The organism is Sphingobacterium sp. BIGb0165 (assembly GCF_024810095.1).
Taxonomy (GTDB): Bacteria; Bacteroidota; Bacteroidia; order Sphingobacteriales; family Sphingobacteriaceae; genus Sphingobacterium; species Sphingobacterium detergens.
In genome coordinates this window covers 519,043-576,713 of the sequence record NZ_JANUEB010000004.1, presented here as the reverse complement: position 1 = coordinate 576,713, position 57,671 = coordinate 519,043, and the positions used below count along the sequence as shown (strand labels likewise).

Annotated in this window: 46 protein-coding genes (2 of these 46 only partly in view); 30 read left to right on the top strand and 16 right to left on the bottom strand. The window is 44.1% G+C overall.

The genetic code is table 11. The features are described 5' to 3' along the window. Nucleotides 1-2,105, top strand: partial view of a glycoside hydrolase family 2 protein gene (locus M2408_RS11920; RefSeq protein WP_259182042.1) — the 3' portion only. It extends 346 nt beyond the left edge of the window; only the last 2,105 of its 2,451 coding nucleotides appear in the window; its start codon lies beyond the left edge, outside the window; the stop codon is at nt 2,103-2,105. Nucleotides 2,106-2,110: 5 nt separating this feature from the next. Here the strand turns inward: M2408_RS11920 and M2408_RS11915 are convergent, their stop codons facing one another. Further along, nucleotides 2,111-4,474, bottom strand: a complete 2,364-nt coding sequence (locus tag M2408_RS11915) for a glycoside hydrolase family 127 protein (protein ID WP_259182040.1) — start codon at nt 4,472-4,474, stop codon at nt 2,111-2,113. A gap of 462 nt (nt 4,475-4,936) precedes the next feature. Here M2408_RS11915 and M2408_RS11910 point away from each other — a divergent pair, with 462 nt between their 5' ends. Beyond that, a complete protein-coding gene (locus M2408_RS11910; RefSeq protein WP_259182039.1) occupies nt 4,937-5,584 on the top strand; it encodes a hypothetical protein in 648 nt (215 codons plus the stop codon). Nucleotides 5,585-5,722: 138 nt separating this feature from the next. On the opposite strand, the gene M2408_RS11905 is transcribed toward M2408_RS11910, so the two are convergent. Next, entirely contained in the window at nt 5,723-6,127 is a 405-nt protein-coding gene (locus M2408_RS11905) for a nuclear transport factor 2 family protein (protein ID WP_259182037.1), read from the bottom strand. A 126-nt stretch (nt 6,128-6,253) separates the two neighbouring features. Here M2408_RS11905 and M2408_RS11900 point away from each other — a divergent pair, with 126 nt between their 5' ends. The 16 genes from M2408_RS11900 (at nt 6,254) to M2408_RS11825 (ending at nt 29,370) form a co-directional block, all read left to right on the top strand. After that, the gene (locus tag M2408_RS11900; protein ID WP_120257594.1) at nt 6,254-6,571 is read left to right on the top strand and encodes a helix-turn-helix domain-containing protein; all 318 of its coding nucleotides are present in this window, start codon (nt 6,254-6,256) and stop codon (nt 6,569-6,571) included. Between the two features lie 148 nt (nt 6,572-6,719). Beyond that, nucleotides 6,720-7,322, top strand: a complete 603-nt coding sequence (locus tag M2408_RS11895) for an RNA polymerase sigma factor (protein ID WP_259182032.1) — start codon at nt 6,720-6,722, stop codon at nt 7,320-7,322. A gap of 61 nt (nt 7,323-7,383) precedes the next feature. Continuing rightward, nucleotides 7,384-8,496: a FecR family protein gene (locus M2408_RS11890; protein WP_259182029.1), complete on the top strand. Its 1,113-nt coding sequence runs from the start codon at nt 7,384-7,386 to the stop codon at nt 8,494-8,496. Between the two features lie 92 nt (nt 8,497-8,588). After that, the gene (locus M2408_RS11885) at nt 8,589-11,948 is read left to right on the top strand and encodes a SusC/RagA family TonB-linked outer membrane protein (protein WP_259182026.1); all 3,360 of its coding nucleotides are present in this window, start codon (nt 8,589-8,591) and stop codon (nt 11,946-11,948) included. Nucleotides 11,949-11,958: 10 nt separating this feature from the next. Next, complete coding sequence (locus M2408_RS11880; protein WP_259182025.1) at nt 11,959-13,599, top strand: RagB/SusD family nutrient uptake outer membrane protein; 1,641 nt, start codon at nt 11,959-11,961, stop codon at nt 13,597-13,599. Between the two features lie 34 nt (nt 13,600-13,633). After that, on the top strand, nt 13,634-14,761 hold the full coding sequence (locus M2408_RS11875; protein WP_259182023.1) for a DUF1735 and LamG domain-containing protein: 1,128 nt from the start codon (nt 13,634-13,636) through the stop codon (nt 14,759-14,761). Between the two features lie 47 nt (nt 14,762-14,808). Then, a complete protein-coding gene (locus M2408_RS11870; protein WP_259182021.1) occupies nt 14,809-15,807 on the top strand; it encodes a glycoside hydrolase family 18 in 999 nt (332 codons plus the stop codon). Nucleotides 15,808-15,844: 37 nt separating this feature from the next. Next, entirely contained in the window at nt 15,845-17,302 is a 1,458-nt protein-coding gene (locus M2408_RS11865; RefSeq protein ID WP_259182016.1) for a BT_3987 domain-containing protein, read from the top strand. A 250-nt stretch (nt 17,303-17,552) separates the two neighbouring features. Further along, complete coding sequence (locus tag M2408_RS11860; RefSeq protein ID WP_259182015.1) at nt 17,553-18,128, top strand: RNA polymerase sigma factor; 576 nt, start codon at nt 17,553-17,555, stop codon at nt 18,126-18,128. Nucleotides 18,129-18,596: 468 nt separating this feature from the next. Further along, nucleotides 18,597-19,346 (top strand): FecR family protein, encoded by a 750-nt coding sequence (locus tag M2408_RS11855; protein WP_259182012.1) that lies wholly within the window; start codon nt 18,597-18,599, stop codon nt 19,344-19,346. Nucleotides 19,347-19,605: 259 nt separating this feature from the next. Further along, nucleotides 19,606-22,899: a SusC/RagA family TonB-linked outer membrane protein gene (locus M2408_RS11850; protein WP_259182010.1), complete on the top strand. Its 3,294-nt coding sequence runs from the start codon at nt 19,606-19,608 to the stop codon at nt 22,897-22,899. A 17-nt stretch (nt 22,900-22,916) separates the two neighbouring features. After that, a complete protein-coding gene (locus M2408_RS11845) occupies nt 22,917-24,530 on the top strand; it encodes a SusD/RagB family nutrient-binding outer membrane lipoprotein (protein WP_259182008.1) in 1,614 nt (537 codons plus the stop codon). Nucleotides 24,531-24,561: 31 nt separating this feature from the next. Continuing rightward, a complete protein-coding gene (locus tag M2408_RS11840) occupies nt 24,562-25,686 on the top strand; it encodes a DUF1735 and LamG domain-containing protein (RefSeq protein ID WP_259182005.1) in 1,125 nt (374 codons plus the stop codon). Between the two features lie 26 nt (nt 25,687-25,712). After that, complete coding sequence (locus tag M2408_RS11835) at nt 25,713-26,750, top strand: glycoside hydrolase family 18 (RefSeq protein ID WP_259182003.1); 1,038 nt, start codon at nt 25,713-25,715, stop codon at nt 26,748-26,750. 17 nt (nt 26,751-26,767) lie between these two features. Further along, the gene (locus tag M2408_RS11830; protein WP_259182001.1) at nt 26,768-27,886 is read left to right on the top strand and encodes a DUF1735 and LamG domain-containing protein; all 1,119 of its coding nucleotides are present in this window, start codon (nt 26,768-26,770) and stop codon (nt 27,884-27,886) included. Nucleotides 27,887-27,930: 44 nt separating this feature from the next. Beyond that, the gene (locus M2408_RS11825; protein ID WP_259182000.1) at nt 27,931-29,370 is read left to right on the top strand and encodes a BT_3987 domain-containing protein; all 1,440 of its coding nucleotides are present in this window, start codon (nt 27,931-27,933) and stop codon (nt 29,368-29,370) included. Nucleotides 29,371-29,474: 104 nt separating this feature from the next. Here M2408_RS11825 and M2408_RS11820 read toward each other — a convergent pair whose 3' ends face one another. The 3 genes from M2408_RS11820 to M2408_RS11810 form a co-directional block, all read right to left on the bottom strand. Then, nucleotides 29,475-30,677, bottom strand: coding sequence for a dicarboxylate/amino acid:cation symporter (locus M2408_RS11820; RefSeq protein ID WP_259181999.1), 1,203 nt, complete (start codon nt 30,675-30,677; stop codon nt 29,475-29,477). A 69-nt stretch (nt 30,678-30,746) separates the two neighbouring features. After that, nucleotides 30,747-32,033 carry a CitMHS family transporter gene (locus tag M2408_RS11815; protein WP_259181998.1) on the bottom strand — a complete coding sequence of 429 codons (1,287 nt, stop codon included), beginning with the start codon at nt 32,031-32,033 and terminating at the stop codon, nt 30,747-30,749. A gap of 20 nt (nt 32,034-32,053) precedes the next feature. Next, nucleotides 32,054-32,719, bottom strand: a complete 666-nt coding sequence (locus M2408_RS11810) for a DUF2490 domain-containing protein (RefSeq protein ID WP_259181996.1) — start codon at nt 32,717-32,719, stop codon at nt 32,054-32,056. A 174-nt stretch (nt 32,720-32,893) separates the two neighbouring features. Here M2408_RS11810 and M2408_RS11805 point away from each other — a divergent pair, with 174 nt between their 5' ends. Both M2408_RS11805 and M2408_RS11800 read left to right on the top strand, forming a co-directional pair. Continuing rightward, the gene (locus M2408_RS11805) at nt 32,894-34,012 is read left to right on the top strand and encodes a sensor histidine kinase (protein WP_259181995.1); all 1,119 of its coding nucleotides are present in this window, start codon (nt 32,894-32,896) and stop codon (nt 34,010-34,012) included. Then, nucleotides 34,000-34,695, top strand: coding sequence for a LytTR family DNA-binding domain-containing protein (locus tag M2408_RS11800; RefSeq protein WP_259181994.1), 696 nt, complete (start codon nt 34,000-34,002; stop codon nt 34,693-34,695). The genes M2408_RS11805 and M2408_RS11800 overlap by 13 nt, the downstream gene beginning before the upstream one ends. Before the next feature lie 4 nt (nt 34,696-34,699). On the opposite strand, the gene M2408_RS11795 is transcribed toward M2408_RS11800, so the two are convergent. Beyond that, entirely contained in the window at nt 34,700-35,311 is a 612-nt protein-coding gene (locus M2408_RS11795) for a hypothetical protein (protein ID WP_259181992.1), read from the bottom strand. A 468-nt stretch (nt 35,312-35,779) separates the two neighbouring features. On the opposite strand from M2408_RS11795, the gene M2408_RS11790 reads away from it, so the two are divergent. From M2408_RS11790 to M2408_RS11775, 4 genes are all read left to right on the top strand, one after another. After that, nucleotides 35,780-36,136 (top strand): hypothetical protein, encoded by a 357-nt coding sequence (locus M2408_RS11790; protein WP_259181991.1) that lies wholly within the window; start codon nt 35,780-35,782, stop codon nt 36,134-36,136. An 82-nt stretch (nt 36,137-36,218) separates the two neighbouring features. Next, complete coding sequence (locus M2408_RS11785) at nt 36,219-37,007, top strand: GLPGLI family protein (RefSeq protein WP_259181990.1); 789 nt, start codon at nt 36,219-36,221, stop codon at nt 37,005-37,007. Then, nucleotides 37,000-39,669 (top strand): carboxypeptidase-like regulatory domain-containing protein, encoded by a 2,670-nt coding sequence (locus M2408_RS11780; RefSeq protein WP_259181989.1) that lies wholly within the window; start codon nt 37,000-37,002, stop codon nt 39,667-39,669. Before M2408_RS11785 ends, M2408_RS11780 begins: the two co-directional genes overlap by 8 nt. Nucleotides 39,670-40,021: 352 nt before the next feature. Next, nucleotides 40,022-40,330: a hypothetical protein gene (locus M2408_RS11775; RefSeq protein WP_259181988.1), complete on the top strand. Its 309-nt coding sequence runs from the start codon at nt 40,022-40,024 to the stop codon at nt 40,328-40,330. A 62-nt stretch (nt 40,331-40,392) separates the two neighbouring features. On the opposite strand, the gene M2408_RS11770 is transcribed toward M2408_RS11775, so the two are convergent. The 3 genes from M2408_RS11770 to M2408_RS11760 form a co-directional block, all read right to left on the bottom strand. Further along, complete coding sequence (locus M2408_RS11770) at nt 40,393-42,723, bottom strand: GAF domain-containing protein (protein WP_259181986.1); 2,331 nt, start codon at nt 42,721-42,723, stop codon at nt 40,393-40,395. A 97-nt stretch (nt 42,724-42,820) separates the two neighbouring features. Further along, nucleotides 42,821-43,387 (bottom strand): hypothetical protein, encoded by a 567-nt coding sequence (locus M2408_RS11765; RefSeq protein WP_259181985.1) that lies wholly within the window; start codon nt 43,385-43,387, stop codon nt 42,821-42,823. A gap of 92 nt (nt 43,388-43,479) precedes the next feature. Beyond that, nucleotides 43,480-44,541 carry an acyl-CoA desaturase gene (locus M2408_RS11760; RefSeq protein WP_259181983.1) on the bottom strand — a complete coding sequence of 354 codons (1,062 nt, stop codon included), beginning with the start codon at nt 44,539-44,541 and terminating at the stop codon, nt 43,480-43,482. Between the two features lie 237 nt (nt 44,542-44,778). Here M2408_RS11760 and M2408_RS11755 point away from each other — a divergent pair, with 237 nt between their 5' ends. Next, nucleotides 44,779-47,007, top strand: a complete 2,229-nt coding sequence (locus M2408_RS11755) for a glycosyltransferase (protein ID WP_259181982.1) — start codon at nt 44,779-44,781, stop codon at nt 47,005-47,007. Between the two features lie 76 nt (nt 47,008-47,083). Here M2408_RS11755 and M2408_RS11750 read toward each other — a convergent pair whose 3' ends face one another. Beyond that, the gene (locus M2408_RS11750) at nt 47,084-47,626 is read right to left on the bottom strand and encodes an SS18 family protein (RefSeq protein ID WP_259181981.1); all 543 of its coding nucleotides are present in this window, start codon (nt 47,624-47,626) and stop codon (nt 47,084-47,086) included. A 2-nt stretch (nt 47,627-47,628) separates the two neighbouring features. Next, nucleotides 47,629-48,108, bottom strand: coding sequence for a sigma-70 family RNA polymerase sigma factor (locus M2408_RS11745; protein WP_310446815.1), 480 nt, complete (start codon nt 48,106-48,108; stop codon nt 47,629-47,631). 157 nt (nt 48,109-48,265) lie between these two features. Here M2408_RS11745 and M2408_RS11740 point away from each other — a divergent pair, with 157 nt between their 5' ends. Further along, a complete protein-coding gene (locus M2408_RS11740; RefSeq protein WP_259181979.1) occupies nt 48,266-48,469 on the top strand; it encodes a hypothetical protein in 204 nt (67 codons plus the stop codon). Nucleotides 48,470-48,577: 108 nt separating this feature from the next. Here M2408_RS11740 and M2408_RS11735 read toward each other — a convergent pair whose 3' ends face one another. Both M2408_RS11735 and M2408_RS11730 read right to left on the bottom strand, forming a co-directional pair. Continuing rightward, entirely contained in the window at nt 48,578-49,948 is a 1,371-nt protein-coding gene (locus M2408_RS11735; RefSeq protein ID WP_259181977.1) for a hypothetical protein, read from the bottom strand. Between the two features lie 95 nt (nt 49,949-50,043). Then, nucleotides 50,044-52,509 carry a TonB-dependent receptor domain-containing protein gene (locus tag M2408_RS11730; RefSeq protein ID WP_259181975.1) on the bottom strand — a complete coding sequence of 822 codons (2,466 nt, stop codon included), beginning with the start codon at nt 52,507-52,509 and terminating at the stop codon, nt 50,044-50,046. 106 nt (nt 52,510-52,615) lie between these two features. Between M2408_RS11730 and M2408_RS11725 the strand changes: the two genes are divergently transcribed. The 3 genes from M2408_RS11725 (at nt 52,616) to M2408_RS11715 (ending at nt 55,264) form a co-directional block, all read left to right on the top strand. Next, nucleotides 52,616-53,542, top strand: a complete 927-nt coding sequence (locus tag M2408_RS11725) for an AraC family transcriptional regulator (protein ID WP_259181973.1) — start codon at nt 52,616-52,618, stop codon at nt 53,540-53,542. Between the two features lie 73 nt (nt 53,543-53,615). Further along, nucleotides 53,616-54,470, top strand: a complete 855-nt coding sequence (locus M2408_RS11720; RefSeq protein ID WP_259181971.1) for a helix-turn-helix domain-containing protein — start codon at nt 53,616-53,618, stop codon at nt 54,468-54,470. Nucleotides 54,471-54,547: 77 nt separating this feature from the next. Further along, complete coding sequence (locus M2408_RS11715) at nt 54,548-55,264, top strand: FAD-binding oxidoreductase (RefSeq protein WP_259181969.1); 717 nt, start codon at nt 54,548-54,550, stop codon at nt 55,262-55,264. A gap of 167 nt (nt 55,265-55,431) precedes the next feature. On the opposite strand, the gene M2408_RS11710 is transcribed toward M2408_RS11715, so the two are convergent. Beyond that, nucleotides 55,432-55,902 carry a hypothetical protein gene (locus tag M2408_RS11710; RefSeq protein WP_259181967.1) on the bottom strand — a complete coding sequence of 157 codons (471 nt, stop codon included), beginning with the start codon at nt 55,900-55,902 and terminating at the stop codon, nt 55,432-55,434. 316 nt (nt 55,903-56,218) lie between these two features. Between M2408_RS11710 and M2408_RS11705 the strand changes: the two genes are divergently transcribed. Beyond that, nucleotides 56,219-56,899 (top strand): DUF421 domain-containing protein, encoded by a 681-nt coding sequence (locus M2408_RS11705; protein ID WP_259181966.1) that lies wholly within the window; start codon nt 56,219-56,221, stop codon nt 56,897-56,899. Nucleotides 56,900-57,013: 114 nt separating this feature from the next. Here the strand turns inward: M2408_RS11705 and M2408_RS11700 are convergent, their stop codons facing one another. Both M2408_RS11700 and M2408_RS11695 read right to left on the bottom strand, forming a co-directional pair. After that, nucleotides 57,014-57,370: a DUF4406 domain-containing protein gene (locus M2408_RS11700; RefSeq protein ID WP_259181965.1), complete on the bottom strand. Its 357-nt coding sequence runs from the start codon at nt 57,368-57,370 to the stop codon at nt 57,014-57,016. Nucleotides 57,371-57,429: 59 nt separating this feature from the next. Next, nucleotides 57,430-57,671 carry the final stretch of a Crp/Fnr family transcriptional regulator gene (locus M2408_RS11695; protein ID WP_259181962.1) on the bottom strand. 346 nt of this gene lie beyond the right edge of the window, so 242 of the gene's 588 nt are visible here — the last part of the coding sequence; its start codon lies beyond the right edge, outside the window; it ends in the stop codon at nt 57,430-57,432.

The window sequence follows — 57,671 nt, the reverse complement described above, 5'->3', positions numbered from 1 at the left end:
ACCGCAGTGAAGTTTTTGTCAACGGCAAATCTGTCGGTAAGCGCCCCAATGGCTATGTGTCATTTTCCTATGATATCAGCCCGTATATTGAATTTGGAAAGGAAAATACCATTGCGGTCAAGGTCGACCATAGCAAAAGCGCGGATTCGCGCTGGTACACTGGCTCTGGCATCTACCGGGATGTTTGGGTCGTCAAGGCCAATCAAGTACATCTGGATCAATGGGGGGTATATGCCTATCCGGAACTCAGGGCTGGGAAAGGAATACTCCATACTGAAATTACGGTGGTCAACAGTTCACCTTTGCGCAGTCCAGTTACCGTGCAGCAGGAGCTCATTGATGCCGAAGGCAGGCTCGTTGAGAAAAAATCGGGGCAGCTTACTATCGCTGCCTCAGATAAAGCACATTTAGATCTGAAATTGACAGCATCAAATCCAAAGCTGTGGAACTTAACGCAGCCCATACAATACTCCTTGCGGACAACAGTATGGCAAAATGGCAAGCAGATAGATCAGTCTGAGGTAAAGACAGGTTTTAGGACCTTTACCTTTGATCCGGATAAAGGCTTTGCCTTAAACGACAAATGGATGAAAGTGAAAGGAGTCTGCTTGCATCACGATGCCGGCGTACTCGGTGCCGAGGTTTATCCTGAAGTGTGGCGGCGGCGCCTGCTCACGCTGAAATCTTTGGGTGTTAACGCCGTGCGTACGAGCCATAATCCACAGGCAACCTCACTTTATAATTTATGTGATGAGCTTGGTCTGTTGGTCATGGATGAAGCATTTGATGAATGGGAATTTCCGAAGCGAAAGTGGCTACAGGGCTGGAACGTCGGCGTACCTGGTTTTGAGGGAGCTTACGATTTTTTTGAAGAGTGGGGGGAGCGGGATTTGGCTGATATGGTCCAAAGAGACCGAAATCACCTGTCGATATTTGCCTGGAGCATAGGCAATGAGGTGGATTATCCAAATGATCCCTATTCCCATCCGATTTTGAATGGCGAGAAAAAAGAAGGTGGTTTTACCCAGGCCTCTTATGGCGGTTATCAGAAAGATGCACCGGACGCCATGCGTTTGGGGGACATTGCCAAACGCCTCGTTGCTGTGGTAAAAAAGTACGATCGCAGCCGGGCGGTAACAGCAGGTCTGGCGGGTGTAGCGATGTCTAATGAAACGGCCTACCCCGGAGCGCTTGACATTGCGGGATACAATTACACCGAGAGCCGGTATCAGGAAGACCACCAGCGTTACCCGAAGCGTGTAATCTTTGGCAGTGAAAATCGGCATGATCTTCCGGCGTGGCTGGCTGTGCGCGACAATGCACATATATTTGGACAGTTCCTGTGGACAGGGATCGACTATCTGGGCGAATCGGGCCGTTGGCCTTCGCGCGGTTTTTATTCGGGCTTACTTGATTTTGCAGGCTTTATCAAACCCAGGGGGTATTTTCGCCAGTCTTTATGGGCAGAGAAAGCCATGGCTTATTTGGGAACCTATCCATTGGCTGGGGCAACTGCAGAAAGACCCTCCATGGATGCCTGGCCGATCTGGAATTATCAGGACGGACAGCAGATTCGTGTGGTTTGTTATACCAATAGTGCTGCAGCCCGACTAACACTGAATGGGCAGACCGTGGGTGAAGAGAAAAAATACGATGCGAAAACAGGAATTATCTTTTGGGATATCCCTTATGTCGCGGGTAGACTGGAAGTGATTGGATTGGACAGCAATGGAAAGGAAGTTGTCCGCCATGCGATTCAATCCAGCCAACGGCCGGTATCCATTCAGGCTGTGCGTGTTGGAGATTCGTTCATTAAAGCAGGGGAGCTGCAGCAGGTGATGGTGCAGCTTGTCGATGAAAAGGGCATTCCCGTGGTTCTTTCGGAGGATGAAATTACCTGCGATATCGCCGGGAATGCGCGTTTATTGGGTATGGAAGCCGGAAATAATGCCGATATGGGTGATTATACGGATAATAAACAGCGGGTCCATCAAGGCAAAATGATCGTTTATGTACAATCAACGGGCAAATCGGGCGGCCAGATCACCATTCGGCTGAGTTCCCCCTGGCTGAAAGCCGCCACGGTATCCTATGGCGTTAACTAATGGGCTTATTCATCCGAGCGGAGTGTCCGTATTTCTAAAATTTTATGACTAGGGGACCTTGCTGTCCCCTTGATTTTTACTTCTATGGTGGGCATCGCGGTATTTCCTTCAGGAAGCTTTATGCGCGAGGTTGCAACAACAGCACTGCTATCGGTGCTCTTTAGAGTTTCAATAAGGATTCCATTAACGATGATTTCGGTACTCCGCAGGGCAGTATCTGTCATAAATTTCAGGTATAGTGCACTAGCGTCTGTATTTTTTAGCTGGTAACTGAACCAACCCCTGGTTTCACGCCAACGCGTATCGTCAGTGCTCCCGGCCTTGCTATTTTCTTCCCGAAAGAAGTGATCCGATTCCGGCTGTTGTTCACCCGCAATCACCTTGTCCACCGTGATTGCAGTGAGGGCGAGACTTTCGCGTTCATCCCTTTCAATTTTATCCTGCAGCTGTTGAAGTTGGCTGGCAGTTGTTTGTGGCCAATACAGAATATACCTACTATCGTGAATACCATAGAAAGGTTCAAGTTCCATTTTTAGGCTGTCTTTCCCTTGACGAAGTCCTGTGAGCGTAAAATGCAATGGTCTATCGGAGATCGGATGGATCAGTGTCGGGATCGCCTTAGGATCAGCGACAAGGATAGGGATATCGCGCAATGGGGTCTGTTTTCCAGATGCGATATGGCCCATCCGGCTATCGTCGGCCTTTAGTCCTGTGAGATCACTCGTTCCCGAACGTGCGGCGAGCACAACAGGACCATAGGATAGGCTGTAATAGTTACTTCGGTCAGGCAGCTGTTCGACCTGGGTTTCCATCGGCAACTCCATACGTAGGCGATCACCGGGCTTCCAGCTTCGTTTTATGATGATATGTGTCTCTGTGGAATCTGTAATGGGATAAGTTCTTTCGTTTATTGAAATTTTAGGATTGTTTTTCAACCACTTAGGTTTACGTATATAAAGTGTAAATTCATGTTCGATTTTGGAGTTAATGATCAGCGAGGTAAAGGCTTCTTTTGGAAAATTGTTATCCTGAATAATCTCGATGCCTTTTTCTTTCCAATGTAATCGGGAGGGAATAAAGAGATTAACGTACAAGTCATCCTGTTGATGGGCATAAATCATTTCGCCATACTTGGCATGATTTTCCATTCCCGAGCCTACACAGCACCACATACTGGTGTGGGGTTGCGAATAGACGCGATAATGTCCGGGGCGGATCTGTGTAAAGTATACAAGTCCACCATGTTCGGGATGCTGGCTGGACAAGATATGATTGTATAATGCCCTTTCGTAAAAATCAAGGTATTTGGCCTGTTGGTCTGTACGGTACAACATTTTTGTGAGCCGCAGCATATTGTAGGTGTTACAGGTCTCGGGCCCTTCGATGCTCTGAACCATTTTCGAAAAATCGTCTGTTGGATTAAAGTGTTCACTGACGCTATTTCCGCCGATAGCAATGGATCTATGCAATACCACATTATCCCAGAAGTAGCGTACAGCCGCGGTCCATTCCCTGTCATTGGAGAGTTCTGCAATCCGGGCAAAACCAAGGACTTTTGGGATCTGCGTATTGGCGTGTAGGCCCGTCAATTTATCCTGATGTTGCGTTAAGGGAAGCAGGATAGACTGATGGGAGAATTTTCGCGCAAGCTCCAGGTATTTGGGGTTTTGAGTAATTGCTGCAACATCGGCAAAACTTTCATTGAGCCCGCCATGTTCACTGCGTAACATGTCCTGAATCTGGGTATCAGACAGTTGAGAAACTAATTTACAAGCCCAATCCGTCATCGCAATAAGCATATTTTTAGCGCTTTTATCAGCGGTTAGCAAGTAGACGTCCCGCAACCCGGCATAGGTTTTATGAATATTGTAAAGCGGGACCCACCTTCCGTTTAGGCTAAAGGTACTTGACTGGATATTCCCCGCATAAATCTCTTCCCAGATGCGCTTACCACCGGGGACACCGCCGATATAGCCATTTCCATTTGCCTGCTGACAGTGCTGCAGGTTTACAAGCATATAATCAAGTCGTTTCTTGATGCGTAAATCTCCAGTGGAGGCGTACATATTAGCGAGCGCGGAAAGATAATGACCACCAATATGACCGTCCAAACCCGTGTTCTCCCAATTTGTATAAGATTCTTTAACAACTGCTAATCCCGCTTCCCTTAAGAATGGAGCGAGGAGACGATCGGGATCCATCTCCAATAAATACTGAAAATCAAGCTGTTGCGCATGATAAAAGGGGCTTGGTAATAATCGGACATCCTGTAGATCGAAATAATTGAGCTCTTTGGATGTCTGTGCAAATAAAGAGGAACAAAAGAACAATGTAAGGATCGTGAGAGAAAGAGGACTCTTTAATTTCATTTTAAATTCAGGGTATCTAATCAACTGCATAATAACGTTATGCGACGATTTGGTTATTGGTTTTTATGAGCTTATGTACTGTTAAACCAAAGATATAAATTAGGTAATAATTTTTAAGTGTTTTTTTTACATTTATTATTCTCCTGTCTTCAGTTCGAATGCAACTTTCTATTTTTGCCAATAGGCATTTTTACTTTTTCTTTAATTATTTGTTGCAAACCCATTTTTTTGAAACTATAGCTTTGCTTAATAACAGATTGGCTGGTAGACCGCTTACCCCAATTACTGAATCTTGTAACCAAGATACGGATTACAAAAGAGGAGCTTTCGAAAAAGGTTTGCTGCTCATTCTGAACAAGATCAGCGAAAAAATGATCGTTTTAACCAAAAAAACTATGTCGTCTGCTGTGTAATTTTTATCTTTATAATATAACCGGTTAAAGACTTAGCTTAAATCATCGTATGAACAAGTTTGCCATTATCGTAGTCATTTGTTTCGCGGCTGTTAGTAGACTTAGTGGACAAAATTCTGTCCCAGAATTTTATAGTGTCAAGTTAATGGCGGGATTTGACCGCGTAAAAGCAGCAATACCTGAACTGGCAGCACGTTTGGGAAAAAGTGAGTCTCCCAGTCTTACCTCAATTTATGAAAACGATAGCAGCGCTGCTTTTGAAATCACGGAGCGCAACACAAATAACCAGCTTCTCGTTGATAACGAAAAGGAATACGAACGACTACTGTCAGAAGCTAAAACTGATCCTTACAAACCCAGTATTTATATGTTATATGAATACGAGCTAAAGGATAAAACAGCATCAGTAATACCTCCTAAAAAACCGCTATTCATTTCAGCATATGGGCTTGTCTGGACGCTGACCATCAAAAAAATAGCTGAAAAGGAAACCAATATCCTGATCCGACATAAAGGGCAGGACAAAGCTTTTTCGGAAAAGATTAGACGCGAATGTGAAAGTGATAAATATTATGACATAAAGATCGTTAAATCTGCGATAGATGATGTAAGAATGCGAAATATGATTAGGGATATTTTACTAAAGGAATTGCAGGTGGATCAGGATAATTCAACAGTACTATCTCTGAACAATTAATTTTATTTTCATCGGCAATCAAAAGTTGTGGTTTACCTCATGGAAAAATTAAGGTTCATGTTGATATCGCCATGCAGACGTGAAAAGCCTTGATATAAAGCGGGAATATTTACCAGCAACATTCCCACTTTAAATCGACTAATCTTTTGAAGCGGCATTCCAGAAAGCATCTTCATCCGCTATTCTCTCTGAAAACAACCACACTTCCTTGATCTTGCTGTCTTCGACCCGCAATAAATCCATACCCTTCATGGCAAGTTTTAAATCTCCTTTTTCCGCTTTAAAGTGGATCGCAGCACTGACAAGATCAGCATTGCTACTTAAATATTCGATTTCATCAATGACAAAGGTCCCGTTGCTCCATTTCATAAAATTACCTAAATGGGCAAATACAGCTTCCTTTCCATTATATGTTCCAGATTGAATACCATCACCTGGCTGGTACCATATAACATCATCGGCAAATAAACTCCCTACGGTATCAAAGTCTCCTTTGGACACTGCATCAAAATAAGATTGAACGATCGCTACATTTTTTGACATATCATTTTAATTTTAATGGTTTAAATAGAGTACAAATGTCTAAATTAGCACCCTTACATACAAGTACCTACCTTAAGGTAGGGTACTTACCTAAAATTAAGAATAGTTGATTATCAACAATATAAAATGAATATAAATATTTCTGACGAGAGTTGTCCACTACGAAAAACCCTTGAAATCATAGGTGGAAAATGGACAATGCTTATTATTTTCCAGATCAATGAACGGACAATCCGCTATGGAGAACTTAAGCGTTGTATCGTAGGGATCAGTGAAAAAATGCTGATCAGCCAACTTAAGTTTTTATGCGATAAGGGATTCGTCCATAAAAAGTCCTTTGCCGAAATCCCGCCAAAAGTAGAATATACGCTGACAGATATGGGAAAAGAACTGCTTCCGCTGATCAATCAAATCATACAATTTGGTATAAATCATAAGTTCTAACGGTGTGCGCCCATAACTTTGGAAGCAGGGCTTGACTTCGCGACAAGTTGCTGCATCGTCTCAACGCAGGTTTAAGATTTTTAAGAATATTTCAGGAGAAAAACTATATTTGATTACTTTTACTACATTAGTATTTGACAGTACTACCATGCAAAAAGAGATAGATTATAGCCAACTTTCTGATCAACAATTAATGGTTTTAATTGGCCAGGATGATTATGCCGGCTTTACTGAACTTTATTTAAGACATCTTCAGGACCTTCTTCAATACGCCACGCGCCTGCATGTGGATGAGGAGGAAACCAATGATTTTGTACAGGAAGTATTCGCTTCACTGTGGATGCGCCGCCATGAACTTCAGCTGGAGACGCCATTGGCATGGCTCTATATGTCGGTACGTAAGCAGATGCTGCTTAGCCTACGCAAACAGAAAACTAGGGAAAAATATGCCGAGAGCCTAGTAGCGCATCTCAGTGCTTTCTACGACCCCATTTTGGATGTGATTCAGGAAAAACAGGTGAAAGACTTTATCGAACGCGAAATTGCAAAACTGCCACCCAAAATGCAGCAGGTTTTCCGCATGAGCAGAGAGGATTATCTTTCCTATCGTGAAATAGCCGAAGAACTTAATATATCTGAAAAAACGGTCAAAAAGCAGATTAACAATGTGCTTAAAATCTTCCGCTCCAAGATAAGTTCGGACCAGGCCAAAGTCATCGTCATCATCAGTTATTTGCTCTCCCAAAAATAATTTCATTTTTTTCTACTACCAAAGGCCGACTTGTGCAACATCATAGTATAAGTTGCCAATTATGGATGTAAATAAGTTAGACATACTTTTAGAAAAGTACGCCAATAACTCTTGTTCAGAAGAGGAAAGAATGTTATTGGAGCTCTGGATTGAAAAACTGCCCGAAGCTGATCGGGTAGAGCTTTCCATGCTGCAGAAGCAGCTCTTGCTCAAACAACTCGACGCAAAGATCGCATCGAGACAAGCGCAGCCAATCCGCCAGATCGGCTGGAAACGTTATCTGCCTTATGCTGCCGCAGTTCTGATCCTGGCGCTGGCCAGTGTATTGGTCTGGCGTATCAACCAAAAGCATTCCAATACGATCGTTCAACAGATTGGCGACAAAGTCGTTCCCGGCTCTGACAAGGCTGTCCTGACGCTTGCCAATGGTAAGAAAATAGAACTTTCTGCCGAGCAAGCTGTTAGCGCATCGGGAATCACCGTGACCCGCACCAGCGATGGTCAACTAAAATATGTGGTCAGCAAAGATGCCGTTATCCCCGGTGAATATCAGGTGATAGAGACCCCTCGGGGTGGTCAATTCCAGATTGAACTTTCCGATGGTTCGGAAGTGACACTCAACGCCGCTTCTTCACTGCGCTTTCCCACAGACCTGACACATGATAAACTGCGCACTGTAGAGTTAAAGGGTGAAGGCTACTTTGTGGTGGCTAAGGATAAACAGCGGCCTTTTATTGTCAAAAGCGACCAGCAGGAGGTTCGCGTCCTGGGCACGGTCTTCAATGTCAATACCTATGATCTCAATAACAGTATGACCACACTACTGGAGGGAAAAGTGGAAATCAACAAAGAGCGCGTATTAGCGCCGGGACAACAGTCGCGGGTCAAAGGAAAACAGATCTCGGTCGCGCAGGTGGACGTGGATGATTACGTGGACTGGAAACACAATGAATTTATTTTTAGGGATGAATCTTTGGAGTCTATCCTGACCAGAGTGGCCCGTTGGTATAATGTGGATGTCATTTATATCAATAAAGCCGAAGCCAGCAAACACACCACATTTAGTGGAAAAATATCGCGCTATGCCGATGTTGAAAAGATCCTTGAACTACTGCAGGGGGCAAGTGATCTGAAAATCAGTATACAGCATAAAACAATTATTGTAAACCCATAACCATTGCCTATGATTTACTGGAAACAAAACCTTCATTTTTAACCCAATTAAAGCTTAGAACAAACCAATTTTTAAAAAATACTTCAAAAATTATGAGGTTAACCATATTTAAACTAGCTAGAGCCATGTGCACAGCTGTACTGGTCGTCTATTGTACAGTTTCGGCGGCCGGACAGACGCTATTTACACTCAAAAAACAGTCTATCAAGATGGCTGATCTGATTAAAGCAATAAACAAGGAAACAGGATATAATATCCTTTATTCTAATCAGATATTTAATGACAAAAGAGCAATCGATGTTGATTTTAATCAGGCTACAATCCACCAGGTCATGAGCAAGCTGCTGGATGGCACAGATCTGCAATACAACATCAAGGATAACGCGATTATGATCAATCGCGATAGCCAGAAAAAGGAGTTGCCCACCTCAACCAGGGCGACTAATCAGCAACAGGGTATTTCAGGTAAAGTGACCGATCCCAGCGGAAAACCGCTGCAAGGGGCGACAGTCTTTCTAAAAGGTAAAAATCTCAGTACGGATACGGATAAAGATGGACTTTTTACCTTGCCCCAGGCGAAAGTAAATGATGTGCTCGAAGTACGCTTTGTAGGCTACGATACAAAGGATTATACCATTGTATCGCTTCAGGACCGGATTTCCATTTCACTTTCTCCCGGTGACAATGTGCTGGATGCTGTCGTTGTCACGGCCCTGGGTATAAAAAAGTCTACCCGTTCGCTGACCTATAATATACAGGATGTCAAGGGCGAGGAACTGACCCGCAACCGGGATCCGAATTTCGTCAATAGCCTAACGGGTAAAATTGCCGGGGTAACGATCAATGCCAGTTCTTCGGGTATCGGTGGTGCAACCCGCGTCGTCATGCGTGGTACCAAATCCATTACAGGGAATAACAATGCCTTATACGTTATAGACGGTGTTCCCGTACTCAATACAACAGATTTGCGGACCAATATGCCTGCGGGACAGATCAATGATATCTTTTCAGCAAGCACAGGCAGTGATATTATTTCGATGATTAATCCGGATGATATTGAAAGCATCTCGACCTTGACCGGTGCAGCAGCTGCAGCGCTCTATGGTAGTCAGGGACAAAATGGTGTGATTATAATTAATACCAAATCGGGACAAAAGGGTAGAACAAGCCTCAGCCTGATGAACAACACCAATTTTATGACACCGCTCGTGATGCCTAAGTTTCAAAATACCTATGGCCGTAGTGACGAGGGTAGTTATTTCAGCTGGGGACCAAAATTGACCGAACCCTCAAGCTACCGTCCTGCAGATTTTTTCCAGACGGGAGCAACATCGATGACCGGTTTTACATTTGATACGGGTAAAGAAAACAACCAGACCTTCTTTTCGGGTGGTATGACACAGGGCCGGGGGATTATTCCCAATAACAACTTGAGCCGCTATAATTTCTCCTTCCGGAATACCTCAAGTTTTCTGGATGATAAGCTGCAGCTGGACCTGAATGGCATGTACCTATCGCAAATGGAACGGAATATGGTTGCACAGGGATTGTATCATAATCCGATTGTTCCTGTTTATCTCTTTCCTCCGGGCGGAAATTTTGAAGCCATCAAAGCATTTGAGCGTTATAATCCAGACCGTTTGTTTCCTACGCAGTACTGGCCATTTGGTGGTGCACCTTTTCAGATGCAGAATCCATACTGGACAGCCTACCGCATTCCTTTGGAAAATAATACCACCAGAATCCTACTGGGAGGTTCCTTAAAATATAAGGTCAATGACTGGTTAAACATTACAGGAAGGGCTAAGCTGGACCATACGCGTTTAACGTCAGACCGTAAGATGTATGCCAGCACAGATATGCTGTTCGCAGGCTATGGTGGTGCTTTTTTTATCAATGAAAACAATACCCAGGCGCTGTATGGAGACCTTTTGGCCAACATCAACAAAACCTTTGGCGATTTTACCCTGACAGCCAATGTGGGCGGTTCGCGTGTGGAGTCATCCTCCCGTTTTCTGGCTGCAGGTGGTGGTATCGCGCAGGGTTCGCCGCCCAATGTGTTCACAACAGACAATATCAGTGGATCTACAGGCACGGGAGCCGGCTCTGGAACGGCCCGCCAGCCGGATAAGACCAGCTTTCAGTCGCTGCTCGGAAATTTTAGCCTTGCCTATAAAAATATGCTGTTCCTCGACGGTTCCTACCGTTACGACTGGTATTCGCAGTTGTATTTCAATAAGGATTCCAAGCTGTATCTGACCTATCCATCAATCGGTGTATCGGCGATATTGACGGATGCCTTTCCGGAAATCAAATCCAATGCGCTGTCCTACCTGAAAGTTCGGGCCAACTTTTCACAGGTCGGCAATCCACCCCGTCTTTACGAAGGTGGCCCGCAGGTGTACCTGCTCGCAACGGGTGGTATCAACCAGAATACGCCACTGCGCTATCCACTCCGTCCGGAACGTACCGACGCCTGGGAAGCGGGGCTGAACCTCAAATTTTTGAAGGACAAAATCAATTTGGATGTCACCCTGTACAATACCAATACCTATGATCAGATTTTTACGATCACGCAGTCTGCGACCAGTGGTGGAAATCAATCTTTCTTGCTCAATGCAGGACGGGTGAATAACAAAGGGATTGAAGCCAATCTAGGGTACAACGGAACGCTCGGCGCGGTCAACTGGAATAGCAATGCTGTCTTTACACTGAACAGGAATACCGCCAAAGAGCTGTATTCCACTGTCGGTGCTGATGGCAGACGCGTGGCAACAGATACCATCAATATCGCCGGTGGCGGCAGCTATCAGCAAAAGGTTGCCGTTGGTGGCAATATGAGTGCAATCTACATCACATCAAAACTTGCACGGGATCAAAATGGCTATATCGCACTGAATCCGGGTGTATCTGTGGATAACCGGGAATATTTCTATGCGGGAAATGCGGATCCAAACTATACAATAGGTTTTAACAACAGTTTCCGCTATAAGAATTTCAATTTAAGCTTTTTGGTATTTGGACGATTTGGCGGCGTGGGTGTATCTGCAACGCAGGCCATGTTAGATGCATATGGTGTTTCGCAGACGACGGCCGATGCGCGTGATCTGGGTTATGTCACCGTCAACGGTGCCCCGTATCCAAATGTGGAACAGTATTATACCCAGATGGGCAGTGGCACCAATGGTGTGCTGGCCTATTATGTCTATAGCGCCACAAATATACGGCTGCGCGAACTGGCGTTCGGCTATACCATTCCACAGCAATATTTGGGCAAATGGATCAAAAGCATCAATGCTTCCATTATTGGTAATAATCTATTTATGTTGTACAACAAGGCTCCATTCGACCCCGAGAGTACACCTTCTACAGGAACGTACTTTCAAGGATTTGATTATTTCAGGCAACCTAGCCTGAAAAGTCTAGGGTTCAGTATTCGGGCACAATTCTAACATTTAAACGATGATGAAAACATATCATAACGCAAAGAAGGAACGAAGATTCTCGTGGAATGTAGTTCAAGGATTATTACCTGTCCTGATCAGTGTACTTCTTTTTTCCTGTACCAAGAATTTTGAAAAATACAATACCGACCCCAATGCCTTGCCGGCAAATCGGATCAATCAGGACAATGTCTACCTGGGTGGCTTTTTTAGGCAAATGGAAGAAAGTGTCTTTCCCGTAGGTGGCACTGGCACCAATGCCGCCAATTCCTATCAACTGGTTGAAAACCTCGTCGGTGACATCTTTGGTGGTTATCATGGTATGGCCAACCGCTGGAATGCTGCGGGTGATCATACTACCTATAATTTTAATGCCGTCACCTGGAATAGTGCACCTTTCAACCAATATTATACCAATATTGTACGAAATTATGATACCATCGCACGTTATGCGGCAGCAAGTCCAGATATTCTTGCGGTAGCAAAAATCATCAAAGTACAGGCTGCACACCGCACGGTGGATATGTTCGGGCCGATCCCTTATTTTAAAACGGGGACCGTATTAGGGGAGTTGGGTTCGCCTTATGACCCGATGGACAAGATTTATCAGTCATTTTTTACTGATCTGGATTCAGCTGTGGTTGCCTTAAAACCTTTCGCGGAGATTGGTGCAACACCATTGCGCTACTTTGATGCTGTTTACCGCGGAAATTACAGGCAGTGGATCCGTTTTGCCAATTCACTGAAACTTCGCTTGGCGATGCGAATGGCTTATGTTGATCCCGTCAATGCCAAAAAATATGCCGAAGAGGCCATGCAGGATGGTGTGATTATGGAAAATACCGATAATGCCACCATGCAGGGGATCGAGGGAACGACCTACAACAATCCCTTGCAAACCTTGTCCGAAGCCTATAATGAAACAAGGCTCAGCGCCATTATGGAATCTTACCTGACGGGCTATGCGGATCCTAGATTACCACGTTTGTTTATGCCATCCACCCGTGGCGCTGATCCTGCAGGGCGATACCGCGGTATCCGTCTAGGCATTAATATGCCGGATAATTCGCTCTACAGGCCGTTTTCGGTGCTCCGGTCAGATTTTAATGTGATCTGGATGCCTGCAGCAGAAGTATACTTTCTGCGTGCCGAAGGGGCCATGCGCGGCTGGAATATGGGGGGTACCGTACAAGAGCTCTATGAAAATGGCATCCGGACTTCCTTTGCCCAATGGGGCGTTTCGGGAGTAGACAGTTATATCCAGAACAGCGACCGCCGTCCTTCTCCATACCAGGATCCTGTGGGCAGCAATAGCGTGGGCGCCGGATCCGGTCTATTGCCGACATTGACAATCCGCTGGGAGGAGGGTGCAAGCAATGAACTTAAGCTCGAACGGATTATTACACAAAAATGGATTGCGATGTATCCAAATGGGCAGGAAGCCTGGTCTGAATTCCGACGCACAGGTTACCCCAAGCTATTTCCTGTTGTCCTCAACCAGAGCGGCGGTACAGTCAATACGGCTGTGCAGGTGCGGCGTTTACCATACCCCGCCAGTGAATATCAGCTGAATCAGGCCAATCTGACACAGGGGATTGCACTGTTGGGCGGACCTGACAATGGTGGTACAAGGCTTTGGTGGGACCGCAAGGGTAATTAAAACGGGTTATTCATTTTTTAAATACGACAAAATTATGAACAAAATAGATCAATATATGCGGAGCTGGTTTAGTTGGATGATCTTCGTGGGGGCAGTCACTTGTTTTATTGCAGGCTGCAAGCAACAGCAGCAACAGGACTTTGACAATCTTGTTTTTATCCGGCAGACGGCAAACAACCCGGTTGTGACCCTGGCTTTGGATGGTGGTACGGGCACGACAGCGCTTACCATTGGTTCTTCCTATACTATGGGCGCAACGGAAGATGTACGTGTTGATATCCTGGGGCAGGACTATCTGAATGACTTTAACCGCCGGAATTTTACAGAATATCAGCTGGCGCCACAATCGGCTGTTACACTTTCCAGTCGCTCCGTGGCCATTGCAGCGGGGACGGCTCTAGGACAGGAAAATATTACAGTCACGGTCAGAGAATGGCCAGAATATATCGATGGCGCACAGTATGTGGTTCCCGTAAAGATCGCACCAGCGAGCAGCCCGGTGCTGTCGGGCTCGGATGTCGCCTTGGTGCTGGTGACCAAGACAACAGTAGGTTTTGCAGCCCAAAATGCCAACCTGCCGGTTCCCGTCGCTGTTTTTGGGGCGGATGCCAATGGCAAGCCGTACAACAATTTCACCTTTGAAGGCCGTTTTAATATGACCAGAGCCTTTGGTGTCGCGGGCAACTGGCGCTCGGATATTTTTAACGGCTGTGGTTTACAGTTTTTGGTCAACAGCGAGGGCGCCATTGATATCCGCTTTCCAAGTTCGGCCTTTATGACAACCACAGCGAAGGCCACGCTGAATACCTGGTACCATTTTGCCATCACTTATGCCAGTGGTGTGGTCACACTCTATATCAATGGGGAACTGGTGGGTCAGACTCCTTATGCAGGATTGACACTCAGTGAATGTGCCATTACACCATACGCAACCGGGACCGGTGCCACAGTCAGCGAATTTCGGATATGGAAGAGCTTGCGGACACGACGGCAACTGCGGACTTTCGTCTGTGCCGTAAATCCTTCAGATGCTGATCTGCTGGGCTATTGGAAGCTGAATGAAGGCAATGGAAATCGGGCAATGGATAGTTCGGGAAAGAATAACCACCTGACCTCGTCGACCAATATTGCCTGGGTACCTGGTGTACGCTGTCCACAATAGTTCATGGATAAGAATAGAAATACACGTTTGCACAAGAAAGATGTAACATGAAAAGATATATTAAAATAACTGTATTGTCGCTGTTATGCTGTCTGGTTTTTCAGTATTGCAGCAAACAGAATATCGCGGAGCCGATTGTATTTGCCGCAACGCAGCCGATCATTGGCAGCGAGGCCTACTATGAGGCCTTACGGGCCTATAAAAAAAGTGACCATGCCATTTGTTTTGGCTGGTGGGGTGCCAGCGGTGCGGGCGGAATCGGCCCTGATATGGCCCCCCGATACCTGGGACTTCCGGATAGCATGGATATTGTCAGCCTCTGGGGCGGAATGCCCAAAGATGAGGCCAACTGGGAGGAGCTGCGCTATTGCCAGCGCGTGAAAGGAACGCGCTTTGTCTCGGTGATGTTTGGGTCGGGGGTGGACCGGATACGATTGAAAAATTTTCCTGACATGGATGTGCAGCAGAGTATTGACAGTGTAGCCAAATCCATCGCGGATACCATCAGCAAATATGGATTGGATGGATTTGATCTGGATTATGAACCCCGGGAAGCGAGTGAAATCAACACCATATTTGGAAATAAGTATCTGGTGAATGGCCGGAATCCGAATGTATTGCGTTTGTTTCAGGAATTAGGCAAGTACCTCGGACCAAAATCTGGAACAGGAAAGCTGCTAATTATCGATGGCTATAATGAACCTGGAGTTGAACCTTATATCGATTACCTGGTCCAACAGGCTTATAACACACAGAGTTTTGCGGGACTACAGAACCGCTTTCAGACCTATGGATTAGGTGAATTACCGCCCGAGAAATTTGTGGTTACCGAGAATATGCAGCAATATGGAGCCAGCGGCACCACCTTTATGCTGGGTGGTGTGAACATTGGCAGTGTATTGGGCATGGCGACCTGGAATCCAACGCAGGGTAGGAAGGGCGGTTTTGGGGGGTATATTATCGAGGCTGATGCCAAGTCGCGTCCGCCCCAATCTTATTACTACCTGCGCCGGGGGATTCAGATTCAGAATCCAGCCGTTTATTAGTAATTAACCCATCTGTTTTTGATTAACAACCTAAAAAATGAAAATATTTCCTTTTTTACCCAAATACTCCCGCTTGCAAAGTCTCTTTTCTTTGCTGGGGGGATTGTTTTTCCTTTTGTCATCCTGCTCCAAAGATCAGGTTGACACGGAAAATTTAACCATCTATCTGCCCGCAGGTTCGCTGAACTACAACAGCGGGGCAGCTAGTTATGTCACTGCACGTAACAATGTATTGGCAGGAGCGGGGACAGCCTTTCCTGTACTACTGACCCGCGCTGTCGACCGGGATGTACAGGTCGTAGCCACGATAGACACGACACTGCTCGCCGTATACGACAAGACCAATAATACGGTATCCGCAAGGTTTCCACTTGGTGCTTTTGTCTTGGAAAACAACGGTCAGGTTCGTATTCCTACCGGACAACTCCGTTCCGTGGATTCATTGCGCATGGGACTGGGACAGGTTTCGGGCCTGGATTTAAGCAAAGCTTATATTGTTCCGATACGTCTGAGCAGTACAGATTCCAATCTGCCACTGAGTACCAACCGGCAGGTGATGTATCTACGGGTGACCTTTAACCCAATTACCACACAGCTCAATGGGGCACCCACCAACCATCTGGTACCGATTATCATCAACCGCACACCCAATGGTGATGTGATCAGTGGTGCTGTAAACCTGACAGCAGGCGTCAATACGGCCTTTGGTCAGGCGCTGACGGTCGCGCTACGGGATCGGCAGGATCTGCTGGCGGCCTACAATCAAGCCAACCAGACTAATTATGTCGCTTTCCCAGCGAATAGCTTTGCTTTCAGTCCGGCCAGCGTTTCCATTGCCAGTGGAAGCCTCAATGCGGCAACAGCATTTGCTTTGGCACTACGTAATACCGCTAGTTTTGCGCCGGGCCGCAGTTACCTGCTGCCCGTAGGCATCGTTGATGAGGGGCCGGTAGCACCGCATGAAACCCGCGGGGTAGCCTATTTTTCGGTGGAGGTGCAACTGCAGAATATTGATCCCGCCAACCCTACACCAACGGGCAATCGCATAGATCGTATGGGCTGGACAGCAACAGCAAGCTCCACAGACAACGATTATGCTGCTGCGGGCACACCTGCTATGGTCTTTGACAATGATTTTGCAACCGGCTGGCATTCGGCATTGGCCTTTGGTACCCCGCCAGCAGTCACCTTTACAGTGGATATGCAAAACCCAAAACAAGTGCGTGGATTTACATTTACACCACGATATTGGGATTACTTTGGTTCAACGTATATTTCGGCGCCTACAGCCATGCGTGTGGCCAGCAGCAGTGATGGGGTCAACTGGACCGTTCAGGGCTCTTATACAGGTAGCATGCCCGGAGGTACAGCGGCTAATCCCCAACTTCGGAATATCAGTTTCTATGCCCCTGTACAAGCGCGTTATTTCCGCTTTACACTGACAGCTTATGGAACATATGCGGGCGGTTTTGGGGAATTAAATGCCTTTGAATAGAAGTTTAAAAAGACTGCGTTTATTGATAGATATGTTTATTTAGTGGTGGTTTAGTTTGAGAGCGCCCGGTTATAATACCGGCGCTTTCTTTTTTTGTAGGGCACTTGATTTTAACAATCAAATTTTAGGACAATTGCAAATAAATCTTTAATATTGATAAATAAATCTCGAATATTGACAAGTTGAGGCAGGAACTCCTCATGATCTACCCAAACGAATTGACGGACAAAAATATAGTTGAAAGCAGCAGATGATGCAGTATTGTAATCTATCGGACCCGGAGCTGGTTAATCTTCTCAAGGCTAGCGATCATGCGGCCTATCTGGAAATTTATGACCGGTATAAAAATGCACTGCAACAGCACGCCTGGAAAAAATTGGGCCGCGCCGAAGATGTGCAGGATCTGATTCAGGATCTTTTTACTGAACTCTGGGTGAAGCGTGAGGTGTTGATCCTAACAACAGGACTGGCCAATTATCTGTTTACAGCAATCCGAAACCGCTCGCTCAACCTAATTTATAAACGCCGCAAAGAAGCTCCTTACCTGGATTCACTGCAGGAATTTATACGTGAAGGAAATTACCTGATTGATCTGCAGATACGTGAAAAAGAATTTCAGGAACTGATCCAAAAGGAGGTAGACAGCCTACCGCCGCGGATGAAAGAGGTGTTCAAACTCTGCCGCGAAGAGGGGCTCTCTCATAAGCAGATCGCGGAGCGCCTGGGTACCTCCGAGCATACGATTGCCAAGCAAATGACCAATGTACTCAAAATTCTAAGAAAAAACCTGGGACCTTTCTATTTTATTATATTTCTGATTATCTGATATTTATGTATTTTTTTATTTTTTTTCAATGATTCGATACTTGTTTGCATCGTTTTATTTGTCATAGGTATATAGGGCCAGCAATGAGGCCTTGAATAACCAATGAAAGAATCAGAAAAATTACTGCTTAAATATCTGGAGGGACAAGCGACTCCCGAAGAACAGGCGATCGTCGAAAGCTGGTACCATCAGCTGCAGACAGCGGATGTTTCCGGTTTTGACGAACTACAGAAACAGCAGCAGCTGGAACTGATCCGGCAGCAGCTGCCGGGGTATCCGATAAAGAGAATCAGACGCTGGCCGCGTATTGCAGCGGCAGCCATCCTACTATTTGCATTTGGGGCCGGTATTTTTTATTATAGCCAGTCTTCACACAACAATACACTTGTGACTGTGCCGCAGCATAAGGACATCGCTCCCGGCAGCGTCGGCGCGACGCTTACACTCGCCAATGGGAAGCAGATTCTTTTGGGTGAAGCGGGCCAAGGTGAGATCGCCCGTCAGGCTGGTGTCACCGTCACCAAAACAGCTGACGGTCAGATTCTGTATCAGATCTTAGGGAGCAGTACCAATGCACATAGTAGCAATACCTTATCCACAACCAACGGCCAGACCTATGTCGTGACGCTTCCCGATCAAACAAAGATATGGCTGAATGCCGCCTCTAGCCTGACCTACAGTACGGCACTCTATACCAGTAAGGGACAGCGTAGGGTGGAATTAACCGGCGAGGCTTATTTTGAAGTAGCAAAAGACAAGGCGCATCCTTTTGTGGTCAAAACGGGTGATCAGGAGCTCGAAGTACTTGGAACTCATTTCAACATCAATAGCTATGCGGATGAGGCAGCGATCAATACCACACTGTTGGAAGGATCAGTAAGGATCATCCATGGGCAACAGAACCAGATCATCCGCCCGGGACAACAGGCCGCTGCCACGTCCAACGGAATCGCCGTCATGGAAGTGGACATCGATGAAATTGTAGACTGGAAAGAAGGCGACTTCTCCCTTAATCATATCAACTTTAAAACAGCGATGCGCAAGATTGCCCGATGGTACGACGTCGAATTTATCTACGATAGCAGCGTGCCCGTGGATATGGAGGCCGGTGGCTGGATTTCACGCAAGAACAACCTGTCTGCCGTGCTGAAGCTAATTGAATCCTCGGGACTGGCCCATTTCAAAATTCAGGGCCGTCAGGTATATGTTTCTAAATAACCCTTATATATAAACCCTAAAATGAATGATAAAATGAAAAGAGACTTCGGATAACCTTTAGATCCACAAGATTAACCAGAAGTGCCTGAAACACCCCTGGTTAAGATTTAGCCCAATCTTTCAATTGTTTACACATGCAGCTACCAAAGTCCTGGAAAGTCAAGGTATGCTGTATATTAACCAAACTAAACAAATGTATAAAAAATATACTATTAAAATTGGTATAGATGGAATACTATGCCGTAAAATATGGCTGATTATGCGACTAACCACTGCCTTTCTCATCGTGTCGCTAACACACGTGAGCGCGTTGACCTCTGCACAGAAAATTACGATAAGGCGACAGCATGCCTCGCTGGAATCTCTTTTGAAAGAGATCCGCAAACAAAGCGGGTACGATCTCTTCTACGATGGACGGATTATTCCCAAAAATCAAAAGCGCAGCATTGATCTGGCCAATGTATCGGTCAGTGAAGCGCTGGAGACTGTACTGAAGGGGCTGCCCCTGGCGTATACTGTTCATGCGAATACCGTCGTGCTGCGCCAAAAACCAACTGCAAACAGTACGGAAACGGAAATGTTCATCCCTATACAGGGTGTCGTACGCGACAGTACGGGACAACGTATTGCCGGCGTATCCATATTAAACCGAAATACCGGACAGAGTGGCGCAACGGACACCGAAGGGAAGTTTAACCTGAACGCCAGTATCGGTGATATTCTTGTTTTTTCCTTTGTCGGCTATGTGCGGCAAGAGCACAAAGTCGAGTCCGCAGAAATGCTCCAGATTGTCCTGCAACAGGAAGAAATGAAAATGGATCAGGTCGTGGTGACAGCTTTGGGTATCCGGCAATCCGTCAAAGCACTGACCTATAATGTGCAGGAATTTAAAGGTGAGGAAATTACGCGGAATAAAGACGCCAACTTCGTGAACAGTCTGACCGGAAAGATTGCCGGGGTCACAATCAACTCGAGCTCATCCGGGATCGGTGGCGCGACAAGAGTGGTCATGCGGGGCACAAAGTCCATAGCCGGCAACAACAACGCACTTTATGTGATCGACGGTATTCCTATTCCAAATAACAATGGTGGTGGCACCAACGGCCCTTTTGAAGGGGTCGTCAGCGGGGAGGGGATCTCCAGCTTTAATCCCGAAGATATTGAGAGCATCACCGCCCTGACGGGTCCCTCTGCGACCGCGTTGTACGGTAATCAGGGCGCCAATGGTGTGCTCCTGGTCAATACCAAAAAAGGTACCCGTGGTGACACCGAGGGACTGTTTGGCAATATCCGTGTCAATGTATCCCACAGTTCGGATTTCTTTACGCCTTTTGTGATGCCGCGCTTTCAAAATACTTATGGTCAGTCCAATCCACAGGAATATGCCAGCTGGGGAACAAAGCTGCCTCAACCTTCGGACTACCGGCCGCGGGATTTTTTCCAGACGGGTTACAACATCAGCAATGGGGCAAGTATAGCTGGTGGTACGGAAAGAAGCCAGACACTTTTTTCAGTGGGGACAAACAATGCCGAAGGTATTATCCGCAACAATACCTTTGACCGCTATAACTTTTACCTGCGCCACAACGCGCAGCTTTCAGATCGTCTGACTGCCGATTTCAGCGGAATGTACGTGCGGCTAAAAGACAATAATATGGTGGCGCAGGGTCAATACCAAAACCCGATCGTACCTGTTTACCTCTTTCCCCCGGGAGATGATTTTAAAAAGTATCAGGTGTATTCACGCTATGATCCAAACCGCTTGATTGCGACCCAGTTTTGGCCTTATCAGGATCAGGGCCTAGGCATGCAAAATCCCTATTGGATTACCGATGCCCAAAGTCGTGTATCCAATACCGATCGCTATATGATGAGTGTCACGGCAAACTACAAAGTGACAAACTGGCTCGACGTGACCGGCCGTGTCCGTATCGATAATAGTGTCCTGGAAAGCGAAACCAAAAGACCTGCGGGTACCTGGGGACTATTTGCTTCCGAATTTGGCTATTATCAGACGGGCAAGACAACGACCAAGAATACCTACCTGGATCTGATTGCCAGTATGAAGCATAATTTTGCGGACAACCGTTTCGCGCTACGGGCCAATCTGGGTGGAAGTTATCAGAAAGACCGTATGGACGGTTTAGGGGCTGGCGGTAACCTGCTGCGTCTCGCTAATTTTTATTCTGTACAGGAAAATACAGATAATCCGGCGACGCAGAGCTATAGTGCCACCGAGTTGCAGTCTGTTTTTGCAACCACCCAACTGGGTTATCAGAACTGGCTATTTATGGACTTAACTGGCCGTTATGAATGGCCCTCGCAGTTGCCGCCGGGTTTTGCCACGACTTCCTCATATTTTTATCCTTCTATAGGTATTTCGGGGGTGATCAGTGATAAGTGGAATATCTCCAAGGCAGCGATATCTTTTGCTAAACTTCGTTTCTCCTATGCCGAGGTAGGCAATCCACCGCGTTTTGGCGTGGCCAATCCGGTATTTTCTTTAGTAGACGATTCCTTCCGACCAGCACCATTTGCAGACTACCGTCCGGAGCGGACGAAGTCGTATGAGGCCGGAATGGAGCTGCGCTTCCTACGTGACCGACTGTCACTGAATGCGACCATATACCAGTCCAATACTACCAATCAGCTGCTCGAACAGCCCTTGCTGGGAAGCAGCATCTATACGGTGTTCTTTTATAACGCGGGTGATATCCGCAACCGGGGAATTGAGGCGAGCTTGTCCCACCGTGGTAAATTCGGCGCCCTGGACTGGACATCGGGCCTGGTGTTTTCACTGAATAGAAACCGGGTCATGCGTCTTTCCGAAGGTTTTATTAATCCGGCCACGGGTGAGCCTTATGAAAATGAGCAGCGCCGTGTTGGTGGTCTGGGTGATTTTGAGAATGTGCTGACCGTAGGCGGGTCGATGGCCGATTTTTATGTTTCTCAGGTACTGCGGGAAGATAATCAGGGTAACCTATGGGTGAATCCCGGGGATGGTTCGATCGGACGCACGACAATTCCGCGACGTTATGTAGGGCGTGCTATGCCGGACTATACGTTGGGCTGGAACAATCAATTTTCATACAAAGGTGTGGATCTTTCCTTTCTGGTTGATGCACGGGTAGGGGGAATAGGTGTTTCCTATACCCAATCCATTATGGATGCATTTGGCGTTTCGGAGCAGTCGGCGCTGGACCGTGATAATGGCGGTGTGATGGTTTATGGTAGCAAATACCCCAATGTACAGGGCTATTACAATATGTTGGGCAACGGTGCGAGCGGTATGGCAGCTTACTATATCTACAGTGCGACGAATGTCCGCTTACGTGAAGTTGCCCTAGGGTATAACCTTCCGGCCAAATGGTTTGGTCCAAAAGCACCCAATATTCGTGTAGCGCTAACGGGAAGAAATGTATTTATGTTTTACAATAAATCACCGTTTGACCCTGAATCGACTTCCTCTACGGGTACTTACGATCAGGGGATAGATTATTTCCGCCAGCCTAGCTACCGGAGTTTTGGTTTCAGTGTCCGCGCTCAGTTTTAACCTTAACGTACATAACAATGAAAAATTCATATAAAAGATATAAATTTCGGATGCTGGGAATCGGCTGCGCGGTATTGACCGTACTCGCTGCTGCCTGCACCAAAAATTATGCTGAATACAATACCAATCCGTATAATGCCACACGTGAACAGATGGAAGCCGACGGTTACCTCACGGGACGCAATTTTCCGATTATGATCAACGCTGTTGTCCCGGCCGCTGACGCAGGCGCCGGTACCAATTTTGTAAACAGCTATCAGATCGCATTTAATCTTGCGGCGGATTGTTATTCGGGCTACATGGCCCAGGCAAACAATTGGAACGGAAATACCAACAACCTGACCTATGGCTTCAACCTGACCTGGGTGAACGAGCAGTTTAACCTGACCGGCCGGTTGCTCAATGCCTGGAAGCAGGTGCAGGAGGCAACAACACTCTCGGGTGATTCCCTGCAGTTTTCTGTTGCGCAGCTGATCAAGGTCACAGGCATGGTACGCATGACCGATAGTTATGGTCCTGTCCCGTATTCGCAGATCCCAACAGGAACCTTCACCCCGGCATACGATAGCCAGGAAAGTCTATACCGAACTTTTATCGGCGAACTGGGCCGTGCGGCAAATCTGCTGCATCAACGTGGAGCGGCAGCGGGGACACCGCTGGCACCATACGACCAGATTTATGCGGGAAACTACCTCCAATGGGCAAAATATGCCAATTCATTGAAATTGCGTTTAGCAATTCGGATGGCCTATGTTGATCCGGCGAATGCCAAACGCTTTGCCGAAGAGGCGGTCAGCCATCCTGCAGGTCTCTTAACAGCTGTTGGTGATGCGGCAATACAAAAACCGGCTGCGGGATTGAATTTCAAAAATCCCTTACGCACCTTAACCCAGGATTACAATGAAGCGCGGATGGGCGCATCCATGGATTCCTATTTACGTGGTTATGCTGATCCGCGGATCGGAGTATTCTTCGCGACTTCCACTGTACGTCCCAATGAATATGTAGGGGTGCGTACAGGCATCAATGTGGTGCCGGCTGTGTATCAGCCCTTTTCACAGCTGAATGTGACCAACGACACAGGCTTGCCCTGGATGCGGGCATCTGAAGTTTATTTTCTCCGTGCTGAAGGTGCATTGCGGGGCTGGAACATGGGGGGCAATGCGCAGTCCTTGTACGAAACTGGTGTTCAGCTCTCTTTTACGGAATTGGGTGTAGCGATGCCTACGGGTTATCTCTCCAATGCGACGGCAAGACCGGCAAATTATACTGATTATGCGCCAGGCAGTGCCTACAGTACGGCTTCCCTGGGCGGCAGTACCATTCGATGGAATGAGGCTGATAACTTTAATGCCAACCTCGAGCGTATCATCACCCAAAAATGGATCGCCATGTACCCCAACGGACAGGAAGCCTGGGCAGAATTCAGACGCACAGATTTTCCGAGGTTATTTCCCATAGCGCTCAACCGGAGCGGTGGAACAGTCAATAGTACCGTGCAGGTCCGCCGGTTGCCTTATCCCTTACAACAATATCAGGAGAACGCTGCACAGGTCGCGCGAGCATTGACCTTGCTCGGGGGAGCCGATAATGGCGGTACGCGGGTCTGGTGGGATGCCAAACCGAGATAATGGACGATTGACGATTTAATAGACTATTGTTATGAAAAAATATTGGATAAAAAAGATTCCTTTCGTCCTGTTTGGCTTGCTCTGTTGCTTGCTGGCAGGATGCCGAAAATCAGCGGTGGAGCAGCGCGGAATATACATCACGCGTGCACAGGTTAACCCTTTCGTGGGATTGTCAGTGGATAATACCGGCGGTTCCTTGTCCGTAACGGCAAGTGCCTCCGCGGTCGTCAATCAGGACTTGGATGTCGTTTTTCGGATCAATCCGGCGCTGGTGGACAGCTATAATGCACAGAACGGCACAGATTTCAAGGCATTGCCCGCCCAGCTTATACGGTTGAGTGCTACTCAGGCAGCCATCCGTCGTGGCTCAAATGTGTCAGACGCAATACAGGTTGAGATACTCCCATTGGCGGGAGCCGTTGAAGTCGGTACACAATATTTGGTCCCTATTGAAGTAGCAAGTGTTTCTTCAAATGACTTTCCGATTCTGGAGAGCTCCAAAGTGCTTTATGCACAGATCCAGCAGGTACTGGTGAATCCGGCTCTGGACTTGTCGCAGGCCAATGGTGTCAGTTTTGCTATTCCGGATCCGATCAGTAACCTGAACGCTTTTACCGTAGAGATGCGGGTACGCGTGACAAGAGGACCATTTCGCAATAATATGACACTCTTTGCGGCTTATCCGGACGAGATCTATTCGCGTTTTGGTGATGTCGTGATATCACCCGATCAGCTGCAGATCAAATATAAAGGTGTACAGCCCGTATCCCGGACTCGTTTTTCGGTCAATCAATGGTACCATATCGCTTATGTATTTGACGGGCAGGCCAACAGCTTTCGCATTTATGTCAATGGTGTCGAAGATGCTGCTACGGCAGCACCTCCGGGAAGTACTTTTAATCTCAACCAGATGTTTTTTGGCGCGAATGGCAACCCCATCCAAGTACAGGAATTACGTTTCTGGACGCAGGCACGTACGGGCATTCAGCTTTTGAATAATATGTGTGCTGTAAATCCGCAATCGGATGGCTTATATGGCTACTGGAAGTTTGATGCTGGCCAAGGGAATACGATCGCTGACGCGACGGGTCATGGACATACGGGAACAGTCAATGGAACCCCGCTGTGGGTCACTGGGATCCGCTGTCCGGAATAGAGGTGTAAACAAAAATTGAAAACACAATGAAAACAATTAAAAATCTGCTATATACTTGTCTTTTTGCCGGGAGTGCTTTGCTTGCTGCCTGCGAAAAGCAGAATATTCCCGTACCGGAGCCGGTCACAAAACTGGTTCCTGTCGGAAGTGAAGCGTATTACGAAAACTTACGGGCATACAAGCGCAGCGACCATCAGGTCTACTTTGGCTGGTGGGGTGGACTTGGCACACCGGGGAGCCCCGAGACGGTCAGTGTAATAGATCATATCCCGGATAGCGTGGATATCGTCAGCATGTGGGGCGGCGTTCCTCCCTTTGGCTCGCACAATTTTGAGACCATGCAACGCATTCGTACGCAAAAAGCAACACGCTTTGTCTGGGTTGTCTTTGACAATACAGCATTTCTAAACAGCATGGCTGATACCGCAAAAACATTGAACAGTACGTATTCTTTCGCCGATCAGTATGATAAAGGAGATGATCAGCTCAATATTGGTTTTGAACTCATTGCCACCCGTTTAAGGGACAGTATAGATAAATATCAGCTGGACGGGCTGGACCTGGATCACGAACCGACGGTCTGTGGCTGTAATTGGGGGCTGCTGACCGATCAGCGCAAGTACGGTATGTTTATAAAAGTATTATCCAAGTATTTTGGTCCGCTATCGGGTACAGACAAATTATTGATCGTGGACGGTGAATGGTCTCGTATACCCGCAGATGCAGGTATCGGACTGAGTTACGCGGTGTCACAAGCTTACAACACCACGAGCCCGGCCAGCTTGCAGAACCGCTATAACAGTGGTGTTCCCTGGCTGTTACCGCATCGATATATTGTCACGGAAAATTTCGAGGAGCGCGTGGGCTGGGAGCTTGGCGGACCAAATTACACCGATCCGATTCGCGGAGTGATCCCGTCTTTACTCGGAATGGCCTATTGGAATCCGATCCAGGGACGCAAAGGCGGTGCGGGAACATACCACGCCGAATATGAATATGCCATTAACCCGGATTATCGTTGGACAAGGCAGGCAATACAGATTATGAATCCCGCAGTACGTTAATTTAAGGAGGTAATATCATGAAAAAAAGAATATATAGTTGGCTGTTCAGCATCCTAATGGGAAGTCTGCTGTTTGCCTGTAAAAGTGATGAGGTCAATACAAACAGTGTTTATCTCACTTTAGCGGAAGTCAATAACACGGCAAGGCTGACGGTGGATAATACTGGTGGAGCACAGGCGTTTAGTGTAACATCCACCCAACCCGCAGCACAGGTCGTGACAGCGCAGATTACGGTGGACACCGCATTGATTAGGTCTTATAATCAGCGTTTTGGCACAGCCTATCAGGCACTTCCACAGGGCGCCTATGCACTTTCGGCCAATCAGGTACAGATACAGCCGGGAATGACCGTATCCGATGCGGTCAGCTTTCGGGTGAATGGAACCGAACTTTTTGAAGTCGGCAAAGCCTATATGATGCCCGTCACCGTTAGAAGCACATCTGGCTTACCACTTATTGAATCCTCCAAAACGGTCTATCTGGTCATCAACCAGGTGGTCATTACTCCGGCGGCATCGCTGGTGAACAACTCTTTTCAGGTTGATTTTTCACAGAACAATGATGCGCTGCGGGCGATGTCTGCAATTACCATGGAAACCAGGGTCATGGTCAATAGTTTTCAGAGCGGTTCTCCATTTATCAGCAGTGTGATGGGCATCGAAGAAAACTTCCTCCTGCGCTTTGGTGATGTCACGGTGCAGCCAAATCAGTTGCAGGTGGCAGGTGGTCCGACAGCAACCAATGTCAATTTCACTTTTAACACGGGCACTTGGTACCACCTTGCTGCGGTTTATAACGGCAGTGAGCTCAAGGTCTATGTTGATGGAGTACTGTTGGCATCAAAGACAGCAAGCCGCGTTGTGGATCTCGCTGGTGGACCTTTTTACTTTGGTTTTTCAGCAAACGGACGCCGCTTAAACGGAGCGATCAGTGAGGCGCGTATTTGGTCCAGAGCATTGACGCAGGCTGAGGTTAGCAATGGAAAATGTGGTATAGACCCTGCCAGTGCGGGGCTAATTGGCTACTGGAAATTTAATGCGGCCGAAGGAAGGACCGTACGTGATATCAGTGGCCACAACAGGGATGCGGTTGCTACCAGCAATATTCAATGGGTACCCAATGTGCGTTGCGAGTAGGGGTATGGACAATAAAAAATTATTAACGATAGATACGAGATCGTATGAAAAGATATTTAAATAAACTGCGTACTTCAGTTGTACGCAGTACAGGCTGGATAATCCTGGTCTGCGCAATAGCCAGTTGCAGTAAGGATAATATGAGTACACCAGAGGACTTGATTATTTATATGCCCGCAGGTGCTACCTATAATACTGCTGACGCCAGTTATGTCACGGCGCGCAGCAATGTGCTCGCGGGGGCAGGGACAGCTTTTCCGGTATTACTGACACGGGCCTTTGACCGGGAAGTACAGGTAACAGCGGCCATAGACACGTCACTGCTTTCCGCGTATGATCTGGCAAATATGACACAGTCCCCGGCTTTTTCTACCGGTGCCTTTGTGCTCGCAAACAATGGCCAGGTCCGTATTCCTGCCGGGCAGGAACGTTCCGTTGACTCATTGCGCATCACATTAGGACAAACAGGCGATTTGGACTTCAGTAAGCAGTATGTGGTGCCGATACGCCTGACCAGTACCAATTCCGGTCTCCCTTTGAGCAGCAACCGGCAGGTGATGTATCTGCGGGTGCGATTTAACCGGATCACAACACAGCTCAATGGCGCCCCCACCAACCGCGTCATACCGATTGTGATCAATCGTACACCCACTGGCGATGTGATCAGCGGTAATTTAAATCTGACAGCCGGGCTGAATACAGCCTTTGGTCAGGGGCTAAGCGTTGCGCTACGGGAACGGCAGGATCTGCTGGCGGGATATAATCAGGTCAACCAGACAAATTATGTGGCTTTTCCGGCGAATAGCTTTGCTTTCAGTCCGGCCAGTGTTTCCATCGTCAGCGGAAGCCTTAATGCAACAACGCCATTTTCCTTGGCACTGCGCAATACGGCTAGTTTTGCGCCGGGCCGCAGTTACCTGCTGCCCTTGGGTATTGCAGACGAAGGGCCGGTAGCACCGCATGAAACCCTGGGTCTTGCTTACCTTTCAGTGGATGTACAATTGCAGAATATCAATCCGTCCAATCCCGCGCCTGTGGGCAATCGGGTAGACCGTACGGCTTGGACGGCAACGGCCAGTTCGACGGATAACGACTATGCGCCTGGGGCACCGGCATTGGCCTTTGATAACAATGCGGCAACCGGCTGGCATTCGGCATTGGCCTTTGGGACACCGCCAGCGGTCACCTTTACAGTGGACATGCAAAACCAGAAAAATATAAGCGGATTTACATTTACACCTAAATATTGGAACTGGTCAGGCGTATCGGCGCCTACAGCGATGCGTGTGGCCAGCAGCAATGATGGGGTCAACTGGACCGTTCAAGGCTCTTATACGGGTAGCATGCCCGCAGGTACAGCGGCTAATCCGGAACTTCGGAATATCAGTTTCTATGCGCCGGTGCAGGCCCGTTATTTCCGCTTGACACTGACAGCTTATGGACAATATGCTGGCGGCTTTGGGGAATTAAATGCCTTTGAATAGAAACCTGAAAAAGACTGCGTTTATTTAATATATGTTTATTTGGTGGTGGTTTAGTTGGGAGTGATTGGCGGGCGCGCCATCACTCCTTTTTTATGAAAACAACTTTAGCCGCGTCGCTGGGCTATCTTAGAGATACTGGCCCCAGCAACGGCAATACTAATAAAGTTGGTGACCGACCGTGCTTCATTCATAAAACGGTCCACACTATAGAGCAGGGCAATATCTGTTAACGGAATCTTCCCGAATTTATTGAGTGTGAATATAAGTGCCAGAAACCCGGAACCGGGTACCCCCGAAGCGGTCTTGGACGTAAAGGTGATAATAACAAACAACCACAGATAGTCGCCAAAACTCATTGGAATCTGGTAAAACTGCACCAGAAAACAACAGGCCACAGCGAGGTAGATGCATGCGCCAGCAAGATTAAAATTATAGCCCAACGGAATCACAAACCGTAAGATTTTACGGCTATAGCCTTCGGATTCCAATTTCTCAAAAATAAGCGGAAATGCGGCTTTTGACGAAGAAGTCGTGATCACAAGCAGGATTTCTTCTTTGATGTTGATCAAAAAACGGAGCAGATCAAATTTCAATACGTAGGAGATCAGCCCCAGTACAACAACGATAAATACAATATCTGCCAGGTATACGGTGGCCACAACCTTGCTCAAGGGCAATAGGGTGTCTACACCATACACCGCTATCCCATAAGCGATATTGCATAGGATAATCAAGGGCAGAATAAAATAGAGGTATTTAATAAAGGTATAAAACACCTGCTGTCCCTGGTCGAGTACGTTCAGAAAGCGGGTTCTTCTTTTTGAAAAATTCATCAGAATGCCCACGATAATGGAAAAACTGAGAAAGATACCGTGCCTGTTGACGTATAAAAAGGTATGTAATTGCTGATCATCCAATTCAAATTGATCGGGCAGGGAGGGACTTACTGCTGCAAGACGAATGCCGGTGTCAGCGCCAGGCTGAATAATAAAGCCAAAGAAAAACCCCAATGCAATGGCGATTGTACTAATTGTTATAAAATAAAGCAGCACCTGCCATACAATCCGGCGCGCATTGCTGAGGTCTGCGAGCTGACAGATACCATGGGTCACCGCCATAAAAATAACGGGAAGGATAAGCATCTCCAGGATCATGAAAAAGTAACGGCTTACACCACCAAGTGTGCGGCTTACCTCTGGTGCAAAATACCCCATGGCAACACCGACAATCAGCGCTAGAAACACGTATAATGTTAGATTTCTGAGGTAGGGGCCAGTAAAAGTTTGTTTTGCATAAAAGAGGTTCATCCGAAAATCGCGCTATCTAAATCTTTATTGTACGAGTGAAATATAATGAAATTATCTCAGATTATAGGGTTAAATAGTGCCCAGCATGACGGCAGCCAATAACATGACAACTGAGGATCCTATGGCCCATTTTAAAGTATATCGGAGATGGTCCGCATAATGTACACCCGCGAGTGACACCAATAAATAGGTGGAAGGAACCAGCGGGCTCAGCAGGTGGGAGGCCTGGCCGACAAGACTGGCACGCCCGAGTATATCCGCGGGAATCCCCAATTTATGGCCTGTTGCGGCCACAATAGGCAGGATACCAAAATAATAGGCATCATTTGTCAGAAAAAATGTGAGCGGCACACTGAAAATTGCGGTTATTATACTCAGCTGCATGCCCCAGCCTTTTGGAACAATACCAATCATACTATTGCCCATGGCCTGCATAATCCCTGTACCATTGAGGATCCCTGTGAAAATGCCGGCTCCAAAGATCATTCCCGCAACCGATAATGCATTGCCGGCATGTTTTGCCATTATTTTTTGCTGATCTTTTAATTTAGGATAGTTGATAACCGAGGCAATACAGAATGCCACCATAAAGGCAATGCCCAAAGGTGCGATATCCAGAATCATAACCACAAGCAGGCTAAGGGTAAGCAGGAGATTGATCCAGATTAATTTGGGCCGAAGCAGCGCCGGATCCAGATCGCCGGCAATGCCAGTATTTGCATATTTCTTGAATTTGCCCTGTTTGGCAATACGCCGCTTTTCCCGTACCCCTAAAATATAGGCCACAATTAACACCCAGCAAATGCCTATCGCCATAATGGGAATCATAGGCACAAAAATTTCGGTATGCCCTAGTTTGAGCGAACTCATTACCCGAGCAGTGGGACCGCCCCAGGGAAGGATATTCATAATACCCCCGGCGAGCATCACAATGCAAGTCAGCACCAATGGGTTGATGCCCTGTTTTTTGTATAAGGGCAGCATGGCCGCAACCACAATAATGTAAGTAGAGGAGCCATCACCATCGAGCGAAACCAGGGTAGTTAATATTGCTGTACCAAGGGTGGTTTTGACGGGATTATCGCCAACCGCCTTCAATATGATATTGACCAGCGGTTCGAAAAGCCCCGTGTCTATCATTAAGCTGAAATATAGAATGGCAAATAGCAGCATGACACCGGTCAACGCGATCTCCTTTACACCATTTTTCATCATTTCACCAAGATCGGGCCCAAACCCCGCAAGTAGGGCTACCGTCACCGGAATAATGACTAAGGCGGTAATCGGTGTCATTTTCTTGAGCATAATCAAGAGCATAAAAATGACTATCATCAAAAAGCCGAGGAATGTAAGCATAGCTAAGAATGTTTATGTTATTATTTATTTTTTCTCCAATCGAAATTGTTTCTGTAGCCGACATAGGCATAGTTGCTGGGTCTGCCTGTCTCTACCTGATTGATCCAGGCGATTTCGACAGCGGCATTTTTACCCAGTTTCCGGCCGAAACCTGCCGTTAGGCGATTGCTGTCAAAGGGTTCATCTTTTTTTGCATTCATCCGGATCTCATTCTTGAGAATGCCATAGTATTGTTCGGGTTGGTCAGCTTTGTTAAAGGGGATCCGCAATGAAATCAGGTAGCGCAGGCGGAGTACAAACTCATTGGGGTTGTTGATAAAACGTTCTTCAACCCGAAAACGGTGCGAGACCGACGTACGCCCGATATTTCCGCCTAAACTGACTTGCTGAAAGGGTCTTTTTTCGTAACGTGTTCTTTTTCCACCGTCTGCTTTATAGGAATTCAAGGTGAGAAACATCGCACCCAATGCAGGTCTGACATCATCAGCAACCTCATAATCCACGTAAGCCGAGACCAAAAACAAGCGCGTGTCATAAGCCAAATCAAAGGAACGATATTGCGACAGCGCCGTGAGTGTGCTCTTGTCGGTCAGTTTGGCGGATAACAGGTATTGAAACCACATATTATAGGTATCACTGCGCTGCGCATACGCCAGCGAACTAAACGCCAGCAAAATGATGGACATAAAAAATATCTTGATGCTCATGTAAGTTTATATTGGTATCCCTTTCACCCAAATATATTTATAAGCGGATTTGATAATTTTATTTTTCAATCAACGACAGTTTTTATCAGTAAACTGCAGTTTGACCTCCCAAAAAGATCTTATATTTGATTGAGTTGAAATCCAGGATAAACAATGCTGTTGGTTGTAAATATTGTCTTTTTATTATTGGTTTTTAGGATCTTGCTGAATTCCAGGATCCTCGAAAAACTGATGCAGTCGCATTGGGGACTTTTGGTGAAACTGCAGCATATTTTCTTCCTATCGGTGTTTTTGTTGCTGACGATCTTTACCGAAAATTACTTTTTGGATATGCCGGAATTGGTCTGGGGGGTACTGGTCGTCTTTCTTTTCAATGTGGGCATCTACTATCTGGTCTATTTTTATCTTGTTCCGCAGTTTTATCTAGCCAATAAATACCCCAAATTTATTCTCTATTCGCTGATCTATTTTCTGGTATCAAGTCTCTTTCGGATTTTGTTGGAACCGGCGGTCTTCGACGTTCGTTTTGACGAAAACCTTTCCAATACAACCTTTCTGTTCAATGTATATATTGTACAGGGTATTGTTATCCTGGTTGCATCTTTTTTGGGGATCACAAAAGATAAATTTCTGATCGAAAAGGATTATGAAGATCTGGGGGAAGAAAAAGAAAAGTTACACCTGGATCTCCTTAAATCCAAATTAAATCCGCATTTTCTATTCAATATCCTGAACAATATTTATTCAGGTAGCATTCGTTCAGCTGAAAACACCTCAGCATCTATCTTACAGCTCAGTAAGCTGCTGCAGTATGTGATCTATGATACCAATAAAACCAAGATAAGCATCGCCAGGGAATTTGCATCGATTGTCTCCCTGATCGACCTGTATCAGCTCCGCTACAATAATCAGCTTAACATCCGCTTTGACTTGCGGCAGGAGGAAGCGCTGGAGCTTATTGAGATTCCACCAGCAATTTTCCTGACCATATTTGAAAATGCGCTCAAGCACAGTGCTCTTGGTATAGAGGCTGACAGCTTCATCACAATCAGGTATACCTTAGGGGAGCGTGAGTTTTTGTTTGAGGTCGAGAACTCCGTGGCCGAACACAAGAATTTGTCGGATAACCTGACGGATAGTGGGCTGGGGAATACAGCGATTCTTTCGATACTGGAAAAATACTATCCGGAGAAATTTACTTTTAGGGCTGGTCTACGTGAAGACAATAGTTATCAGACTAGATTACAAATTGAATATTTATGGCAAGATTGAGCATAGTAGGGGTTGATGACGAATACCCAGCATTGGAGCTTATTGAGCACTACTGCAGTCAAATAGCGGATGTGGAGCTCGTAGCGCTATTTCAACACCCAAAGGAAGCGTTAGATTATCTTACAAAAAACCCGATAGATCTCGTTATCCTGGATATCAATATGCCTTTTATCAATGGTATTGATCTCTTATTGAACTTGCCGTATAAGCCCCTGTGTATTTTTCTGACGATGGAAACCCAATATGCTGTAAAGGCCTTTGAATTGGATGTGATCCATTACCTGGTCAAACCGGTGGATTTTGCGGGCTTTAACAAAGCGATTTTAAAAGCAAAAGATTTCTTGCAGTTCCGCGATTCGATGGAAAAAAAGAAAAAGGAAGAATATATCATGTTTAAATCGGATTATATCATGAACAAGATCTTGCTGGCAGATGTCCGATGGGTACAGGGATGTGGCGAGTATATTGTGCTTGTTACGCCTTTTAAAAAATATATGATCCTTGATCGCATGTCAAACTTTGAAGAAAAATACCGCGATCTCGGTTTTATCCGTATTCATAAATCCTATATTGTACTGGGAGCCCATATTACCTCGTATGATATGGCTTACGTCCATTTGAAGGACGGGGAGAAGCTACCACTGGGTCGGACCTATAAAAATCAGTTGAAGAGCCTATTCTAATAGGCTATTTCTTTTTAACGAATACGTATTTAATATTGTACCAGGCTACTTCATCATGCTCATTTTTCATCTCTTCAGGCCCTTTAAAAAAAGGTTCACTGTCATTAAAATAACGGGAATAGGTGACTTCACCTGAATTGTGACCATTTCGACCAGTAAAAAAAGGTGGGCTATTCCTTTGAAAGTTATAAAAACAGACATAGTGCTCTATCGTATCTTGTTTTTTCATACCATAAAACTCCCAAAAATCGGCATAACGATTCCAGCGGAAAATACTGTCTTTCCGTTGCTCAAATCTAAAATTATTGATTTCATACTCAAACGGTCGTTCGAAAATACTGTCCTTGCGAACGGTTAAGGTGTCGTAAAAGTAATCCGCCAGCTTGGTTGAGTTCCAGAAAGATTCTGGTTTTTCCTGAGCAGAAACATCAATACCGCCCTTGGGGGAACCTTTATACGCTTTAAAAGCGATAACTTCTTTCCGTAGATAGGTGTAGGTATCTAACAGGGCCTTGGGTTTTTCCGGTAACTCAGGTGTACTGTTGTCCTTACTGCATCCATAAATAAAAGTGGTGACGGAAAATAAAAATAGGACGATATTGGTTGTTATTCTCATAAAATGATTTTAATCTATGTAAAGTCGCAACTGGATATTTGTTGTTTTAGTGTGCGTTTGTTTCCTTAAACAATATACTAAGATAGTGATATTTAAGTTAACGCTATGTGAAATAGAAAAAATAGCTTTCTTGGCTCCCACGGAGTTGTATTACAGATGTTTCTCTCTGCAGCTTTGGGAAGAGGGCTGAGCGTTGGCGACCAGTCGGAAGCTGATACGCTACAGTAAGCGAAAACTTCCACAATGGATAACAAGGCGCACCCGAACGGTGCGCCTTACACATTTAAATGGAATTGGAGGCCCAGTCCAATCATTTAATCATACGGATATATACATGAGTATCGCGAATCGTGAAGCAGCTGTAGCGAATATTAAAGGGGCATTTTTTCATACCATCCTACACTATACTTTTATAATCAAATAGGGCGTAGGTCTGCTCTATAATTGTTCAAATTAAACCAAAATAAAATGAAAAAATTATTCATGAGTGTGGTAGCCGTGGCTGTTATGTCATCAGCTGCATTTGCAGGTACGGGAAAAGCACCAAGCAACAAAACTGTTGAAACGAAAGCTGTAAGCGAAAAGGTGGAGGCACCGAAGATGGTCCACACTTCATCTGACGGTAAAAGAAGTATTGAAATGGTTGAAATCAAAACGGCTAATTCATCGAAATTGAGATGTACCTTCCGAATCGATTATTACTTGGGTGGACAATATGACGGTTCGGTAACGATCACCGGGAATTATTCCAGCTGTGGTGGTTTCTTCTGCCGGATGAAGGAGTTGTTGACGGATACCTATGGTAGCAATGCTTATTACAACTAATAGCAGAGTCGCTAAGTTAATCATCAACAAAAATTAAACCTGAAAGTGGACCTCTGGGTTCACTTTCACATCTTTCAGTACTATGAGATCTTATTTTTTATTTTGTTTATTATTATGTTCAGCCTGGGGAGTGCAAGCCCAGAAATTACAGGCCCTGTATGAATATATTCCTTCCGGGGTTGCGACCTTTCGGGAGCATGTGTACTTTGAAAATGGTGTAAAAACTGTTGTTCGCGATTCAATTCCCGTTGCGCGGGATACCAATTCCGTTGACCTCGATCAGGACCCTGGAAGCATATTTGATTTATCACTCGACGCAGGCAAAAATTTTAGACGGGTTGTCATCCAAAAAAGTAACCATAAGGAAATACTGGAAACACGATCGCTGAATGGCGCCAACTATTTGGTAAGCGATAAATTTCCGGACCTGATCTGGAATACTGACTACAGCAGCACCGATACCCTGGGAAAATATATATGCCACAAGGCTACAGCAAATTACCGCGGCACGACGCTGGTCGCTTACTATACCAACAGCATTCCGGTACCTGTAGGGCCCTATAAATTTGGTGGGCTGCCCGGGCTTATCGTGATGTTGTACAATGAAAGTGCAAATCCAAATTACTGGATCCTCAAAGAAATAGCATATCCCTATGCGGGCGATATCCCTGTACAGGAATCCTACGTCTATGCATTGCCTAAATTGACACTGCAGGATTATATCCAGAAATATGAGGCAATTTCAGAGGAGAAAAAACGTATCCTTGAGAGTAAATTTCCCGCTAGCGAAGTTGTTATCGAGGAAAGGATCAAGGCGCGGGGTACAGTGGAGCAAGTTTACGAATGGGAACAGAAAAGCTCGAATGAATAAGTGTCTACTGTTTTTGATTTGCGGGCTCTGCATTCTTTTTTCCCGTGCACAGGCTCAGGTATCCGTCCAGGGGGAAGTAACCTCAAATGGGCAACCTGTCGGCAGTGCACGTGTAGAACTTCGCTTATCGAAAGGCGCGGGTCTGTTGGGCTATACCTTTACGGATGGAGCAGGCCGGTATCGACTGGCTGTAAAACAACAGGGAACGCAGATTTTATACTTTCAGGCACTGAGTTATGTGCCGGTTGAACGCACAATTGACATCGGCACGACTGATACAACAGTCAATGTGCAGCTGATTGCCGGTGGGGTAGAACGCTTGGCCGAAGTACTGGTCCATGCAAAGCGCCCCTATAGACTCGGTAGGGATACCATTGAGCTGAGTGCAAAATCATTTCTTCAGGGTGATGAACGTACGGTGGAGGACTTATTAAAGAAGATCCCCGGACTGAATGTCGGTACCGATGGAAGTATCAAGATCGGAAACAAGGAGGTAGAGAAGGTCATGGTGGAAGGCGACGATCTCTTCGAAAAGGGCTATCGACTACTGACACAAAATATGTCTGTACAGCCTGTGGATAAAATCCAGATCCTACAGCGCTATTCCAACAACAAACATCTGAAAGGGGTTGAAAATTCGGATAAGATCGCCCTTAATATCCAGCTCAAGGCGGATAGCAGGAACCAATGGGTGGGATCGGCTGCTGTTTCGGCCGCACCAGTCGGAAAACAGTATTATCAGGCAAGTGCCAGCTTAATGAATTTTGGCAAGAAAAATAAGTACTATCTGCTGGGAGCTGCCAATAACAATGGTTTTGATGCCGTCAGCAGTATCAATCACCTGTTGTATCCAAACCAGACTGACGAACCAGGGCAGATAGGTGCCGGAGTGGTGACGCCAACACTGATTGATAATATGCCGGATTTCCCGGACTTTGATTACAAAAGGACCAATTTCAACCGGGATAAATTGCTTTCTTTCAATACCATTCTGAATCCGACAAAAAAGCTGAAAGTAAAGTGGCTAGGCTTTATTAATCCAACAAAAAAGTCCTTCTACCGAAATAGTATCCAGGATTACCATATTGAGGATCTGCAATTTACCAATACCGAAAACTATGAATTTAACAGGAATATAAACAATTATTTTTCAAAATGGGAACTGCAGTATGACCTCAATCAAAAATCTACGCTGACCTACTCCGGAAATCTGGGATCACTCCATAAACAGGATGTGGGCAATCTCTCGTTCAATGGCATCGGTAGCACGGAACTGACGGCCAGCAAAGGGAATCTGACCAATCACAATATGAGCTATACGCATAAATTTTCCGAACGTGATGTCCTCGTCAGCTCGGCACGCTGGATCCGCCAGCGATCACCGGTCGATTATAGCATAGACCAGTATTATTACGAAGACCTTTTTCAGGTCGGCGACATCGCTGCTGTGACACAACATATCGAAAATAAGCTAGATTATATTGGCTTTACATCGCACTATGTCCGGAGATCAAAAAACGGAAACTTTATGGAAGTTGCACTGCTCAACGAATATAAAGTGCAGCAGCTCGAAACCGAATTAGCCCTAAATCGGGAAAATGATCCTCCGGTCCATCCTGTAGGCTTTTCCAATCAGATTGATCTACGGACGAATCAAATGGGTATCATTGCGAAGTACAGCATCAAGCATGGGAAATGGGAGTGGACACCCAAATTGCAGGCTTGGTACCTTCATAGCAGTCTCGACAGGGCCGGAAACAGTCAGAACAGAAATAATGGGTTGATCAGCCCCAGTATATCCGGGAAATGGATGATATACCCAAAAGGAAAACTAGAAGGCCAGCTTTCCTTTCAGCAAAAGAATACTGAACTCGTGGACGTGACTTCCAATTATTACAGTACAGGTCTCCGTAGCTTTGTCAAGGGATTGGATAATATGGCAACATTAAGCAGTTCGGATGGGTTATTGACCTATACACATGGGAGCATGATGGACAAGTTTTATGCAAATCTTTCCATCGGTTATACCAGCATGTTTGATTATTTCAGCAATCAAAACGATATCGGAGTCAACTACAACCTGAGTGAAAAGATCTTGCTGAAAGACCGAAAAGACAGATTTTATAAATTGCAGCTCAATTATTATTTAAAAACACTGAATGGAAATATACGTCTGGATATTGGGGGGAATTCCTCGGCTTATCAGGCCACTGTCGTTGGCGTCGGTGCACGCCAGATACGTCTGTTCTCACAAGAATATGCACTATCATTCCGCAGTGCATGGAAGTCAAGGCTAAATATCTATACAGGCTACAGCGTACAATCTACCGCTTATACAAGTGAACGAAAGGATCAGTTAAAAAATACCAAGGCTTTCATGAATGTTTTTTTGAATATGGGGAAAGGTCTGCAGGCAAGCCTGAAAAATGAGTCCTATCGCTTCGGTGATTTTCTCGGCACAGATGCAAAAACGTATTATTTTTCAGATTTTGCAGTTTTTTACGATGCAAAAAAGATCAAGACCAGGTTTGATATCACAGCAAAAAATATACTGAATACACGCCAATTTAGAAATGCTGTGGTGACGGATACCTACCGGAGCATCACCGAATATAGACTCTTGCCCCGCTATATTGCAATAGGTGCTGAATATAGTTTCTAAGGTTTGTGTAACCCTTTCGCCACTAACCAGTATCCTAAACCTTAAATCAAAGGTGAATGGCTTCAAGACCGATCAGCCTTTGTAAATCCTCAACTTCAAATTTCCCATATCATTGTTCCATCAGGGTAAGAATTTCCCTTGGAGATGTATTACAGACAGTGCTTACTGCCTAACCCAATCATTTAACCATGCGGATATATATATAAATATCGCGAATCGTGAAGCAGCTGTAACGAATATCAAAGGGTCATTTTTTCATATCACCCTACGCAATACTTTTATCATCAGATAGGGCGTAGGACTGCTCTATAATTGTTCAAATTAAACCAAAAAATGAAATGAAAAATTATTCATGAGTGTGGTAGCCGTGGCCGTTATGTCATCCACTGCATTTGCAGGTACAGGAAAAGCACCGAGCTACAAAACTGTTGAAACGAAAGCTTTAAGCGAAAAGGTGGAAGCACCGAAGATGGTCCACACCTCAGCTGACGGTAAAAGAAGTATCGAAATGGTTGAAATCAAGACTGCAAATACTCCTAAAATGAAATGTGTCTTCAAAATCAATTACTACGTGAATGGAGAATATGATGGTTCGGTAACGATTACCGCTAATCGTACTAGCTGCGGTGAATTCTTCTGTACAATGAGGGGGCTATTGTAATCAGCTAATTATCAAAAATAATTAAATCCGAAAGTGGACCTCTGGGTTCACTTTCACTTCTTTCACCAATTATCCTGCACTTTAAATCCAACGCGAATCGCTTTAAGACCGATCAGTCCCTGTAAATCCTCGACCTCAAATTTTTCAATATCATCATCCAATAAACCCTTGTGCTTAAGTAAGTTGATGTATCCCAAGTACTCTGTTTTTTCATGAGCATGTGAATAGACAATGACCAGTTTACCTTTTTGGGTAATACGCTCTGTCGAACCTTTGATCTTGGCTTTGTCAATACGTTTTTTTGCGATTTCGTAACGTACATTGTAGGATCCGTCAACATCAAACTGTTTTTCATCCATTTTGAAACGGATAGAAATCGGTGTCGCAAAGACCAGAATCAGCGAGGCTACTTCCAGCTGATGTGGTAGTTCGGGCTGCAGCACTCTGAACTGACTTTCCATTTCGCACATGACCTGCAATTGCCATAAGCGCAAGTTTTTGAGGTAATAGAGCTCGAAATTTTTATCCGGCGCAATGGAAGCGCCAATGTAGAGGTTATGCTCAATACCGTCTGTTTTATAGCGCTCGTAATAATGGGGGAAATAGTCCTGCGCCTCAACCTGTTTTTCGTCAAGGATCGCAACCAGCTTTTTATTGATCAGGGTGATCGAGTTGTCGTAATCCTGGCGCGCTTCATAGAATCCGCCCAAGGCTGGGTTTATTCGATCGAAATAGGCATCAATTGCCGCAACGATAGGACTAGTTTTATTGCTTTTCCGAAAGTTGTCCAGAATGGGATGCACATCTAGATTAAAATGATCCAAGATAACCTGTTCGGTATCGGTGGAAAGCGAATGGTCCAGGGTCTCCAGGTTCCGCTCCAGGTCAAAGACCTTCTGTTCAAACAGAGGTAAACTATGCTGCTCGTTTATTGCCGTGAAAAGTGCGATGAGATCAGTCGCCTGGTTGATCAGATCCTGCTTAATGGCTTGATTTCTGGATTCCGAAGAGCCCTGCACATCAATCTGGCCATAAAGCGGATAAACATGTTCAAAGACAATTTCTTGTAAGGTGTAATCCTTTCCAAAAGCTCTATCGTTGAGGTAGTGGATTGCCTCTTCCTGAAAGCGCCATTTGACACTGGGATGAATCGAGGTATATTCTTTTTGGATGATCGCCTCAATCTGGTTCTCCGTTTCAGAAAATGCCTTGGATACTTTGTCCTTTATAAAAGGTAAGACAACGTCCAGCTTATTCGCATTGACCGAATTCAGTGCGCGTACCTTGGAGGAGGACATTTCCAATATACCGAGTACCTTGTCATCCTGTATCAAAGGGGCAAAGATAAAGCTCTTCACATGCTGCTGTTTTAGTTTGTTGATAAAAAACGCTTTTTTCGGATCCGTCGTGGGTAATTGATCGATGTCCGGAACAACCAGCAGCTCTTCCTTTTTAAGCATATTTTCCAAAGTTTCATTACAGAGCATTTCCTGACATTCGGCAATCGTCGAATCGTAAAGCAGATGACTGTACAGTTGCTTTTCGACGATTCTCAAATTAAACTCTTCTCTGACTTTTTCAAAGGAGGTCAATCCGATCCGCAGATCGTCTATTTTGTAGATGGATCTGAAAATATCTTGAATTTCTTCCATCTGAGCCGCCTTGTCTTCACGCAATAAATTACTTTTGAAGCTTGACACGGCATTCTCTGTCGTCGCATCAAAAAGGGTCATAATGGAGAAACCTTTCAGTATCCAGCTTTGTTCAGGAAATTTAGACTTCCAAAGGACGATATCCGAAAAATTGTCAATCAGTTCAATAATATCCTCTTCAGAAAGTTCCACTGCACGATCCGTAGGAAGAATATCCATAAAATCTGCATTGAACAGCACCCGATAATGATGCATAATGTTATTTTTATCCGGAATATCCAGGAATATCGGCGTATCCATGGCATCAACTTTTATACCATAGTACTGACTGATGATCATACAGCAATTCAAAATATAATAGGTATCTGGAGAGATATCGCGGTAGCTAAAATCGTAATGATCGCCGGCATCACGAAGAATATTGTCTAAACGTTCGCTATGATTGAAGGTATATAAATAGAACGGGATCGTAATGGCCTTGATTTCATTCTTTGTCAGTGATCTGGGGAACAGATCCGCTACTAGGACTTTGATAATCGGTTCATAGGGGTGTAGATCCTCGGTTTTTTCAATTCCGTTGACAAGTGCCGGATATTTTTTGATTTCTTCCAGCAAAGATTTAGCATAAGCAGCCTGGAATTCAACTTCGGACAAGGCCGTTTCCTCAAAAGATTTGATAATCTTATGAAAAGCGATCAGGGTCTTAAAAGGACTGGAATCAAAGGTGAAGTTAAACTGCATAGCGCTTGTTTCTGATAAATTAGCTAATTATTGGACTCACACAAAAGTATGAAATAATCAGTTATTGATTAGACAAATCTCACCAAACGATTCACTTTTATTCCTGTTTAATAATAATGCCTAAATGAAGGCAATGTTCTTCCCAAGGCACTTTAATAAGGCGGCTATGTGCGTTTTGCGGAATGATAGTTTTCGATGTCGATAAGTAATATTGCTTTTTTTGTCCACTTATCGTGCTCTCCTTTAAATCAGGGATTTTTTTTAGACTTCGCTGCAATGCGGCATAAAATGCTTTGATAGATTTGTCAGGCTGCTTCATAATCTGGCGAAGATGAATTGTTTCTCTCGTTTTCTCAGTTTCACAGCCACCGCTTCCGACGATCGAATGATCAGCTACAGGCGAATTGAAGAATAGACCGAACTCCCTTGACCCTAAATTTTCTGAAAAGGGGTAAGAGGAAAAGAAAAAACTATGATAATCAGGAGACGAAAAACAATCCACAAAATAGGCTGCATTTTCTTCGGAATATTTCACATAATTCCGCTTGCCTAACGTACCACTCATCATTTCAACATAGGCACCAACGCCATGCTTTTTCATCGTTTCGCTGCAATGCTGAAAAAATACGTCAACAGGTATTGCTATCCAAAAATATACGCCCATTTTTTATTCTTGCATTTGTTTCATTCTTTTTGTTACCTGCCTTTCAGGTGCAGCCTTGCGCAGCATAGAGCTACATCAGCATTGCTTTAAGTTTACCTTGACATCGCATGAATGACGCCGATATGCGACCTAAATGCCGCCCAGAATGTTTTAAATTCGTTATATTGTAATTTATACTCCTTACAGGTTTGTTTCACAATGCGATTAAGTGCCGGATAGTGTACATGGCTAATCTTTGGAAACAAGTGATGTTCCACCTGAAAATTAAGGCCTCCCAGCAACCAAGTCAATACTTTGCTCTTTGTTGCGAAGTTAGCTGTTGACTGGATCTGATGGATCATCCATTCTTCATCCACGCGTGACGCTTCAATGGTCTTGAATTCTGTTCCCGAAACCACATGGGCCAATTGAAATACAGTTGCCAGGCTCATTCCACAGACCACCCCGGCAATCAATAGACCAATTAGCGTAGGCAGCCAGCCAACAAATATAACGGGAACAACCACAAATAGCGTAAAATGTATCAGCTTACTTACCCAAAAAATAACACGCTCCCTGAAAGGAAAATGAAACTGCTCCTTATCATTGCCCATACGGCCGCGGAAGTATTTTTCGTAATCCTGATAAAAGATCCAGGCGAGATAGGAGATACCGTATAACAGCGGAAAGTAAAAGCACTGATAGCGATGATGTTTTTTTAATTTTTGATCATGGTGTATGCGCATGAATTTGACCTCGATATCGTGATCCTCACCGTCGATATTGGTATAGGTATGATGGGCAATATTGTGTTTGAGTTTCCAGAAATAAATGTTGCCACCCAAGAGATTGAGTGAATAGGACAGTACAGTATTCAGTCGTTTATTGTCAGAAAACGAATTGTGTCCCGCATCGTGCATAATATTGAAACCAATAGCAGCGAGGTTAGCCCCAAAAATGGCGCATAATAGGATCGCAATACTCCAATGAAGCGGCGCGAATACCAAAAGAATATAGAGCAGAATAAAAGTGGTCAATAGAATGGAAGCTTTCAAATAAATTCTTCGATTGCCAGTTTTTTGCTTTGCTGAATTTATAAAATAGTGATTGATTTTTTGCTTTAAAGCTTTAGAAAACAATGTATTTACATTGTCGAATTTAACAGACTGGGACATGTGATTTTTTGCGCGGGAAATATGCTTTTACTTAATTTCCAATCTTTAGTGATTGGCTACTGTGAAGTTACAAAATATAATTGATCATCAATGTATAAATAAAGTTAAATTTCATCACAAATGAAAAAATCGAAATACTGGTTTTATTTGTGTACATTTATAGAACCTCCCTACGTGCAGCCCCTTGTTAAGAATACAAGATGATCGTATGCAAGGACTTCACATAAATAATCCACAATGATTTTAACGACGAAAAGAGGAATTGCATTCCTATCAACTTTTCCCCCTCGCGCCTGCGGTATTGCCACCTACACCACAGACTTAATGAAAGCCATTTCAAGTAAATTTCGGGATTCATACAACCTTATTCCGATACCAATCGTAGAGACTCGGAATCAGGCTAATTATGATCCAGCTCCGCTAGGTATACTGGAGATCGAGGATCCACTTTCATTTGATACAATATTTGAAAATATTCAACACCACAAAAATATTGATCTGGTCTGTATTGAACATGAGTTTGGTTTATTCGCTGGTCAGGAGGTCAAGTTCAGCTCTTTTCTTTCAGAACTTTACGCAGCACAGATCACCATTGTAATTACTTTTCATACGGTACTACCATCACCAGACAGTGCACTACTTGACCAAGTAGCTACTATTGCGGAATATTGTTCGCAGATTGTCGTCATGACTCAAAATTCTGCCGATATCCTTATTAGCGCTTATAAAATCGCTCCGAATAAAATCACCGTGATCGCACATGGGACGCATTTGGCTCCCGCAACAAATAAACGGGCAACACTAGAGCGATATAATCTACTGGACAAGAAAGTGCTCAGCACCTTTGGTCTACTGGGGCCAAGTAAAAGTATTGAAACAACATTATATGCACTTCCCGCTATTATTAAACAAAATCCAACTGTACTATTTCTTATTCTGGGGCAGACACACCCCACTTTGTTGCAACGGGAAGGGGAGACCTACAGAAATCAACTCGAGGAGATCATAAATAAACAGGGAATAGCAGATCATGTCAGGTTTGTGAATGAATTTCTTTCGATAGAGTCGCTATTAGCCTATCTATCCATCACTGATGTCTATCTCTTCACATCAAAAGATCCCCTCCAAGCCGTGAGCGGAACATTTTCTTATGCCTTGAGTTCGGGCTGTCCCATTGTTTCGACACCAATACCCCATGTCAGGGAGGTTCTGAAAGCAGATATGGGTACGATGATCGATTTCGAAGCATCGGATCAACTCGCTGAGGCCGTCAATCAAATTTTGGACGATACACCGAGACTAGAAAAAATCCGCCATGTGAATCTTCAAAAAATGGTGAAAACTTCTTGGCAAAATGTGGCTATAGCCCATGTCAATCTATTTGAACTCCTTATTGACGAAAAAAGGGATATGTTGTATTCTATTCCACCGCTCAACCTGGACCATATGTTCCGGATGTCAACAGAAAGAGCATTTGTTCAATTTGCAGATATCAGTATGCCCGACCTGAGCAGTGGTTATGCATTGGATGACAATGCCCGGGCCCTTATCGCGATGTTACATCACTATAAATTATACGAATCTCAGGAAGACCTTGGCTTGATAGAGAAATATTTGGGTTTCATTGACTACTGTATGCAAGACGATGGCACCTTTTTGAACTATGTAGACATTGACGGTAATTTTACCCCACAGAATAAACAAGAGAATCTCGAGGATGCCAATGGACGTGCTGTGTGGGCATTGGGCGAGGTCATTGGTTTAGCCAGTATTTTACCCGAGCGAATAGTCAAACCTGCTATTAAACTTTTGGAGCGAGCTTCCCAACATGCGCTAGTTTATTATTCAACACGGTCAATGGCCTTTACGATAAAGGGCTTAAGTTTTATGAAAGGCAAAAATTATAAAGCGATCATAGAAGTTTTGGCCGAGCGCTTGGTAGCCATGTTTGCGTATGAAAGTACTGCCGATTGGCAATGGTACGAATCCTACATGACCTATGGCAATAGTGTGATTCCGGAAGCATTGCTGGCTGCCTATGAGTCTACCGGCGATAAGAGATATCGGGACATCGCTTATCAATCCTTTGATTTTTTGTTGAGCAGAATTATTGTTGATAACGAAATCCATGTTATTTCCAATAAAGGTTGGGCACAACGTGATCAACCAACAACTCCTCCCAAAGGCGGGGAGCAGCCCATCGATGTTGCCTATACCATTATTGCGCTGGACAGATTTTACAGACATACAAAAGATGAAAACTATAAAAACACGATCCGGACAGCATTCGAATGGTTCTTAGGACGTAATCATATCCAGCAGATTGTCTATAATCCGGTGACGGGTGGCTGTTTTGATGGTCTAGAAGAGCGTACAATAAATATCAATCAGGGTGCAGAATCGACCATAAGTTATTTATTGGCGAGGCTGAAGATGGAAGCTTATTTATCCGAAAATCTAAGTTGAGGTATTGACTTTAAATAGTATCATAATACGTTTCATTACCAGCGTGTTATTGGAAAGAATCGAAAGGAGAGGCCAGTCAACTGAGCAAGTTGATTGACTTTTCCAGACCGACCAAACGTTTTGCCCATATCCTATAGGTGAACGCAAGTTGAATGATAAATAGCAAACCTATAATAACCAGCGAAATAGACTTACTTGTATTAAAGCTTAGTCCGTAGGTAAAAAACAGTAAAAGCCCCATCAGAAACAGCTGTTTTGAAATAATGGAGATTGCGGCATAACGCTTGACCTTTGCGAGGTAATTTTTTAACGATTCCTGGATATTAGTACCCTGGACAAGATATTTTGCAAAACGATAGCCCATAAGGTTATGGATGATGGGCAACAAGATTGAGAAAACAAGCAATATATTGATCCAGACAGGTTTTCTGTCGCCGTCAAACATCGTATAATAGCATGTCAGGAAAATACACCATCCGATAATTTCTATGGTTAATTGCTTCCTAATGTTTTTTAAAACAGGATGACTATTCTCTGATAACATCTTTTGGATTTCCGCTGGAGAAATTTCGGGTGTTTTTACCGTATTCCAGGTAGATTTTAGTTCATTAAATTCCATAATTAACAGGCTAGAAGGTTCTGAATTTTGACTTTTATTCTATTGAGTTTGACACCGACATAATTTTCACTTATACCAATAATTTCTGCGATCTGTTGATAACTCAAATCCTCAAGGTACAAGGTAATGATCGCCTTGTCTCCATCATCAAGTTGTTTTAAAGCGCCGAATAATCGCTCCTGACGTAAAGCAAGTTCTTCGTCCTGCTGTTCCTCGGCCATCTCGGGCAAAGCAGGACGATATTCAATGTCTTGTTTCTTTTTACGGAAAGTAGCTATGGCAGTATTCAGTGCAATGCGATAAATCCAGGTGCTTATTTTCGAGTTGTTCTTAAAGCTATCATGGGATTTCCAGAGTTGAAATGTAATTTCCTGAAAAAGATCTTCCCGATCCTCCCGAACATCGCGGTATAGGTGACATATTTTATGGATAATTCCCTGATGCTCATTAATAAGTACTAAGAACTGTCTCTCATCCATCATCGCTATTTTTTATTAAATGTAAGGATTTGGCTGCTACCTATTGCTCGATTCATATTTTCTAATTTTCCCTATAAGTTGCGGAACTGTTCAAAAACTTACAGCAGCAGATTTATTTTGTAAGTTTTTTAGGACTCCTTCAACTAATCAGCTAAAAAACATGAAAAAGCTTGCCATTATAATTTTGCTTTCATTAGCAGCCTGTGATCGAGAATCATCACCAGAAGGAAGGTCAAAAATAAGAGATGAAAACATCCAGAAACAGATTGACGATCTAAGGGATCAGAACAATACTTTACGTGATAGTATCCGTACAATTAATAGGCAATTGAAGGACCTTGGACCTGAAAATACGTTTAAATAGAAAAGAATTTACCAAAACGGCCGGAATTAAAATTTGATCACAACAAAAATGGCCGCTCTGATTTTACAGAACGACCATTTAAATGAGGTACTATACGATAAATAAGTATTAATAAGCACCGATATAACGATGTCCTGTACCGTTCAGTAGTTTGGCACCTTTCGTTAATTTACCCGTTTTCCAGTTGTAAACAAACACATTTCCGGCTTCGCTGATAGGCGTCAATGGAACATACACGTTGTCGCCTACCTGAGCTATACTTTGTTGTTGATCAAAGTTTAATTTAGACTCATATTCTGTGGTAATTTTTGTTGCCGTTTTCGCATTGAGGTCTATTAGCGCCAAATAACCACCTTTTTTATCAATGTCATATAGGACAAATGCTTTACCTTGACCTAGGTATTTCCAAGCTTTGATTCCAGCAAGACCACTAACACCTAATGCTTTTGATAGATCGAATACATAACTGTTGTCATAGTCATTGGTATTTTTATCAATACGCAAGATATGTGGATAGCTCGTTGTATTCGCACCAGTGGACTGATAAACATGGCCATCTTCAGCAATATACTGGGTCATGGTACGGTAGCCATTATTACCATATTTGCTTTGTGTAGACCAGATCAATTTCGGATTTTTAAATGAAGGATAGTCAACAACCAAGGTGACGGTACCAGCAATATTGGCAGCATCGCTTGGCCAGGAAACTACACCCGTTTCCTGATTTTGGCTAGGAGTGCCCTTTGGATTCACTTTCGAAATATTACAGCCTATATAGACTTTATTCTTTGCCTGATTGATGATCGGCACATCGATACGACCGATCGAATAACCTTGAGCCAACTGCTCATCAGTAAACGGAATAGTAAATGAAGCCGTGTTTAAAATACTTGGATTATCAAGATTGATAGACGCCACAGTGGCTGTAGACTTGATATTGCCAAAAGTTACCGCTGGAAATGTACCAGTAAAAGTTGTCTGTGTTGTTGCACTCACACCAATACCTATCCCTTCAGCTGATTTAACCCAGCGTGGTGAGGTACCCAGAATAACAGCTGCATTCACTTCGTTGCCACTCTTTACATATTTTTCCGCACCATTTACGGCATATTTCTGGAAAATACCACCGTCAGTTCCTGTATATTGGATATCGTATAAAAATTTTCCATCTGCAGATGCCTGTATGCGTGAGGTTCTTGGTGAATCAAATTTCAAGCCTTTGCCATTAAAAACATCGAGCTCAAAAGCAGGGTCAATAGCTTGCTCAGGTGAAACGGCGTAGGCCATTGTACCACCATTACCGTCACCATCGTTTGTCAATTTTAGTGCAGCGGTCAATGTAATCCATCTGTTGTCGGTAGGTTTTTCCTCTGGAGGTGTTACCGCACCGGGATTCCCGCTATCTTTACTACAACTACCTAAGGTTACTGACGCAGCCAATGCGCCAAATAGAACGGTTTTTAATAGATTTTTTTTCATCTGTATAAATTTGTTTTTTAATTGTGATGAAGCTATCAGATTTATTCATTAGCATGATCGAATAAATCATGATGGTTTCATATTACTATTGTTTTTTATAAAAATTTGCTAATCGTGTAATTGAGTTTGATGTAGAATGCCCTTCCAGGCTTTTGAACACCAAAGTTGTCATACAACGCTGTATTAAAGATGTTTTTTATATCAAAACTTGCCACCAGTTTTCCGGAGGGAAAGCGATAGCTTAGTCCTAGATCATGCGCAAACTGGCTAGGGGTGAGGCTCCCTTCAGAAGGATGCCATGCGATATCGTAATGCCCAACGTAGCCCATATTGTAATAAAGGTTCATGATGGCACGTTTTTGAAAGACATTGTCCAGGCGATACTGTGCATTTGCATTCACTGTAAAATAAGGTTCGTTTGGAATCTGTAGATTATAGCGGTCATCTGCACGTCCGGCGGGGTCGAATTGCCGTTTGTATAGCGCATTGAATTTGGAAAAATTGACCATGACATTAAGTTTGTTGTCAAAGACATAGATCAACTCAGCTTCCACACCCCTGGACTGCGTGCGACCAAGATTGACAAAAGCGGATGCCTGAATATCCAGATCGGAATCCGTGACAATACTATCGACTGTCTGCCGGGTAATTTTGTCATAGCCGTTTCGCCAGAAGGCACTTCCATAGAATGAAAACCGATGCTGATCAAATGTTATATTGGCTAGTCGGAAGCCCAGATTATAATTTATATTTTTCTCGGGTGTAAGATTTAGGTTGGGTAATATATTGGTTTCGAGATTCCCAAACATCTGTTCTTCGGAGGGCATGATTTTACCATTCTCCATCGAAGTAATCAAAAACAGATTAGGCAAGATATTGTATGAAATCGTCGCACCATACCCAAAGTTGTCGCTAAAGGTCTTTTTTGTCTCTGGATTAAGCGTGTATGATCCGTCGGCATTATACGTCGGATTTGGATTGGTCTGCCGGGTACTATTGGCCGTATATTTAACCAGGATATTGGTTTTCAGTTTATTATTGAAGGTCTGTGCTTCGTAATTTGCCGATAGAATATTCTTGGTAACGCCTGTTAATATCAGTAGATCTTTATTGATAGGCCTTAGGAGATTGGTATCGTCGCGGTCTGTTTTTTCCAACTTGTGGTTGAGTGATACCCGATGGCCCGGTAAGATCATATAACCTAAATTTGAACGGACATTTGTTATTGTGCGATCTACCTGTGTGATCGTAGGCAATCCCTGTTGTGCCCCGTTGGGTGATTTCATCGTAATCGGGGGAAGACCATTTTCGATCATGTAATCCGTATGTAACACCACCGGATTTCCGTCCCAATTATACAATGTTGTTACCGTATCCTGCACATAGGTACTTCGTTTGCTGCGTACGGCATTGACATTCAGCGTCAGTCCATCGACAAAAAGATTACGTTTGTTATAGTTTAAGCTGAATACATGCGCATTATACTCCGAAAAACGGCCAACATAGGGCCGATTTGTCGTTGTTCCGTGGGGTATTTCCTTATAGGTGTCAGAAATATTATAACCCAAGAAAAACTGATCTGCCCATTTCACATCTGTAAAACCAAATTCAAAACGTCCACCTGCAGACCGGTAGGTATCGTTAAATCTTTTGGCCCTAAAATCCCGGGTCAGTATCCCATTTCTGTCGGTATATTTTGAGAATTTCCCCCACATTTCATAGCTGTTGTCTGTGTAGGTATAAAAGCCGGAACCTCTAAATGAAAGTCCGGTTTTTTTATCCCGTAAGGTGAGACTTGCATCAGCATTGAAGGTATTAAAAGAGCCATAAGAAGTCGCTACGGTCGCATTGTTATGAGCAACATCTTTTTTCATGACCACATTAATTGCTCCGCCCACATAGTCACCCGTCAAATGGGAGGGAAGTACCCCTTTGTATACTTCGATGCGCTCTATCATGGCGGGCGGAATATTATTGAGGTTAAACGAAGAGCCATAGGTAGAGACCTCAATTCCATCCAAAAATATACCTATCGTGCTGCCCGACATCCCATTGAGGTTATATTCAATCTGGGATCCAACACCACCATTTTGGCGAACACGTACACCTACGGTCCGGTCGAGCAGCTCATTGGTGGTCAGGTTGCGCAGTGCGGCTTCTTTTGTTTCGACGACAGCTACAGCGAAGCCACCGATCTCCATTTCTTTCTTGGCCGAATTACGCTCCACCTTAACCTCTTCAAGGTCATTTTTGTGCCTCATCTCCACACGGATGTTGACATGTTGGCTCTTTTGATAAGCGCGCAAGGAGATTTCTTTCGCATGTAGCTCTAGGGAGGAAATGAACAGCACATGATCTCCGTAGGGTACATTCGTTAATTGGTAATGCCCTTGAGCGTCAGTCATTGTCGCGAGTTGACTATTCTTAATCTGAATGGTAACATGGGAGACGCCTTTTCCCTCGTTATCACGAACAGTACCGGAAATACGGGCAACCTGGGCATATACTAAATAGAACGAACAGGTAAGGACAAGAGTTAATATATATTTTATTTGTTCCATTGAAACGATAACAGTATTTTTGATAATTATTTGTATTTAATCTAAATAAGGCGACGCAAAAGTAAAAAGTATTATACGCAAGAAAGTAACGTATTCCGAAAACAAGATGACGCAGAAAGAAATTTATCAAGATAGGGGTAATCTGGCTGAGGAGCCAATGGTGATAGATCGACAATTAAATGGCTTACGGATGATCGCAGCTGAAAACTGTGCCGATTATGAAGTGAGCTTAAAAACAGAAGTTTATGCATTAGTTGTCAATCTTGCTGACCAGGTAGCGATCCATTACAATGGTTTAAAGGGGACATTACAGCGGAACGAAAACGTATTTATTAAGTTAAACGATGCCACTTTAACTATTGCTGGCAATGAGAAAAGCACTTATTTTATATTGGGTTTTGACCATGCATATATACGTGAAGTTGGTCTGGAAGGAAGCTTTTCGCATGAACTGCTATTCAGGGATGGAAAAAACTACTTTTTGATAGACCATATTCCAGCCATTGTTGGCAAACTGATGGATTTAAAACAAACGAGCCTCAAAAGTGTACTTATGCGGGTTTATTTGCGTGCAAAAGTCAGCATGATCCTCTGTCTATTATTAGATTCAGTGCAAAATAATATAAAATCTGCCCGATCAAATGTTCCTGCTGATCAACAGGAGAAAGTGCTTCTGGTAAAAGAAATGATTGAAAACAATCTGGATCAGAATTACACCATTTCAGCCCTTTCAAAAGAGGTGGGGACGAATGAACAATACCTGAAGCTGAACTTCAAAAAGTATGTTGGTCAAACTATTTTTGGTTATATGACGGCCTGTAAGATGAATAGAGCTAAAATCTTACTAAAGACAACCGATTTAAAAATCAGCCAGATATCCCAACAGGTGGGTTACAAACACCCCACTCATTTTGCGGGGGCCTTTAAGCGGTTTTTCGGTTATATCCCCAATATGATCCGTTGTATGGGTTTCTATCTAGCGGATAGTTTAGAGCTGTTTATTCTTGGTGAGGAATTATTGCTTCCATTTTAATCGGGATACGATTAAAATAAATCGCTATCAAATTGAAGGCTAACAAATTCGAATGATAAATTTCCAGCAACGTATGCAGCACAAAAAAGATATTCCGATCAGGACGCTGCCCAAAGAATTTGGTCATGGTATTGCTCTTGCAAAAGTTTCACCGGAATCTTTTTGGGAAGATGAAGAAATCATGCAGGCACATCGGCATGATTATCATTTCTTTGTTTTACAGAAAAGTGGTCTTACTGTTATGGAAATAGATTTTCAGCAATACCGCACAGATAAACCGACCATATACTATCAATCCCCGGATCAAGTGCATAGGGCGGTGCAGGTGGAGGATATAGAAATGTTTATGCTGATCATTAGCAATGAAAATATTGCCGCCGAATATCTTACTCTTTTGCAGAGCATCTCACCTCTAAAACCTTTGGCGATTGACTTAGAAGATCTTGCGATAATTGAGAAAACTTATAATTTGTGCATTGAATTCTACGAACGAACGACAGACAAATTGCATTTTTCTTTACTGAAGGACAGCGCAAATGCCTTGATTGCTTTGCAACTATCATTGTATCTGAAATATAGCAACACAACAGAGTCACAATCACGGTTTGAACGGATTAATAAAGCCTTTTTCTTATTATTGGAACAAAACTTTCAAACCATGAAACGTCCGGCTGCATATGCCGCCCAATTTAATATTTCGGTTTCCTATCTCAATGAATCGGTGAAAAATGTAACTGGTTTTTCTGTTTCGCATCATATCCAGCAACGCGTAATTTTGGAGGCCAAACGATTGCTATACCATTCTGACAAGTCGGTTAAGGAGATCGCTTTTGAATTGGGCTATGAAGATTATCCTTATTTTTCGCGCTTGTTTACCAAGATATGTGGTATGAGTGCCAAAGTGTTTCGTAGCAAAAACCACGATTAGTCCAATCAATACAGCTCTTGATTCTTTTTTATGCTGAGGCCGGTGGCTTTCTTTGTGTTCAATCAAAACATAAGATTATGCCAAGTGCTCCAAAATGGGTCTTTGATACCCTCAATTTATTCGTATCACAAATTCCAGAGGTACAAGTAAGCCAAACTGAATATTTGTCATCAAGCGTCAAAAGAATTAGTTTACAGGGGGATTTTGAAAAACTGCAGTTTTCCATTGGTGCTTTTTTTGATATACGTGTTTCTGACACCGATGCCAGAAGATATACCATTGCTGAAATAAACAGCGAAAAAAATAGCCTGCAATTAATTGCACATATCCATGGTAATGGTTGTGGTAGCGACTTTATGAATCATCTGGAAGCTGGTGACCACCTGGTGCTGAACAAACCGCGAACAGAACAAAAGTATTACGATAAAGCGGCGGAGAAAATTGTATTCATTGGCGATGAAACCTCACTGGCATTGGCCTGCTCTTTTTTACCTGTTATGGAGGAGCAAAAGAAGGAACACCTGTTCCTTTTCGAATTGGATGCAGAGAACAATGCTATCCCGGAGCTACTCGGACTGGAAAACAGCATTGTGTTTCCAAAATCGACCTTGTTTTCTGATTCAGATCAGATCAAAGAGTTACCCATTTTCAAAAATGAATATTGGTCCGACGCTTATTTTGTACTTACAGGGAATGTAAAATCTGTACAAAACTTTCGAAAAGTAATCCGAACACAAATGCATGCGGGCGTTAAACATCAGGGCTTTTGGCTGCAAGGGAAAAAGGGGCTATAAATTACAGTTGAAAGATGTGGAGACATTACTCGCTGTATTTATTTTTGGAACAGCGGATTGAATCTTTTTGAAAGGTAAGTAACGTTATCTGTGTTAAAAACTAAAGGTATATGGTGATTTAAGATCAACCACCATATATCCTTTAGGACTGAACTGATAATATGGTATTAAAGTGCAGCTTTGATAGCCGCCAAACAATCGGATTGATATTTCATGATATTATCTTTGTCTGCAGCAGATATCTTTCCATCTGCAAGATCTTTTTCGATTTCGTTTTTAATATCCAACAACGATTTTTCCTTATCCACTGCTTTCTCATGCGAGTCCGCATTAATACGGTCTACCCATGTTTTACCTAATTTTGTATAAAGCTCTTTGGCTTTATCATTGGATAGCGTTGGAGCGGGTATTGACGCAATTGCTGCATTGGCGGCAGCTTTATTTGAATAAACTACAGCTTCGGCATCTTTCGTAGCAGCGTCTTCTGAAGTATTCATCGCCTCTTCATTCGCATCAGCAGCTTTTTCCTCAGCGTGTTCCATGCTGTCAGCGGCTTTTTCCTGTGGGGTCTGATTATTACATGAAACTAAGATGGCTACTGTCGCTAGAGACGCGAAAAATGTTTTGTTTAAAATCATATTATTATTTGTTTAGTGAAACTAATTAAATAACAAGTGCTTTTTAGAATTCGTTTGTTTTAATTTACTTTTTAGACTTTGATAAGCTGTTTTTTTCGCTGTGGCCATAAAATGAAATTATTTCAAACAGTTTATACCTGGACATTGTTGAATATATATAGATCGCTTGTCCGATCATGAAGAATTTAAAAGCTAGGCACCTTTCCAACCTAGCTTTTCTTAATTTAAAGACTAGCGTTGACAAAGAATTGATAATAAAATAAACGATTTAAAAGGCAGATGGAATCTTAAGTAATGGATTGCTTGTTTTTGAATTATGATTAACTTGGAAAAAATTTTTGCTAACGACTTAGATACGTCATTTCTCGTTGAAATAGGCCTCCGTTCGACTATCATGTTTTTGCTTATCTTAACGATACTACGCCTGTCTGGAAGAAGAGGAGTAAGGCAGTTAACACTTTTTGAGGTAGCAATTATAATAGGATTAGGATCTGCGGCCGGAGATCCCATGTTCCAGGAGGATATCCCAATTTTTCATGCCGTAGTTGTTTTTATATGCGTAATTGCAATTTATAAGACCATCACTTGGATCACTTCAAAGTCAGAAACGGTAGCTCAGTTGCTAGAGGGCAAAGTGTTGCCAGTTGTTAAAGATGGTGTATTTGACATCAAACATGAGCATGACAATACTTTTTCACGTATGGAGTTCTTTTCCGAACTACGAAATCTGAATATCGAGCATCTGGGTCAAGTTAGGGAAGGGGTATTGGAGGTTGATGGGACTCTGAGTGTACTTTTTTATTCCGATGAACAAACCAAATATGGGCTACCACTTTTTCCCTCATCCTATAGATCTGTTGATATTTCTGTAAATGAAGGACCATTTGCATGCATGTATTGCGGAAATGTCTTATCTCATGTCAATACGGATTCCCCACAATGCCCGCGATGCAAAAGAACGAAATGGGCTCAGGCGATAAATAGAAAACGAGTTTAGAGAATCTGGTCAGATGATGGGTGACATATGCTACGGCTATCAAAGTGTTAATAAACTCAAATCGGAGTGGTAAATGTCCAACTCCGATTTAAATATGAACTGAATGAGCTTGTGTTAGCCTTCCACGGGGATTTCGGCGATATCATAATAGACTTTTAACCCTCTTTCTTTCGCCAGCCGCACATCTTCATCCGCACCTTTGGATGCTCCTTCAATGCGCAATACAGCATCACATTTTTCAAGCATCCTATGTGCAACGGGGTATTGAATTTCTTCCCATTGCTGATCACCGACCTTGGTTGATCCAGCCAATTTTATCAGTGGAAGAGCCATCCATTCGCCAATAAAAGGGGTATGACCTTTTCGAAAGATGTCCAGCGCAAAAGATTCGAGCTTGTCTAGATTCCGCTTCATCAAAATCAGATCATCGTTGGTGCCACCACGATAGGGGCCTGCAATTAAAATAAGCATAGTTTTTACGTTTGTTAGTTGATACTAAATAACGGCCTTATCAGATAGAAAAAAATAAACTAGTTTAAGGTTTCCAACTTTTTTCGCTTGATCATACTTAAAAACTCAGCCGTAATACCCAAATACGAAGCGATCTGCTTTTGCTTTACCTTATTTGCGACCTCAGGATATTTTTTCACAAATATATCATAGCGCTCTTCCGCTGTCATCGATAGATTTTGCACCACACGCAATTGTTCCCGGATATATGCATTTTGCATCAAGATCCTAAAAAAGCGTTCAAATTGCGGTACCGTCTGAT

Excerpts from the sequence above, each read along its gene's own strand:
- M2408_RS11915 (WP_259182040.1), bottom strand. The coding sequence starts at position 4,474 with ATGAAATTAAAGAGTCCTCTTTCTCTCACGATCCTTACATTGTTCTTT.
- M2408_RS11910 (WP_259182039.1), top strand. The coding sequence starts at position 4,937 with ATGAACAAGTTTGCCATTATCGTAGTCATTTGTTTCGCGGCTGTTAGT.
- M2408_RS11905 (WP_259182037.1), bottom strand. The coding sequence starts at position 6,127 with ATGTCAAAAAATGTAGCGATCGTTCAATCTTATTTTGATGCAGTGTCC.
- M2408_RS11900 (WP_120257594.1), top strand. The coding sequence starts at position 6,254 with ATGAATATAAATATTTCTGACGAGAGTTGTCCACTACGAAAAACCCTT.
- M2408_RS11895 (WP_259182032.1), top strand. The coding sequence starts at position 6,720 with ATGCAAAAAGAGATAGATTATAGCCAACTTTCTGATCAACAATTAATG.
- M2408_RS11890 (WP_259182029.1), top strand. The coding sequence starts at position 7,384 with ATGGATGTAAATAAGTTAGACATACTTTTAGAAAAGTACGCCAATAAC.
- M2408_RS11885 (WP_259182026.1), top strand. The coding sequence starts at position 8,589 with ATGAGGTTAACCATATTTAAACTAGCTAGAGCCATGTGCACAGCTGTA.
- M2408_RS11880 (WP_259182025.1), top strand. The coding sequence starts at position 11,959 with ATGATGAAAACATATCATAACGCAAAGAAGGAACGAAGATTCTCGTGG.
- M2408_RS11875 (WP_259182023.1), top strand. The coding sequence starts at position 13,634 with ATGAACAAAATAGATCAATATATGCGGAGCTGGTTTAGTTGGATGATC.
- M2408_RS11870 (WP_259182021.1), top strand. The coding sequence starts at position 14,809 with ATGAAAAGATATATTAAAATAACTGTATTGTCGCTGTTATGCTGTCTG.
- M2408_RS11865 (WP_259182016.1), top strand. The coding sequence starts at position 15,845 with ATGAAAATATTTCCTTTTTTACCCAAATACTCCCGCTTGCAAAGTCTC.
- M2408_RS11860 (WP_259182015.1), top strand. The coding sequence starts at position 17,553 with ATGATGCAGTATTGTAATCTATCGGACCCGGAGCTGGTTAATCTTCTC.
- M2408_RS11850 (WP_259182010.1), top strand. The coding sequence starts at position 19,606 with ATGCGACTAACCACTGCCTTTCTCATCGTGTCGCTAACACACGTGAGC.
- M2408_RS11845 (WP_259182008.1), top strand. The coding sequence starts at position 22,917 with ATGAAAAATTCATATAAAAGATATAAATTTCGGATGCTGGGAATCGGC.
- M2408_RS11840 (WP_259182005.1), top strand. The coding sequence starts at position 24,562 with ATGAAAAAATATTGGATAAAAAAGATTCCTTTCGTCCTGTTTGGCTTG.
- M2408_RS11835 (WP_259182003.1), top strand. The coding sequence starts at position 25,713 with ATGAAAACAATTAAAAATCTGCTATATACTTGTCTTTTTGCCGGGAGT.
- M2408_RS11830 (WP_259182001.1), top strand. The coding sequence starts at position 26,768 with ATGAAAAAAAGAATATATAGTTGGCTGTTCAGCATCCTAATGGGAAGT.
- M2408_RS11825 (WP_259182000.1), top strand. The coding sequence starts at position 27,931 with ATGAAAAGATATTTAAATAAACTGCGTACTTCAGTTGTACGCAGTACA.
- M2408_RS11820 (WP_259181999.1), bottom strand. The coding sequence starts at position 30,677 with ATGAACCTCTTTTATGCAAAACAAACTTTTACTGGCCCCTACCTCAGA.
- M2408_RS11815 (WP_259181998.1), bottom strand. The coding sequence starts at position 32,033 with ATGCTTACATTCCTCGGCTTTTTGATGATAGTCATTTTTATGCTCTTG.
- M2408_RS11810 (WP_259181996.1), bottom strand. The coding sequence starts at position 32,719 with ATGTCCATCATTTTGCTGGCGTTTAGTTCGCTGGCGTATGCGCAGCGC.
- M2408_RS11805 (WP_259181995.1), top strand. The coding sequence starts at position 32,894 with ATGCTGTTGGTTGTAAATATTGTCTTTTTATTATTGGTTTTTAGGATC.
- M2408_RS11800 (WP_259181994.1), top strand. The coding sequence starts at position 34,000 with ATGGCAAGATTGAGCATAGTAGGGGTTGATGACGAATACCCAGCATTG.
- M2408_RS11795 (WP_259181992.1), bottom strand. The coding sequence starts at position 35,311 with ATGAGAATAACAACCAATATCGTCCTATTTTTATTTTCCGTCACCACT.
- M2408_RS11790 (WP_259181991.1), top strand. The coding sequence starts at position 35,780 with ATGAAAAAATTATTCATGAGTGTGGTAGCCGTGGCTGTTATGTCATCA.
- M2408_RS11785 (WP_259181990.1), top strand. The coding sequence starts at position 36,219 with ATGAGATCTTATTTTTTATTTTGTTTATTATTATGTTCAGCCTGGGGA.
- M2408_RS11780 (WP_259181989.1), top strand. The coding sequence starts at position 37,000 with ATGAATAAGTGTCTACTGTTTTTGATTTGCGGGCTCTGCATTCTTTTT.
- M2408_RS11775 (WP_259181988.1), top strand. The coding sequence starts at position 40,022 with ATGAGTGTGGTAGCCGTGGCCGTTATGTCATCCACTGCATTTGCAGGT.
- M2408_RS11770 (WP_259181986.1), bottom strand. The coding sequence starts at position 42,723 with ATGCAGTTTAACTTCACCTTTGATTCCAGTCCTTTTAAGACCCTGATC.
- M2408_RS11765 (WP_259181985.1), bottom strand. The coding sequence starts at position 43,387 with ATGGGCGTATATTTTTGGATAGCAATACCTGTTGACGTATTTTTTCAG.
- M2408_RS11760 (WP_259181983.1), bottom strand. The coding sequence starts at position 44,541 with ATGTCCCAGTCTGTTAAATTCGACAATGTAAATACATTGTTTTCTAAA.
- M2408_RS11755 (WP_259181982.1), top strand. The coding sequence starts at position 44,779 with ATGATTTTAACGACGAAAAGAGGAATTGCATTCCTATCAACTTTTCCC.
- M2408_RS11750 (WP_259181981.1), bottom strand. The coding sequence starts at position 47,626 with ATGGAATTTAATGAACTAAAATCTACCTGGAATACGGTAAAAACACCC.
- M2408_RS11745 (WP_310446815.1), bottom strand. The coding sequence starts at position 48,108 with ATGATGGATGAGAGACAGTTCTTAGTACTTATTAATGAGCATCAGGGA.
- M2408_RS11740 (WP_259181979.1), top strand. The coding sequence starts at position 48,266 with ATGAAAAAGCTTGCCATTATAATTTTGCTTTCATTAGCAGCCTGTGAT.
- M2408_RS11735 (WP_259181977.1), bottom strand. The coding sequence starts at position 49,948 with ATGAAAAAAAATCTATTAAAAACCGTTCTATTTGGCGCATTGGCTGCG.
- M2408_RS11730 (WP_259181975.1), bottom strand. The coding sequence starts at position 52,509 with ATGGAACAAATAAAATATATATTAACTCTTGTCCTTACCTGTTCGTTC.
- M2408_RS11725 (WP_259181973.1), top strand. The coding sequence starts at position 52,616 with ATGACGCAGAAAGAAATTTATCAAGATAGGGGTAATCTGGCTGAGGAG.
- M2408_RS11720 (WP_259181971.1), top strand. The coding sequence starts at position 53,616 with ATGCAGCACAAAAAAGATATTCCGATCAGGACGCTGCCCAAAGAATTT.
- M2408_RS11715 (WP_259181969.1), top strand. The coding sequence starts at position 54,548 with ATGCCAAGTGCTCCAAAATGGGTCTTTGATACCCTCAATTTATTCGTA.
- M2408_RS11710 (WP_259181967.1), bottom strand. The coding sequence starts at position 55,902 with ATGATTTTAAACAAAACATTTTTCGCGTCTCTAGCGACAGTAGCCATC.
- M2408_RS11705 (WP_259181966.1), top strand. The coding sequence starts at position 56,219 with ATGATTAACTTGGAAAAAATTTTTGCTAACGACTTAGATACGTCATTT.
- M2408_RS11700 (WP_259181965.1), bottom strand. The coding sequence starts at position 57,370 with ATGCTTATTTTAATTGCAGGCCCCTATCGTGGTGGCACCAACGATGAT.